Source organism: Embleya sp. AB8 (assembly GCF_049739465.1).
Taxonomy (GTDB): Bacteria; Actinomycetota; Actinomycetes; order Streptomycetales; family Streptomycetaceae; genus Embleya.
The window spans coordinates 1-57,671 of the sequence record NZ_JBMHHY010000006.1; the positions used below are offsets into that span (position 1 = coordinate 1).

46 protein-coding genes, 1 other RNA gene and 2 pseudogenes are annotated in these 57,671 nt (G+C 72.4%); 24 read left to right on the top strand and 25 right to left on the bottom strand.

Annotated elements, in window-relative coordinates; all coding sequences use genetic code 11:
- Nucleotides 1–510 (bottom strand): annotated as a pseudogene (locus tag ABIA38_RS10115) (aspartate aminotransferase family protein); the annotation flags it as partial.
- Nucleotides 507–2,030 (bottom strand): diaminobutyrate--2-oxoglutarate transaminase family protein, encoded by a 1,524-nt coding sequence (locus ABIA38_RS10120; protein ID WP_424638181.1) that lies wholly within the window; start codon nt 2,028–2,030, stop codon nt 507–509. The pseudogene ABIA38_RS10115 and the gene ABIA38_RS10120, both read right to left, overlap by 4 nt.
- Before the next feature lie 223 nt (nt 2,031–2,253).
- On the opposite strand from ABIA38_RS10120, the gene ABIA38_RS10125 reads away from it, so the two are divergent.
- Nucleotides 2,254–3,336: a trypsin-like serine peptidase gene (locus tag ABIA38_RS10125; protein WP_424638182.1), complete on the top strand. Its 1,083-nt coding sequence runs from the start codon at nt 2,254–2,256 to the stop codon at nt 3,334–3,336.
- A 101-nt stretch (nt 3,337–3,437) separates the two neighbouring features.
- Here the strand turns inward: ABIA38_RS10125 and hflX are convergent, their stop codons facing one another.
- From hflX to miaA, 6 genes are all read right to left on the bottom strand, one after another.
- Nucleotides 3,438–4,943, bottom strand: coding sequence for a GTPase HflX (gene hflX / locus ABIA38_RS10130; RefSeq protein WP_424638183.1), 1,506 nt, complete (start codon nt 4,941–4,943; stop codon nt 3,438–3,440).
- Between the two features lie 156 nt (nt 4,944–5,099).
- Nucleotides 5,100–5,810, bottom strand: a complete 711-nt coding sequence (locus ABIA38_RS10135; protein WP_424638184.1) for a DUF4097 family beta strand repeat-containing protein — start codon at nt 5,808–5,810, stop codon at nt 5,100–5,102.
- A gap of 223 nt (nt 5,811–6,033) precedes the next feature.
- The gene (locus tag ABIA38_RS10140; protein WP_424638185.1) at nt 6,034–6,777 is read right to left on the bottom strand and encodes an SCO6745 family protein; all 744 of its coding nucleotides are present in this window, start codon (nt 6,775–6,777) and stop codon (nt 6,034–6,036) included.
- A gap of 95 nt (nt 6,778–6,872) precedes the next feature.
- Nucleotides 6,873–7,748: a diaminopimelate epimerase gene (dapF, locus tag ABIA38_RS10145; protein WP_424638186.1), complete on the bottom strand. Its 876-nt coding sequence runs from the start codon at nt 7,746–7,748 to the stop codon at nt 6,873–6,875.
- Nucleotides 7,749–7,824: 76 nt separating this feature from the next.
- A complete protein-coding gene (gene ggt / locus ABIA38_RS10150; protein ID WP_424638426.1) occupies nt 7,825–9,606 on the bottom strand; it encodes a gamma-glutamyltransferase in 1,782 nt (593 codons plus the stop codon).
- 99 nt (nt 9,607–9,705) lie between these two features.
- Nucleotides 9,706–10,614, bottom strand: a complete 909-nt coding sequence (gene miaA, locus ABIA38_RS10155) for a tRNA (adenosine(37)-N6)-dimethylallyltransferase MiaA (RefSeq protein ID WP_424638187.1) — start codon at nt 10,612–10,614, stop codon at nt 9,706–9,708.
- Nucleotides 10,615–10,812: 198 nt separating this feature from the next.
- Between miaA and ABIA38_RS10160 the strand changes: the two genes are divergently transcribed.
- Entirely contained in the window at nt 10,813–11,307 is a 495-nt protein-coding gene (locus ABIA38_RS10160) for an antitoxin (protein WP_424638188.1), read from the top strand.
- A gap of 90 nt (nt 11,308–11,397) precedes the next feature.
- On the opposite strand, the gene ABIA38_RS10165 is transcribed toward ABIA38_RS10160, so the two are convergent.
- Nucleotides 11,398–12,117, bottom strand: a complete 720-nt coding sequence (locus ABIA38_RS10165; RefSeq protein ID WP_424638189.1) for a hypothetical protein — start codon at nt 12,115–12,117, stop codon at nt 11,398–11,400.
- Nucleotides 12,118–12,178: 61 nt separating this feature from the next.
- On the opposite strand from ABIA38_RS10165, the gene ABIA38_RS10170 reads away from it, so the two are divergent.
- Nucleotides 12,179–12,766: a histidine phosphatase family protein gene (locus tag ABIA38_RS10170; RefSeq protein WP_424638190.1), complete on the top strand. Its 588-nt coding sequence runs from the start codon at nt 12,179–12,181 to the stop codon at nt 12,764–12,766.
- Nucleotides 12,767–13,073: 307 nt separating this feature from the next.
- Here ABIA38_RS10170 and miaB read toward each other — a convergent pair whose 3' ends face one another.
- On the bottom strand, nt 13,074–14,552 hold the full coding sequence (miaB, locus tag ABIA38_RS10175) for a tRNA (N6-isopentenyl adenosine(37)-C2)-methylthiotransferase MiaB (protein WP_424638191.1): 1,479 nt from the start codon (nt 14,550–14,552) through the stop codon (nt 13,074–13,076).
- 68 nt (nt 14,553–14,620) lie between these two features.
- Between miaB and ABIA38_RS10180 the strand changes: the two genes are divergently transcribed.
- Together ABIA38_RS10180 and ABIA38_RS10185 are read left to right on the top strand one after the other, a co-directional pair.
- The gene (locus ABIA38_RS10180; RefSeq protein WP_424638192.1) at nt 14,621–15,622 is read left to right on the top strand and encodes a TAXI family TRAP transporter solute-binding subunit; all 1,002 of its coding nucleotides are present in this window, start codon (nt 14,621–14,623) and stop codon (nt 15,620–15,622) included.
- 212 nt (nt 15,623–15,834) lie between these two features.
- Nucleotides 15,835–17,742, top strand: coding sequence for a bifunctional serine/threonine-protein kinase/glutamate ABC transporter substrate-binding protein (locus ABIA38_RS10185; protein WP_424638193.1), 1,908 nt, complete (start codon nt 15,835–15,837; stop codon nt 17,740–17,742).
- A gap of 64 nt (nt 17,743–17,806) precedes the next feature.
- On the opposite strand, the gene ABIA38_RS10190 is transcribed toward ABIA38_RS10185, so the two are convergent.
- Nucleotides 17,807–19,222, bottom strand: coding sequence for a sensor histidine kinase (locus ABIA38_RS10190; protein ID WP_424638194.1), 1,416 nt, complete (start codon nt 19,220–19,222; stop codon nt 17,807–17,809).
- A gap of 172 nt (nt 19,223–19,394) precedes the next feature.
- Nucleotides 19,395–20,072, bottom strand: a complete 678-nt coding sequence (locus tag ABIA38_RS10195) for a response regulator transcription factor (RefSeq protein WP_424638195.1) — start codon at nt 20,070–20,072, stop codon at nt 19,395–19,397.
- 226 nt (nt 20,073–20,298) lie between these two features.
- Between ABIA38_RS10195 and ABIA38_RS10200 the strand changes: the two genes are divergently transcribed.
- From ABIA38_RS10200 to ABIA38_RS10220, 5 genes are all read left to right on the top strand, one after another.
- Complete coding sequence (locus ABIA38_RS10200; RefSeq protein WP_424638427.1) at nt 20,299–21,075, top strand: amino acid ABC transporter ATP-binding protein; 777 nt, start codon at nt 20,299–20,301, stop codon at nt 21,073–21,075.
- 105 nt (nt 21,076–21,180) lie between these two features.
- Nucleotides 21,181–22,122, top strand: coding sequence for a transporter substrate-binding domain-containing protein (locus tag ABIA38_RS10205; protein WP_424638196.1), 942 nt, complete (start codon nt 21,181–21,183; stop codon nt 22,120–22,122).
- A gap of 164 nt (nt 22,123–22,286) precedes the next feature.
- Complete coding sequence (locus ABIA38_RS10210) at nt 22,287–22,934, top strand: amino acid ABC transporter permease (RefSeq protein WP_424638197.1); 648 nt, start codon at nt 22,287–22,289, stop codon at nt 22,932–22,934.
- The gene (locus ABIA38_RS10215) at nt 22,931–23,821 is read left to right on the top strand and encodes an amino acid ABC transporter permease (protein ID WP_424638198.1); all 891 of its coding nucleotides are present in this window, start codon (nt 22,931–22,933) and stop codon (nt 23,819–23,821) included. The genes ABIA38_RS10210 and ABIA38_RS10215 overlap by 4 nt, the downstream gene beginning before the upstream one ends.
- Nucleotides 23,822–24,084: 263 nt before the next feature.
- Complete coding sequence (locus ABIA38_RS10220; RefSeq protein WP_424638199.1) at nt 24,085–25,797, top strand: FAD-dependent monooxygenase; 1,713 nt, start codon at nt 24,085–24,087, stop codon at nt 25,795–25,797.
- A gap of 54 nt (nt 25,798–25,851) precedes the next feature.
- Here ABIA38_RS10220 and ABIA38_RS10225 read toward each other — a convergent pair whose 3' ends face one another.
- Nucleotides 25,852–27,093: a hypothetical protein gene (locus ABIA38_RS10225; protein WP_424638200.1), complete on the bottom strand. Its 1,242-nt coding sequence runs from the start codon at nt 27,091–27,093 to the stop codon at nt 25,852–25,854.
- A 143-nt stretch (nt 27,094–27,236) separates the two neighbouring features.
- Between ABIA38_RS10225 and ABIA38_RS10230 the strand changes: the two genes are divergently transcribed.
- Nucleotides 27,237–28,199, top strand: a complete 963-nt coding sequence (locus ABIA38_RS10230; protein ID WP_424638201.1) for an alpha/beta hydrolase — start codon at nt 27,237–27,239, stop codon at nt 28,197–28,199.
- A 247-nt stretch (nt 28,200–28,446) separates the two neighbouring features.
- On the opposite strand, the gene ABIA38_RS10235 is transcribed toward ABIA38_RS10230, so the two are convergent.
- The 4 genes from ABIA38_RS10235 to ABIA38_RS10250 all read right to left on the bottom strand — a co-directional run bounded on the left by ABIA38_RS10235 (nt 28,447) and on the right by ABIA38_RS10250 (nt 32,341).
- Nucleotides 28,447–29,814: an L-serine ammonia-lyase gene (locus ABIA38_RS10235; protein ID WP_424638202.1), complete on the bottom strand. Its 1,368-nt coding sequence runs from the start codon at nt 29,812–29,814 to the stop codon at nt 28,447–28,449.
- Nucleotides 29,815–29,937: 123 nt separating this feature from the next.
- A complete protein-coding gene (gene recX / locus ABIA38_RS10240) occupies nt 29,938–30,903 on the bottom strand; it encodes a recombination regulator RecX (protein WP_424638203.1) in 966 nt (321 codons plus the stop codon).
- 4 nt (nt 30,904–30,907) lie between these two features.
- Nucleotides 30,908–31,942, bottom strand: a complete 1,035-nt coding sequence (gene recA, locus ABIA38_RS10245) for a recombinase RecA (RefSeq protein ID WP_424638204.1) — start codon at nt 31,940–31,942, stop codon at nt 30,908–30,910.
- A gap of 207 nt (nt 31,943–32,149) precedes the next feature.
- The gene (locus tag ABIA38_RS10250; protein WP_424638205.1) at nt 32,150–32,341 is read right to left on the bottom strand and encodes a hypothetical protein; all 192 of its coding nucleotides are present in this window, start codon (nt 32,339–32,341) and stop codon (nt 32,150–32,152) included.
- 229 nt (nt 32,342–32,570) lie between these two features.
- On the opposite strand from ABIA38_RS10250, the gene ABIA38_RS10255 reads away from it, so the two are divergent.
- A complete protein-coding gene (locus ABIA38_RS10255; RefSeq protein WP_424638206.1) occupies nt 32,571–33,179 on the top strand; it encodes an NADPH-dependent FMN reductase in 609 nt (202 codons plus the stop codon).
- 98 nt (nt 33,180–33,277) lie between these two features.
- Here the strand turns inward: ABIA38_RS10255 and npdG are convergent, their stop codons facing one another.
- Nucleotides 33,278–33,970 carry an NADPH-dependent F420 reductase gene (gene npdG, locus ABIA38_RS10260; RefSeq protein ID WP_424638207.1) on the bottom strand — a complete coding sequence of 231 codons (693 nt, stop codon included), beginning with the start codon at nt 33,968–33,970 and terminating at the stop codon, nt 33,278–33,280.
- Nucleotides 33,971–34,155: 185 nt separating this feature from the next.
- Here npdG and ABIA38_RS10265 point away from each other — a divergent pair, with 185 nt between their 5' ends.
- Entirely contained in the window at nt 34,156–34,578 is a 423-nt protein-coding gene (locus tag ABIA38_RS10265) for a DUF1508 domain-containing protein (RefSeq protein ID WP_424638208.1), read from the top strand.
- A gap of 92 nt (nt 34,579–34,670) precedes the next feature.
- Here ABIA38_RS10265 and ABIA38_RS10270 read toward each other — a convergent pair whose 3' ends face one another.
- Nucleotides 34,671–34,889 (bottom strand): hypothetical protein, encoded by a 219-nt coding sequence (locus tag ABIA38_RS10270; RefSeq protein WP_424638209.1) that lies wholly within the window; start codon nt 34,887–34,889, stop codon nt 34,671–34,673.
- 72 nt (nt 34,890–34,961) lie between these two features.
- Between ABIA38_RS10270 and map the strand changes: the two genes are divergently transcribed.
- Both map and ABIA38_RS10280 read left to right on the top strand, forming a co-directional pair.
- Nucleotides 34,962–35,810 (top strand): type I methionyl aminopeptidase, encoded by an 849-nt coding sequence (gene map / locus ABIA38_RS10275; RefSeq protein WP_424638210.1) that lies wholly within the window; start codon nt 34,962–34,964, stop codon nt 35,808–35,810.
- A 107-nt stretch (nt 35,811–35,917) separates the two neighbouring features.
- Complete coding sequence (locus ABIA38_RS10280; RefSeq protein ID WP_424638211.1) at nt 35,918–36,877, top strand: hypothetical protein; 960 nt, start codon at nt 35,918–35,920, stop codon at nt 36,875–36,877.
- A gap of 18 nt (nt 36,878–36,895) precedes the next feature.
- On the opposite strand, the gene ABIA38_RS10285 is transcribed toward ABIA38_RS10280, so the two are convergent.
- From ABIA38_RS10285 to yaaA, 3 genes are all read right to left on the bottom strand, one after another.
- Complete coding sequence (locus ABIA38_RS10285) at nt 36,896–37,585, bottom strand: bifunctional DNA primase/polymerase (RefSeq protein WP_424638212.1); 690 nt, start codon at nt 37,583–37,585, stop codon at nt 36,896–36,898.
- A gap of 291 nt (nt 37,586–37,876) precedes the next feature.
- On the bottom strand, nt 37,877–38,569 hold the full coding sequence (locus tag ABIA38_RS10290; protein WP_424638213.1) for a DUF732 domain-containing protein: 693 nt from the start codon (nt 38,567–38,569) through the stop codon (nt 37,877–37,879).
- 168 nt (nt 38,570–38,737) lie between these two features.
- The gene (yaaA, locus tag ABIA38_RS10295; protein ID WP_424638214.1) at nt 38,738–39,535 is read right to left on the bottom strand and encodes a peroxide stress protein YaaA; all 798 of its coding nucleotides are present in this window, start codon (nt 39,533–39,535) and stop codon (nt 38,738–38,740) included.
- Nucleotides 39,536–39,845: 310 nt separating this feature from the next.
- Here yaaA and ABIA38_RS10300 point away from each other — a divergent pair.
- Both ABIA38_RS10300 and rnpB read left to right on the top strand, forming a co-directional pair.
- Nucleotides 39,846–41,066: pseudogene (locus tag ABIA38_RS10300) on the top strand (RNB domain-containing ribonuclease); the annotation flags it as partial.
- A gap of 80 nt (nt 41,067–41,146) precedes the next feature.
- Nucleotides 41,147–41,556, top strand: an RNA gene (gene rnpB / locus ABIA38_RS10305) — RNase P RNA component class A.
- Nucleotides 41,557–41,771: 215 nt separating this feature from the next.
- On the opposite strand, the gene ABIA38_RS10310 is transcribed toward rnpB, so the two are convergent.
- From ABIA38_RS10310 to ABIA38_RS10320, 3 genes are all read right to left on the bottom strand, one after another.
- Entirely contained in the window at nt 41,772–42,932 is a 1,161-nt protein-coding gene (locus ABIA38_RS10310; protein ID WP_424638215.1) for a bifunctional RNase H/acid phosphatase, read from the bottom strand.
- Entirely contained in the window at nt 42,929–43,672 is a 744-nt protein-coding gene (locus ABIA38_RS10315) for a zinc ribbon domain-containing protein (protein ID WP_424638428.1), read from the bottom strand. Before ABIA38_RS10315 ends, ABIA38_RS10310 begins: the two co-directional genes overlap by 4 nt.
- A gap of 84 nt (nt 43,673–43,756) precedes the next feature.
- The gene (locus tag ABIA38_RS10320; RefSeq protein ID WP_424638216.1) at nt 43,757–44,602 is read right to left on the bottom strand and encodes a Nif3-like dinuclear metal center hexameric protein; all 846 of its coding nucleotides are present in this window, start codon (nt 44,600–44,602) and stop codon (nt 43,757–43,759) included.
- A gap of 168 nt (nt 44,603–44,770) precedes the next feature.
- Here ABIA38_RS10320 and ABIA38_RS10325 point away from each other — a divergent pair, with 168 nt between their 5' ends.
- The 7 genes from ABIA38_RS10325 (at nt 44,771) to ABIA38_RS10355 (ending at nt 55,607) form a co-directional block, all read left to right on the top strand.
- On the top strand, nt 44,771–46,081 hold the full coding sequence (locus tag ABIA38_RS10325; RefSeq protein ID WP_424638217.1) for a PASTA domain-containing protein: 1,311 nt from the start codon (nt 44,771–44,773) through the stop codon (nt 46,079–46,081).
- A 193-nt stretch (nt 46,082–46,274) separates the two neighbouring features.
- Entirely contained in the window at nt 46,275–47,537 is a 1,263-nt protein-coding gene (locus ABIA38_RS10330) for a sensor histidine kinase (RefSeq protein WP_424638218.1), read from the top strand.
- Entirely contained in the window at nt 47,534–48,205 is a 672-nt protein-coding gene (locus tag ABIA38_RS10335; protein WP_424638219.1) for a response regulator, read from the top strand. Before ABIA38_RS10330 ends, ABIA38_RS10335 begins: the two co-directional genes overlap by 4 nt.
- 340 nt (nt 48,206–48,545) lie before the next feature.
- Nucleotides 48,546–51,476 carry a class IV lanthionine synthetase LanL gene (gene lanL, locus ABIA38_RS10340; protein WP_424638220.1) on the top strand — a complete coding sequence of 977 codons (2,931 nt, stop codon included), beginning with the start codon at nt 48,546–48,548 and terminating at the stop codon, nt 51,474–51,476.
- Nucleotides 51,477–51,481: 5 nt separating this feature from the next.
- Nucleotides 51,482–53,299 (top strand): alpha/beta fold hydrolase, encoded by a 1,818-nt coding sequence (locus tag ABIA38_RS10345; protein WP_424638429.1) that lies wholly within the window; start codon nt 51,482–51,484, stop codon nt 53,297–53,299.
- 78 nt (nt 53,300–53,377) lie between these two features.
- Nucleotides 53,378–53,515, top strand: coding sequence for a VenA family class IV lanthipeptide (locus ABIA38_RS10350; protein ID WP_406281762.1), 138 nt, complete (start codon nt 53,378–53,380; stop codon nt 53,513–53,515).
- Nucleotides 53,516–53,795: 280 nt separating this feature from the next.
- Nucleotides 53,796–55,607: an ABC transporter ATP-binding protein gene (locus tag ABIA38_RS10355; RefSeq protein ID WP_424638221.1), complete on the top strand. Its 1,812-nt coding sequence runs from the start codon at nt 53,796–53,798 to the stop codon at nt 55,605–55,607.
- Nucleotides 55,608–57,671 lie beyond the last annotated feature (2,064 nt).

Consider the following 57,671-nt stretch of genomic DNA (forward strand, 5'->3'; position numbering starts at 1 on the left):
CATCACCGGCCGCAACCCGCCCCGGGCACCCGCCCCCGCCGCCGACGCATCGAGCCCGACCACACCCGAACCCGCCACCTCCGAGCCCAACACCCACACCGCCCCGCCCGCCGGGACGTCTACAACCGGCGACCCGTCCCCCGGGCCCGCCAAGACCGCCAACGCACCCGTCGGGTCCGAATCCGCACACCCCGAACCCACTTCACCCAAGCCCGACGCCCCACCCCGCTCGCCCACCGCACCCATCACCGGCCGCAACCCGCCCCGGGCACCCGCCCCCGCCGCCGACGCATCGAGCCCGACCACACCCGAACCCGCCACCTCCGAGCCCAACACCCGGGCCACCTCGGCCGCCACGCCCGCCGGGCCGCCCGGGGGCAGTGGGCCGCCGCGGGTGGTCGCGCCGGTCGTCAGTGCGGCCAGCGCGACGTCGAGCAACGGGCGCAGTGCGTCGATCCCCGCCACTCCGCCGGCCAGGGCAGCGTGGCCGGCGGGCTGCTCGGGGGTCATGACGGCGCCGATCCCGGGCGGGCCGCCGTGGCCGCCTCGATGGCGGCGGCCAGGCGTTCCAGGACCGCGTCCGCCTGGAGCTCGGTCATCGTCAGCGGGGGCGACAACCGGACCACGCTGTCGTGTCGGCCGCCCAACTCGACGATCAGGCCGCGGCTCAGGGCCTCGCGGCGGATCGCGAGCGCCAGGTTCGGGGCCGCCGGGCGGACCCCGCGCGCGTCCGGGGCCGCGTCGGGTTCGACGATCTCCACGCCGAGCATCAGACCGCGTCCGCGCACCTCGCCGATGGCCGGCTGACCGGGCATCAGATCCCGTAGCGCGCCCGCGAGTCGGCCGCCGATCCGGGCGGCGTGCACGGGCAGCCGATGCTCGCGGACGAATGCGATCGTCGCGGTGCCGGCCGCCATCGCGAGCTGGTTGCCGCGGAAGGTGCCCGCGCGCGTCCCCGGCCACCAGCGGTCCAGTTCGGCGCGGTAGACCACCGCCGCCAGCGGCAGACTGCCGCCGATCGCCTTGGAGATGACCATCACGTCCGGCACCACGCCGGCATGGTCCACACCCCACATCGCGCCGGTCCGCCCCAGGCCGGTCTGTACCTCGTCCGCGACCAGCGGGATCCCGCGCGCCGCGGTGAGCCGGCGCAACTCGCGCAACCAGCCGTCCGGCGCGGGCAGTACGCCCTCGCCCTGGACCGGCTCCACGATCAGCCCGGCGGGCGTCGGCGCCCCGCCGTCGGGGGCGGCCAACCGGGCGCGCGCGTAGTGCGCGGCGAGCCGCTCGCCCTCGGCGCCGCCGGTGCCGAACGGGCAGCGGTAGTCCTGCGGGAACGGCAGCCGGATCGGATCGCCGGTGCCCGCCCCCGTCGCGTCCCGGATCGCCGGGTCGCCGCCGACCGCGAGTGCGCCGTCGGTCATCCCGTGCCAGGCCCCGGTGAAGGCGACCACCCCGCGCCGCCCGCCGGCGGTCCGGACCAGCTCGAGCGCCGCCTTTACCGCGTCGGTGCCCGCCGGTCCGCAGAACCGGATCCGCCCCTCTCGGGCCAACTCCGGCGGCAGCGTGGCGAACAGCTCCTCGACGAACCGGTCCTCGACCGGGGTGGCCAGGTCGAGCGCGTGCAGCGGCGCCCCGGTGTCGAGCACGCCGCGGATCGCCGCGAGCACCACCGGGTGGTTGTGCCCGAGGGCCAGGGTGCCCGCCCCGGACAGGCAGTCGAGATAGCGCCGACCGTCGGCCCCCTCCACCGTCATCCCCCGAGCGCGCACCGGCACGATCGGCAGCGAGCGGGCGTAGGTGCGGGCCGAGGACTCCCGGGCGCCCGGTCCACGCAGGATGCCCGGCGCATCCGCGAGCGGATCACCCGAGCGCTGCCGGCCGATCCGCGCACCGTCCGCACCCGCGCCGGCCGCACTCGCACCGGCCGATGCCTCGCGATCCGGGCCCGCGTCGGCGCCGGCCGAGCCCACGGGTGCCGGGTCCTCGGTGCCGGAGCGGTCGTCCGGCCTGGTCAGGGCGGCGGTCATGACTGCGGCACCTCCACAAGGGCGATCAAGGGCGATCGGGATTTAGGTAAGGCTTACCTTGGAGTAGTGACGGAAGGCAAAATCCTCACCACAACGAGTGACGATCGCCGGATCGACGGCCCCGCTGAAAACAACGACCGAACCGCCGCCCGATCACGGCCGAGGGCCCCTCCGATACTGTCGGGCGGTCATCCACGGGGGGCGCACACGGGGAGGTAGGCGCGTGACGCGCGGCGTTCGCACGCTGTTCGTCGCGCTGACGGTGGCGGTATCGCTGCTGGTGACGGGCACCGTCATGGCATTGACACTGCGCGGCGTCAGTCACGACGACGGCCACGGCCGGGGGCCGGGAGCACTCGCGGATCCCGGCGATCCGGCGCACTGGACCCCGGAACGCATGAGCCGGGCCAAACCCCGTGACCCGCGCGGCGAGGACGGCCCGCCCGCCCCCTCGGCGGCACCCGGCCGCACCGACCCGACGCCCACGTGGGGACCGCTGCCCGACGTGCTCGCCGAGGCCAAGCCGCCGCCCGTACCGGCCAGACCGGTCCCGCGCCCCTACGCGGGCGAACCCGGCACCATCGCCGTCGGCAAGCTGTTCTTCGAGGCCCCCGACGGCCCCTCCGCCTGCTCGGGCACCGTGGTCGCCGACCCCAAGCGTCCCGGTCACAGCAATCTGGTCTGGACCGCCGGGCACTGCGTACACGCCGGCCGCGGCGGCACCTGGTTCACCAGCCTGCAGTTCGTACCCGCGTTCAACAGCAGCGGCCAGGCCACCCTGGCCAATCTCGGCAACCCCGGCCCGGTCGCCCCGTTCGGCCAGTGGTGGGCGACCTCGGTGGCCACCTCCGACCAGTGGCGCGCCGGCGGCACCGACTCCACCTCGACGGCCACCTCCTACGACTACGCCGTGGTCGAGGTGCGCAACCCCGACCACAGCGCGCGCAGCCTGGAGGAGGTGGTCGGCCGCGCCCTACCGGTGTGGTTCGACGCACCGCGCGCCCTGGCCGCCGCGAGCGCGTACGGCTATCCACAGGACGCCCCGTTCGACGGCCTGACCATGTTCGGCTGCACCCAGGACCCGCGCCGGATGACCGTCGACCCGAACACCCCGCCGCTGCTTCGGATCGGCTGCACGATGACCGCCGGCGCCAGCGGCGGCGGCTGGTATGCCACCGCCCCCGACGGCAGCCTGCGGCTGATCGGGAACAGCGCGCTCAGCGGCGCCGGACACACCTGGATCGCCGGCCCCTACCTGGACCAGGAGGCCCGCCGCATGCTGGACAACCTCAAACGCAAGCGCTGATCGATCCGGAAAACACCGAAAACCCGGCTCGCACCCGGGAAATCGGGTGCGAGCCGGGCCCGTTCGGCCGAACCGCATCCCTTTTGCGGTCCGACAATGGATCAGCGCTTGGCGACCACGAACCGCTCCAGCTCGGCGGCGAGTTGCCGGCCCACCCGGGCGTGCAGCCACGTGCCCGACTCGCGGTGCTCGGTGCCGAGCAGTTCGCCGCTCCCGTGCACCTTGGCCACCAGATCGCCGCGCTCGTAGGGCACGACCACCTCGACCTCGACGTCGGGCCGGGGCAGTTCCTCGTCGATCAGCGCGAGCAGCTCGTCCATGCCCTGCCCGGTGCGGGCGGACACCACGATCGCGTGCTTCTCCCGCCGCAACAGCCGCGCCAGCACCTCCGGATCGGCCGCGTCGGCCTTGTTCACCACCACGATCTCGCGCACCTTGTGCGCCTCGACCTCGGTGAACACCTCGCGTACGGCCGCCAGTTGGGCCTCGGGCGTGGGATCGGAGCCGTCCACCACGTGCAGGATCAGGTCCGCGTCGGCGACCTCCTCCAGGGTGGACCGGAACGCCTCGACCAGCTGGTGCGGCAGGTGCCGCACGAAGCCGACCGTGTCCGCCAGCGTGTAGCCGCGCCCGCTGGGCGTCTCGGCCCGACGCACGGTCGGATCCAGGGTGGCGAACAGCGCGTTCTCCACCAGGACACCCGCACCGGTCAACCGGTTCAGGATCGAGGACTTGCCGGCGTTGGTGTAACCCGCGATGGCCACCGACGGGATCGCGTTGCGCCGGCGCTCCTGTCGCTTGGTGTCGCGGGCCTTCTTCATGTCCGCGATCTCGCGGCGCATCTTGGCCATCTTCTCCCGGATGCGCCGACGATCGGTCTCGATCTTCGTCTCACCGGGACCACGCGTGGCCATGCCGCCACCGCCGCCACCGCCCATCTGGCGAGACAGCGAGGCACCCCAGCCACGCAGGCGCGGCAGCATGTACTGCATCTGCGCCAGCGAGACCTGGGCCTTGCCCTCACGGGACTTGGCGTGTTGGGCGAAGATGTCCAGGATCAGCGCGGTGCGGTCGACGACCTTGACCTTGACCACGTCTTCGAGCTGGATCAACTGACCGGGCGTCAGTTCACCGTCGCAGACCACGGTGTCCGCGCCCGTGGCGATCACCACGTCGCGCAGTTCCCGGGCCTTCCCGGACCCGATGTAGGTGGCCGGGTCCGGCTTGTCGCGGCGCTGGATCAGTCCGTCCAGCACCTGCGAACCCGCGGTCTCGGCCAGCGCCGCGAGTTCCTTGAGCGAGTATTCGGCGTCCGCGGCGGTGCCGTCGGTCCAGACCCCGACCAACACGACCCGTTCCAGGCGAAGCTGTCGGTATTCGACCTCGGTGACATCGGTCAGCTCCGTGGAGAGACCGGCGATCCGGCGGAGCGCGCTGCGCTCCTCGCGGTCGAACTGGTCGCCGTCGTAGTCGACCGGACGACCCCCGACGTCATCGCCCGGTCCGAATCCGTCGAAGGACGCTCCGTCGTCGAAGCCGTCGGCGTCGTCGAATAGCGGAGTCGAGTCCGTGTCGTCGTGTCCGGCGCGGTGTGAGCGAGAAGTCATATCGTCCTGTTCAACGTAGTCGGCGGGCCGCTCCATTCCCCTCGGGCGGCCGTCACGATGGTCCCATGGCGGCCGCCGCGCGGGCATCCGGGTTTTCGGCCGGATTCGGCCCGAAGCGGATCCGACCGCACGGCCGGGACGCGGCGCCCGCCTACCTCACGAGGTGAGCAGCCGGGCCTGGCCCGCGTCGGTGTGCACCTTGACGTGGTTCGGCGACTGGTCGTTGCGCGAGACCTTGACGTCGGTGTCGCCGACCGTGGTGGACACGTCGGTGGCGTACTGCGTCCCGCCGGGCACCCGTACCGTGGCCCGGCCCGCGTTGGTCTTGGCGCTCACGTCGGTCGGCGCCTTGGTGAAGGTCAGGTCTATCGACCCGGCGCTGGTCTGCGCGGTCACCTTGGCCGAGGTCAGCCCCTCGCCGTCGATCTTGCCCGCGCCCGTGTGCAGGTTCAGCGTCCCGGTCAGGTCGCGCAGGGTCACGTTGCCCGCGTCGGTCCGGACGTCGATCCCGGCGCCGCCGCGCGGGATGGTCACGTCGTAGGCGACGAAACAGGCCTTCTTGCTCGCGCAGTTGTAGTCCAGGACCAGCTGACCGTTGCCGTCCACGTTGTGTGTGGTGGTCGGCGCGGTGTTGTCGTAGTGCTGTTTCTCGGTCACCTGGACGTTCTTCACGTCGCCCTCGGTCACCTTGACGTTGCCCGCCGCGCTGTCCACCTTGAGCGACTTCACGGTCTGCGTGACGTCGTAGGACGTGGTCTTCTTCTCCGCGTCGTGCCCGGTGTCCACGTTGAACTCACACGCGGTGAGCGCCAACGGCAGGGCGACCAGAGGGGCGAGCAGGGCCAGTCGACGGTTGCGGGCAGACATGCGGTCTCCTCGGGATAGGGGCGGGGTACGCCGCCCGAACGCACGACCACTCCCCCGCTTGCTTCTCCCCCAAGGCTAGGAAGACCCGCCCGCGCCCGCGTCGGTCCGGCGTCGGGTAAGGCGGGTCCTTCCCTGGCAGGAGAGCACGTCGAGCCGCTCCACCTCCAGGCAGGGCCGGTCTCGGGGTTCTCCCGGACCCCGGTACCGGGACCAGGGCACCGGATCAGTGCGCCAACCGCGCGGCCAACGCCGAGGTGAGCGCGGTGAAATCGGCCGCCTCGGCCTCGTCCAGGACCGCGTAGCAGGCCGCCACGAGCTCGTCGGTGAGCTCTTCGGCGGCCCGGCGGCGGGCCGCCAGATGCTCGGTGACCTCGGGAAACGGCTTTTTGTGCCCGTAGAACTCGAGGTAGGGACCGGCCTCGGCGACCTGCGCCTCGACCGGGCTCAACCGGTGCGCGGTCAGCGCCACGATGTGCAGCCCGCCGCGCTGCTCGCGCAGCGTCTGGAGGTTCTGCGCGAGCCGCGCCGGCGCGTCATCCGGAAGAGGTACACCGCGCCAGGCCGAGTAGAGCGGGGCGTGCGCGCCCAGGTCGTTGGCGCGCACGATCCGGGTGGTGATCTCGGCCAGTCGGGCCACCTCGGGCAGCTCGGCGAGATGCTCGCGGCCCCACGCGCGGGCGCAGTCGGCGTACAACTCGCCGATCCGCGCGGGCGGCGCGACCTTGCGGCCGCTCTCCCACAGCGGTAGCAGGACGCCGGGGGTGAAGTGATGGAACGCGCGCACGAGCGTGTCGTCGTCCACGTCCCCGAGTACGCCGCCGCGACCGGCGACATAGAGCGTGATGCCGTCCAGGCCCAACTCCGCGCCGCGGGCGACGGTGGGCGGCGCGAAGAAGAAGGCCCCCGCCGCCTGGACCGTCGTCTTGACCGCGCGGGTGGTGTCGCGGGCCGTGTCCATGCTGCTCATGCTCGTGTCTCCCCATGACGGCGCTGCTTGACCAGGTCAGGCAAGACCTATCACGGTGTGCGGAGCGAGCACAGGGGCTCGGGCCCCGACCCGGGTCACCCCCGGAGTCGGTCGGAGCACAGGCGGTCGAGGTCGACCGTGCCCTCGGCGACGATCACGGCCGGGCCGGTCATCTCGATGTGGCCGTCCACCCGCTCGGTGATCACCAGGCGCCCGCCCGGGACGTCCACCGTGTAGGTGACCGGCACGCCGGTGCGCGCCGGATCCGCGCCGTCCGCGCGCGCCGCCGCGACCATCACCGCACACGCGCCGGTCCCGCACGACCGGGTCTCCCCCGAGCCGCGCTCGTGCACCCGCATCGCCACGTGGCCCGGCCCGCGACGCACCACGAACTCGACGTTGACCCCGTGCGGGTAGGCACCGGCCGGGGACACCTCGGGCGCCGTGTACAGATTGCCCGCCTGGGCCAGGTCCTCGACGAACACCACCGCGTGCGGGTTGCCCATGTCCACGTTGGTCGCGGGCCGCACGCGCCCCTCGACCTCGACGCCGATGCCGGCGGAGCCGGGCCACCGGGCCACGCCCATGTCCACCGTGATCGCACCCTCGGCGGGCACCGTGACCACCTTGACGCCGCCGCGCGTGGCCACTCGCACCTGGCCCGGCTCGACCAGGCCGCGCTCGACCAGGTGGCGGGCGAACACCCGCACCCCGTTGCCGCACATCTCGGCGATCGACCCGTCGCCGTTGCGATAGTCCATGAACCACTCGGCCTCGCCGGCGAGTTGCTCGGCGGCCGGATCCTTGGCCGAACGAACCACCCGCAGCAGGCCGTCGGCACCGATCCCGGCCCGCCGATCGCACAGCGCGGCGACCTGCTCGACGCCCAGGTCCAACCCGCCGTCCGCATCCGGCACGATGACGAAGTCGTTCTCGGTGCCATGGCCCTTGAAGAAGTGCAGAGTGCTCACCCGACAATCCTAGGCCGCACGAGCGCGCGGTCCCGGCGGGTATTCCGCCGGGACCGCGCGCTCGTGCAATGGCCCGTTATCGGTCCGAGTGCACCACGCCGGCCGCACCGCCACCCCTGCGGGTGGGTTCGGCCACCGCCTGGACCCGCCCGTTCGGGAGGAACTCGAGGGCCGCCGCGGCGCCGATCTCCGGATTGTCCTTGAGCACGTGCCCGCGTTGCTCCAACGCCGTGCGCAGCGGGCCGGGCACCCCCGGTTCGACCTCGGTCGCCGCCCCGTTGCGCTGGGACAACCGCGGCGCGGCGACCGCCGCCGGCAGCGACAGGCCGCGGTCGAGGCGCCCGGTGAGCACCTGGAGCACCGTGGTGATGATGGTCGCGCCGCCGGGCGAGCCGACCGCGAGGAACGGGTGACCGTCGCGCAGCACGATGGTCGGCGACATGCTGCTGCGCGGGCGCTTGCCCGGCGCGGGCAGATTCGGGTCGAACACCCCGGGGGTGAGCGGCGCGAAGTCGAAATCGGTCAGCTCGTTGTTGAGCAGGAAGCCGCGCCCGGGCACGGTGATCGCACTGCCGCCGGTCTGCTCGATGGTCAGCGTGTACGACACCACGTTGCCCCAGCGGTCGGCGGTGACCAGGTGCGTCGTGGACAACCCCTCGGTCGGCTCGGTCGCCTCCGGCGTGCCGGTCGCCGTGCAGTCGTGGTCGTACGGCGGTTTCGGGTCACCCGGCGGGACCGGGCTCACCGCGGCGTGGTCCGGGTCGATCAGGCACGCGCGTTCCCCGGCGAAGCCGTCCGCGAGCAGGCCGCGCAGCGGTACGTCCACGAACGCCGGGTCGCCGACGTAACGATTGCGGTCGGCGAAGGCGAGCCGGGACGCCTCCAGGTAGTAGTGCGTCGCGGTGACGTCGTCCTGCGTGCGCGGGTCGGCGGTCTTCAGGATGTTCAGCGCCTCGCCCACGGTCGACCCGCCCGACGAGGACGGCGCCATGCCGTAGACGTCCAGACCCCGGTAGTCGATCCGGGTCGGCCGCCGGTCCAGGACCCGATAGCGGGCCAGGTCGTCGGTCTCGATCAGGCCGGGCCGGAAGACCCGAGTCGCGTTCGGCGTCACCGGGGGCCGCTGCGCGGTGCGCACCACCTCGCGGCCGAGATCGCCCCGATAGAACCAGTCCACCCCGGCGCGACCGAGTCGGTCGTAGGTCCGGGCCAGGTCCGGGTTGCGGAACACGCTGCCCACCACCGGCGGTTGCCCGTTCGGCAGGAACAACTTCGCGGTCGGCACGATGTCGGCGAACCGGGCCGCGTTCGCCGCGGTCTGGTCGTGGAAGGTCTGGTCCACCACGAATCCGCGCTCGGCCAGCTCGCGGGCCGGGGCCAGGGCCGCGCGCAGATTGGTGGTCCCCCACTCGCGCAGCGCGGTCTGCCAGGTTTGCGGCGTGCCCGGAACCCCCACCGAAAGCCCCGAGTTCACCGCCTGGTCGAACGGGATCGGCCGCCCGGTGGCCGGATCGAGGAAGGTGTCCTTGCCCATCCGGGCGGGCGCCGTCTCCCGCCCGTCCAACGTGCGCACCGTGCGGCTGCGCGCGTCGTAGTAGACGAAGTAGCCGCCACCGCCGATCCCCGCCGAGTAGGGCTCGGTGACCCCGAGCGCGGCGGCCGTGGCCACCGCGGCGTCCACCGCGTTGCCGCCGCGGCGCAGCACGTCCAGGCCGATCCGGGTGGCGTCGGCGTCGACGCTGGAGACCGCGCCGCCCCAGCCGGTGGCCACCGGCACTTTGGCGGGCGGCCCGCCGGGGTGCGCGGAGGCCGTCCCGGGGACGGTCAATGCGAGCCCCAGCGCCGTACCCAGCGCCATGGCGCGACGAACAGAGCGGATCACGACGGGCCTCCCCCGAGCAGGTTTGGTGTGTCACCGACCCTCCACCGTGCCACGCGCACCCCACCCGCAACACCCCTACTCGGGTCGGATCACCCGTTCGAGCGCGGCGTCGAGCAGGTCGGCGCGCGAGTGCTCCAGCCAGTGGATCCGCGGATCCCGCCGGAACCAGGTGTCCTGCCTGCGGGCGAACCGACGGGTGGTGCGCACCGTGTCCTCGCGTGCCTGTTCGTCCGAGCACTCCCCGGCCAGCAGCCGCAACACCTGCGCGTAGCCGAGCGCGCGCGACGCGGTGCGGCCCTCGCGCAGCCCGACCTTCTCCAGTTCGCGCACCTCCTCGACCAGGCCCGCCGACCACATCCGGTCCACGCGCGTGGTGATCCGCTCGTCGAGCACCGGTCGCGGCACGTCCACCCCGATCTGCACGCTGTCGTAGAACGAGCGGTGGGTGGGCAGGGTGGCGGTGAACGGGCGCCCGGTCAGCTCGATCACCTCGAGCGCGCGGACGATCCGCCGGGTGTTGCCCGGCAGGATCGCGGCGGCGGCGGGCGGATCGGCCACGGCCAGGCGCGCGTGCAGCGGTCCGGGCCCCACCCGTTGCGCCTCGGCCTCCAGGCGGGCCCGGATCAGCGGATCGGTACCGGGGAACTCCAGGTCGTCGAGCACCGCGCGGACGTACAGTCCCGAGCCGCCGACCAGGATCGGGGTCCGGCCGCGCGCGAGCAGGTCGTCGACCAGCGCACGGGCGTCGTGCTGGTACTCGGCGACGCTGGCGGAACAGGTCACGTCCCACACGTCGAGCAGATGGTGCGGCACGCCGCCGCGCTCGGCGACGGTCAGCTTGGCGGTGCCGATGTCCATGCCGCGGTAGAGCTGCATGGAGTCGGTGTTGATCACCTCGCCGTCCAGTGCACGGGCCAGGGCGACGCCAAGATCGGATTTTCCGGCCGCAGTGGGACCGACGACGGCTATGACACGGGGACTCACCCCCCAAGTCTGCCGGATCGCGGGCCCGACTCCCGCCGTCGCTCGTTGCGGTACGGCCGCCCGCGAGGTCGTGACCGGCACCGCTCGCCCTCGTTGAGTTCCGGCGACCCGGGTACTTCGGGCGGCGCCGCGGAAGGTCCCCCGTACCGCCGCCGACATGCACGACATCGACCACGGACATACGGTCTAGGAGAAATTGTGAGTGTTTTCGACTGGTTCAAGCGGCGTCCCGATACGGCGGAGGAAAGCGGCTCGTGCTGCTCGGGGAACCCGGCGGGCGCGGACACCGCGACGCTGGTCGAGGACCGGCCCGCGACACCGATCGACGCGGTCGCCGAGGCCGAGCCGGTCGCGGCGGCGGCCACGACGCCCGCTCCCCGGACCGCCGGGGACGCGGCCGAGACATCGGGCCGGGCGGGCGCATCCGAGAAGGAGCAGGACATGGGTGTCTTCGACAACATCAAGGCCAAGGCCGAGAGCCTGCTGGGTCAGCACGGCGACAAGGCGGCGAAGGGCGTCGACAAGGCCGCCGAGGTCGCCGACGAGAAGACCGGCGGCAAGCACACCGAGCAGATCAAGGGCGCGTCGGACAAGGCCAAGGAGGCGCTGGGCGGCAAGACCGAGGGCGAGGCGTCGGACGCGGCCCCCGAAACGCCCCCCGCGCCGCAGCCCCCGGCGGAACCCTCCGCCTGAGCGCGGTAGCCGACGAAGCGGGCGGTGGTCACCGGATCCGGTGACCACCGCCCGCTCGGTGTGTCGGGACGTCCGCGGGTGAACCGGCGCTCAGGACCAGAGCGCCACGAAGTAGCCGACCCCGTACGGCGCCGCGTCGTAGAGCAACCGCCCGCGCCGCCCCGGGCCCGCCGCGCCGGCCAGCGCCTGCAGGGCCGGTCGGCCGGCCACCCACAGCTCGTCGGCCAACGCCGGGTCGAGCGCCGCGAGGGCGACCGGGTCGGCCGCCGCGAGCGCCGCGGCCAGGGCGGCGTCGTACGGCTCGGCGCGGGCGTCGAGATAGCCGGGAGCCTTCTCGGTCCGGCACGCCGACCCGTCGCCGACCACGAGCAGTGCGACCCGTTCGGGGCCCGCGACCAGTTCGGCGCCGCGCGCGGCGCAGTGCGCGGGGTCCGCGTCCGCGGCGAGCACCGCGCCGGACACCGGGCTCGGCGCGGTGCCCGAGGCGATCCGGTCGGCGGCCCACGGCGAGCGGCCCAGCAACCACGCGCCGATCGCCAGCGCGGGGGGCAGCGGCTCGGCGGCGCCGGCGCCCAGGGTCACCTCCAGCTCGACCCCGTACGGCGCGAACGAGCCGATCCCGCCGGCCACGAGGGTCGCGTCCGCGGCTCCCGCGCCCACGACGACCAGCCGGTCCGGCGCCGTCTCGGCCAGCTCGGCCACCGCCCGGTCGCACGCCGCGCGCAGCGCATCCAGCTCCGCGACGGCCCCGCGGGCCAGCTCGGGCACGATCATCGGGGGACACGGGACTACCGCGGCTGCTACGAGCATTCAGGGAGAGTACTAACCAGCCGCCGCGACGCCTCCCGGGGCGCATGATGGGATGGATCACATGGGTGAACTGATGCTGGTGCGACACGGTGAGACCGCATGGAGCCGGTCCGGGCGGCACACGGGGCTGACCGACATCCCACTGACCCCCGAGGGCGAGACGCAGGCCAAGGCGGTGGCGGAACTGCTCGACGGGCGTACCTTCGCGCTCGCGCTGACCAGCCCGCTGGGCCGGGCCCGGCACACCGCCGAACTGGCCGGGATCACCGGGGCGCAGCTCGAACCGGACCTGGTCGAGTGGGACTACGGCGGCTACGAGGGGATCACCACCAACGAGATCCGCGAGCGGGTCCCGGGCTGGGTCCTGTGGCGGGACGGGGTGGTGCCCGGGGACGCCGCGCATCCGGGCGAGTCGATCGTGGACGTGGGCCGTCGGGTGGACCGGGTGCTGGACCGGGTGCGCCCGGTGCTGGCGGCGGGCGAGGACGCGGTGCTCATCGCGCACGGCCACCTGCTGCGCGTGCTCACCGCCCGCTGGCTGGGCCTGCCGCCCGCCGACGGCCGGTTGTTCCGGCTGGACACGGCCCGCCTGTCCACCCTCGGCTACGAGCGCGAACAGCCGGTACTGCTCGGCTGGAACGTGTCCTGACCGACGCCTCCGGCGAGGCGGTCCGCGCAGCCGAGGCAACCGCACGCCGACCTGCGGCGCCCAGCCGGACCGACCGGGACCGCGCCGACTGCGGCCGACGGCCGGTCCCGCTCGGCCGGCACCGCTTCGACCGACGCTCGGTCACGGCAGACCACCGCGGTCGGCGTGGCCGAGGCAATCGGCACGCCGACCGACGGCGTACAGCCGGACCGGCGCGGCCCGCGCGGGTCCGTACCGACACTCCGTCGCAACAGGCCGCCGCCGTACCGCGGTCCGCGCGCCGACCACGGCCGGCCCCGCCCCGCGCTCAGTCGCAGCAGGCGACCGCGGTCGGCGTGGCCTCGGCGGCCGGTGCGCCGATCTGCGGCATCCCGAGCAGTACGCCGGGCTTGGTCGCCGGTGCCGCGGTGCGCCGCTCCCACGCGTCGCCCGCACGCGTGCGGCGGATCGCCAGCGGGGGCCGCTCGGCGAGCAGGTGGTGCGGTGCGGCGTAGCTGATCTCGACCGAGACCAGGTCGCCGGGCCGCACCCCCTCGGCCGGGCGCTCGAAGTGCACGAGCCGGTTGTCCGGGGCCCGCCCGGACAACCGCGCGGTGTCGTGGTCCTTGCGGCCCTCGCCCTCGGCGACCAGCACCTCCAGGGTGCGGCCGACCTGGGCGCGGTTCTCCGCCCAGGAGATCTCCTCCTGGAGCGCGAGCAGCCGCTGGTAGCGCTCGGTGACCACTTCCTTGGGCACCTGGCCGTCCATCGTGGCGGCCGGGGTGCCGGGGCGCTTGGAGTACTGGAAGGTGAACGCCGCGGCGAAGCGCGCCTCGCGCACCGTGTGCAGCGTCTGCTCGAAGTCCTCGTCGGTCTCGCCGGGGAAGCCGACGATGATGTCCGTGGAGATCGCCGCGTCCGGCATCGCCGCGCGCACCCGCTCGATGATCCCGAGGTACTTGTCCTGCCGGTAGGAGCGGCGCATCGCGCGCAACACCCGATCCGAGCCGGATTGCAGCGGCATGTGCAGCTGGTGCATCACGTTCGGCGTCTCGGCCATCGCGGCGATCACGTCGTCGGTGAAGTCGCGCGGGTGCGGCGAGGTGAACCGCACCCGCTCCAGGCCGTCGATCCGCCCGCACGAGCGCAGCAGCTTGGAGAACGCCTCGCGGTCGCCCATGTCCGAGCCGTAGGCGTTGACATTCTGCCCGAGCAGGGTGACCTCGATCACGCCCTCGCCGACCAGCGTCTCGATCTCGGCGAGCACGTCGCCGGGTCGGCGGTCCTTCTCCTTGCCGCGCAGCGCCGGCACGATGCAGAACGTGCAGGTGTTGTTGCAGCCCACCGAGATCGCCACCCACGCCGCGTAGGCCGATTCGCGCCGGGTGGGCAGCGTGGAGGGGAAGACGTCGAGCGACTCCAGGATCTCGACCTGGGCCTCCTGCTCGATCCGGGCCCGCTCCAGCAGCACCGGCAGCGAGCCCACGTTGTGCGTGCCGAAGACCACGTCCACCCACGGCGCCTTGCGCACGATGGTGTCCCGGTCCTTCTGCGCGAGGCAGCCGCCGACCGCGATCTGCATGCCGGGGCGTTCGGCCTTCGCGGGCGCGAGGTGGCCGAGGTTGCCGTAGAGCTTGTTGTCCGCGTTCTCGCGGACGGCGCACGTGTTGAAGACGACCACGTCGGCCGGCTCCCCCTTGGGCGCGCGCACGTATCCCGCGTCCTCCAGCAGCCCGGACAGCCGCTCGGAGTCGTGGACGTTCATCTGGCACCCGTAGGTGCGCACCTCATAGCTTCGCGCAGTCATAACACCCGACAGGGTACGGGGTTTGCTTCCCCGCGTGTGTGGCCGCCCGCCATGGCAATATCGCCGCCGTGCCCTCCTCGTCGTTCCGCCCCGTTTCCCTGCGCGACGCCTACGCGCGCCGCCCCCACCTGGTCCGGGTCGGGTTCGCGACGCTGGTGCTGCTGTGTCTGGTCGGGGGCTACCTGGTCTTCTCCGGCGACGACCGGACCACGCCGGGCGGGCCGGTGTCGTTGGCCACCGGGGTCCCGACCGGGGTGTATCACCGCTATGGCGAACTGCTGCGGCCCAGGCTGTCCGCGGACCTGAACGTGCGGGTCACGGTGAACACCAGCGGGGGGTCCGTGGAGAACCTGCGCCGGGTGGTCGAGGGCACGGACACCTTCGGGATCTCCACCTCGGACGCCGTCGCCGATCTGCCGCCGGGCGATCGTGACCAGTTGCGCGCGGTCGCCCGGCTCTACGACGACTATGTGCAACTGGTCGTGCCCGCCGGCTCCCCCATACAGAAGATCACCGACCTGCGCGGACGCCGGGTGGTGGTCGGACTGCCCGGCTCCGGCGTCGAGTTGATCACCCGGCGGTTGTTGAGCGAGGTGGGGATGAGCGACCTGGAGCACACGATCGTCCCGGTCCGGATCGGCATCGGCGAGGCCGGCCGGCGGTTGCGCGACGGCACCGTGGACGCGTTCTTCTGGTCCGGCGGGCTGCCCACCGGGGCGGTCTCCGACCTGGCCGAGCACTGGTCGGTGCGGCTGGTGCAACTCGGCGATCTGGCGGGCAAGCTGCGCGATCGCTACGGGCCGGTGTACCGCGAGGCGGTGGTGCCGGCGGACGCCTACCCCGGCGGGACCGAGACGCCCACGATCGCGGTGCCGAACCTGTTGGTCACCCGGGCCTCGCAGGATCCGGCGCTGATCAGGCGGGTGACCGAGACGGTGATGGAGAACCGGCAGGTGATCGGACGCGAGGTGCACGCCGCCCAGTTGGTCGACCCCAGGACGGCGATCTTCACCGATCCGCTGCCGCTGCACACCGGCGCCGAGCGGTGGTACCGATCGGTGAAACCCTGATCGGACAGATCGTGATGCGCAGAGCGTCGCGCGAAGCGGCTCCGATGGCACATGCTGGGTCGTGTCATCGTGTTCGGGACCGACATCTACGCTCTGAGCCTGTGGGCCGGACCGTGCGCGCGGTCCCCGAACCGACGCTGTGAGCCGACCGGGGGGAAGGCCGCACACATGGTCAGGGAGGCCCGCTTGCTCGGGAGGAGGGTGCGACCGCGGTGTCCGAGGGGGAGATCGGCCGAATACTGAACAATCGTTACCGCCTCAGCCGCAGTCTCGGCCGAGGCGGTATGGGCGAGGTCTGGCTGGCCGTCGACACCGCCCTCGGTCGCGAGGTCGCGGTCAAGGAACTGCTGCTGCCGAAGTCGCTGGACGCCGGATCGCAACGATCCTGGCTGGAGCGCAGCAAACGCGAGGCGATCGCGGCGGCCCGAATCCGCCACGAGAACGTGGTGACGGTGCACGACGTCTTCGAAGAGGACGGTTTGCCGTGGATCGTCATGGAATTGGTGATTTCCCGGTCACTGGCCGACGTGATCCGCGCGGAGGGTCGACTCGACCACGCCGAGGCGGCCCGGATCGGCCTGGACGTGCTGCGCGCGCTGCGGGCCGCGCACGCCAAGGGCGTGCTGCACCGGGACGTCAAACCCGCCAACGTGCTGCTCGGCATGGACGGCCGGGTGGTGCTCACCGACTTCGGCATCGCCACCTTCGCCGACGCGCCGCAGGTGACCCAGTTCGGCGAACTCCTGGGCACCCCGGGCTATCTCGCGCCCGAACGCGCCGAGCAGTTCGCCCGGGCCCGACCGAGTGTGCTCACCGACGCAACGAACGGGGACCACACCCTCGCCGACCACGCGGACGTGCTGGATCCGGCGTCCGACCTGTGGTCGCTCGGCGCGACGCTCTACGAGATGGTCGAGGGCCTGGCGCCGTTTCGCCGGGCCTCCCCCGTGGAGGTCGTGGACGCGGTGGTCAACGCGCCGCCCGCACCGCCCCGGCATGCCGGCCCGCTGGAGCCGGTGATCATGGGCCTGTTGCGCAAGGACCCGACCCGGCGCCTGGACGCCAAGGAGACCGACGCGCTGCTGACCCGGGTCGTGCAGGACTCGGTGCCGGTGACCTGGGGCGGCGATCCGCTGCCCCGGCGCGAGCGCGAGGAGGACGTCGAGGCGACCTACGCCGGCGAACCGCCGAGCCAGGAGCCGCCGACCCGCCCGCCGACCGGGACCCGGTGGTGGCGGCGCACCCGGATCGCGTTGCCCGCCGCGCTGGCCTTCCTGCTGGTCGCGGTCGGCGCGTCGTGGCTGGCGGTGGAGAACAACCGGGCCGAGGGCGGCACACACGCCCCCGACCCGTTCGCCAATCTGCGCAAGAACTCGCCGACGTACCGGGCGATGCTGGCCCGGGGCCGGGTGATCATCGGGGTCAAGCCGGACCAGCCGGGGTGGAGTGTGCGCACCGGCGATCAGGCCTACCAGGGCTTCGACGACGACGTGGCCCGGATGATCGCGGAGGACCTCGGGTTCAAGGACCGCATCTCGTTCATGGACGTGGAGACGCAGAACCGCGAGTATCGGATCACCAGTGGTCAGGTCGACCTGGTCGTGGCGAGCTACACGATCAACGCGGCCCGGTCGCAGAAGGTCTCCTTCGCCGGCCCGTACTACATCGCGGGTCAGGACTTCCTGGTCCGGGCGAACGAGCCGGGCGTGGGCGGCCCCGAGGACCTCGCGGGCAGCGCGGTGTGCGTGGTGCGCGAGTCGACCTCGGCGGTGCGCATCCGCGGCGAGTTCCCGACCATGCGGGTCCAGGAGCGCGGCAAGTACTCGGAGTGCGTGGACGAGTTGCTGGCCGGGAACGTGCGCGGGGTCAGCACGGACGACGCGATCCTGTCCGGCTTCGTCGCGCAACACCCGGACACGCTGCGGATCCTGGGCCGGCCGTTCTCCGACGAGCCGTACGGCGTGGGCCTGAGCAAGGGCGACATGGCGCTCGCCGACGCGGTGTGCGGCGCGCTGAACCGGCACATCGCCAACGGCGACTGGCAACGTGCCTACGACGTCCGACTGCGCCCGCTGGGCCTGCCGCAACCCCGGGCCCCGCAGTGCCGGGTGGCCGAATAGCGCGCACCGGAACGGACCCGGCCGGCGGTCGGCTCGGCCCCAGGTCCGGCGGCTCGGACCCGAGCTAGTCCGCCCTGGGCACGGTCAGCGTCACGGTCAGCCCGCCGCCCTCGCGCGCGGCGAAGTCGATCCGGCCGCCGCTCGCGCCGAGCAGCGTGCGGGCGATCGACAGGCCCAGGCCCGAGCCGTCCACATTCTGGTGTCGCGGGCTGCGCCAGAACCGGTCGCCCACCCGCCGCATCTCCTCGAAGGTCAGGCCCGGGCCGCGGTCGCTGACCCGGATCTCCACCTCGCCGCCGACCGCCGAGCAGGCCACGGTGATCGTGGTGTTCTCGGGGGCGAACTTGAGCGCGTTGTCCAGGATCGCGTCCAGCGCGCTGCCGAGCGTGACCGGGTCCACGTTGCCGGTCAGCGCGAGCGGGCCCTCCTGTTCCAGCCGGCGACCGCGGGTACGCGCCAACGTCCGCCAGGCGTCCACCCGTTCGTGTACCAGCGCCGCCACGTCCACCGCCCGGGCGGCCGGGCGGGCGTTCTCGGCCAGGGCCAACTCCAGGAGTTCGTCCAGCACATGGGTCAGTCGGCGACCCTCGTCCCGCACCCCGTCCAACGTCTCGCCGTGCCCCGGCGGCAACGACAGACCCAGTTCCTCGATCCGCAACAGCAGCGCGGACAGCGGATTGCGCAACTGGTGCGAGGCATCTGCGGCGAATGCCCGCTGCTGGTCGACCACGGTCTCCACGTGGTCCGCCATCTCGTTGAACGACCGGGCCAGCCGCCGCAGTTCGGGTGGCCCCTGGGCGCCCGCCACCCGCGCGCCGAGCCGGCCGGTGGCGATCTCGTGGGTGACCGAGTCGAGCACCCGGACCGGGCGCAACACCCACCCGGTGAGCCGGGTCGCGAGGAGCAACGCGGCGAGCACCGCGACCACTTCGCCGGCGAACAGGATCATCCACACCCGCTGGGTCTTCGAGCGCATCCGGCCGGTCGGCGAATCGGTGAGCACGACCGCGACCACGTCGCCGCGGTGGATCACCGGCACCGCCACCACGATACGATCGCGCTCCCACGGCCACACCTGCCCGGGGTCGTCGCTGCGCCGCCCGGCGAGCGCCTCGGTGAACGCGGGCGAGCGCGGATCGACCCGAAATCCCGTGTGGGACACGGCGATCGGCTGGCCGCGCCGGTCGAAGGCGCCGACCCGGATGCCGTAGATCGCCTCGTAGCGTTCCAGTTCGGAGCGCAACATGTCCAGGTCCGCGGCATCCGGCCCGGGCGGCACGCCGCCGTCGGTCTGGGCGCGCAACGTGTCCGACACCACGGTCAGTTGGGTGTCCGAGACGAACCGGGTGAGGTCGTCCACCCGATCCCGGATCAGCTCCTGTTGATGGGCGGAGGCGCGGGAGATCGCCAACGGGACGCCGAGCGCGATCAGCACTGCGGTCATCAGGGCAAGGAGCAACGCGAGCAGGCGGGTGCGCACAGAATCCGGTGACGATCCGTCGGGAAGCCGCTGGGGTCAGGCCTCGGGAACGACACGGTAGCCCACACCCCGCACCGTCCCGACGATCGCCGGATTCCCGAACATGCAGCGCTGCAAGGCGCAGGCGGGTGCGCACAGAATCCGGTGACGATCCGTCGGGAAGCCGCTGGGGTCAGGCCTCGGGAACGACACGGTAGCCCACACCCCGCACCGTCTCGACGATCGCCGGATTCCCGAGCTTGGAACGCAGCGACGCGACGTGCACCTCCAGGGTGCGATTGTTGCCGGCCCAGCTGGTGTGCCAGACCTCGCTGATGATCTGTTCCCGCCGAAAGACCACGCCGGGCCGCTGGGCGAGCAGCGCGAGCAGGTCGAACTCCTTGCGGGTGAGCACCACGTCGGTGCCGCCCACGGTGACCCGGCGGGTGGCCGGGTCCAATTCGATGCCGCCGGGCCCCTTGGCCGCGGGCGGGGCGTCCGGGGCCGGCGCGTCGCTGCGCGTGCGTCTGCTCACCGCGTGGATCCGGGCCAGCAGTTCGCCGATGTCGTAGGGCTTGGTGACGTAGTCGTCGGCGCCCAGGTTCAGCCCGTGTATCCGGGACCGGATGTCCGCCCGCGCGGTCACCATGATCACCGGCACGTCGCACAGCCGGCGAATCCGACTGCACACCTCGAAGCCGTCGTGGTCGGGCAACGACAGGTCGAGCAGCACCACGTCGGGCAGGTCGTCGATCGCGGCGAGGGCCTCCTCGCCCGTGGTGGCGTGCCGCACGGTGAAGCCGTGCCGACCCAGAACCGCGCGTAGCGGCGCGGCGACTCGCAGATCATCCTCGACGAGCAGAAGGCGCACGTGGTTCCTCGCATCTGACGGTCCGTTACCGACTCTTGACCTCAAGAGAGGCTCAAGTGCACTGACTGGGGGGGTGCCGGCTGCCCTAGTGTCACGCACCACCCGGCCTCGCCGGGAGACTCTCGAACCCATCTGCCACCCGGTCGCGCAAAAAGATACGGGACGACTCTGGACGGAGCCCGCCATCGTGACGACGGATGCCTCTGAGACCGCACCGAAGCCGCCGGTGCTCGCGAAGGGCGACACCACCCACGACACGCAGCCCGGCGAGCCCCTCGTCGTGTTGGAGAGCGTCAACAAGCACTTCGGCGCGCTGCACGTATTGCAGGACATCGACCTGACGATCCACAAGGGCGAGGTCGTCGTGGTCATCGGTCCGTCCGGATCGGGCAAGTCGACGCTGTGCCGCACGATCAACCGCCTGGAGGCGATCGACGGCGGCCGAATCACCATCGACGGCGACCTGCTGCCGCAGGAGGGCCGCGAACTCGCCCGGCTGCGCTCGGACGTGGGCATGGTGTTCCAGTCCTTCAACCTGTTCGCGCACAAGACCGTGTTGCAGAACGTGATGCTCGGCCCGCTCCGGGTCCGCCGCGAAAAGCACGACGTGGTCGCCGAGCGGGCCCGCGAACTGCTCGACCGGGTCGGCGTGGCCAGCCAGGCGGACAAGTACCCCGCGCAACTGTCCGGCGGCCAGCAGCAGCGGGTCGCGATCGCCCGCGCGCTGGCCATGCAGCCCAAGGTGATGCTCTTCGACGAGCCCACCTCGGCGCTCGACCCGGAGATGATCAACGAGGTCCTGGAGGTCATGCGCGACCTGGCCCGCGAGGGCATGACGATGGTCGTGGTGACCCACGAGATGGGCTTCGCGCGCTCCGCCGCGAATCGGGTGATCTTCATGGCCGACGGCCGCATCGTCGAGGAGAACACGCCCGAGGAGTTCTTCAGCAACCCGCGCAGCGACCGGGCCCGGGACTTCCTCTCCAAGATCCTGCACCACTGAGCGCCGCCGGGCGCCCCCAGCGCGCCCGGTTGCTCAACTCCCGCTCGGCACCCCGAAGTTCAGCGGTCGTTCGGCCCATTTCCCTTTTCCCACAAGGACGTTGACATGAAGATGCGCTCATCCGTGGCGGTCGCCGGCATCGCCGTGCTCGCCCTGTTCGGTACCGCGTGTGGCAAGAGCGGTTCGCCCGAGGCCAAGACGCCGGCCGCGGGCACCGGTGGTTCGCCGGGCGCGCCGGGCGCGGCCAAGGCCGAACTGCCCACGTACACCGCGAAGGCCGATGTGGCGATCACCGGCTCGAAGACCTTCGACGCGGCCAAGTCGCGCGGCAAGCTGATCGTCGGCGCCAAGGAGGACCAGCCCTTCCTCGGCTCCAAGGACCCGGCCACCGGCAAGGTCTCCGGCTTCGACATCGAGATCGCCAAGATGATCGCGGCCGACCTCGGCTTCGGCCCGGACAAGATCGAGTTCAAGGCGATCGCCTCGACCAACCGGGAGAACGCGCTCGTCAACGGCGACATCGACTACTACGTCGGCACCTACAGCATCACCGACAAGCGCAAGCAGCAGGTGTCCTTCGCGGGCCCGTACTACATCGCCGGCCAGTCCCTCCTGGTCCGCAAGAGCGAGACCTCGATCACCGGCAAGGACACCATCAAGGGCAAGACGGTGTGTTCCGCCAAGGGTTCGACCCCGCTGCAGAACCTGCAGGCCAACTTCCCGGACACCACCACCCGGGCCTTCGACACCTACTCGCTGTGTGTCGAGAGCCTGCTGTCCAACCAGGTCGACGCGGTCTCCACGGACGACGCGATCCTCAAGGGCTACGCGGCCAAGGACCCCGGCTCGCTCAAGGTGGTCGGCGACCCGTTCACCGTCGAGAACTACGGCGTCGGCCTGAACAAGGACGACGCGACCTTCCGCAACGCGGTCAGCGACGCGCTCGAGGCGCACGAGAAGAACGGCGACTGGAAGAAGGCCTACGACGCCACGCTCGGTCTGTCCGGCTCGGCCGCCCCGGCCATCCCGGCGCTCGTCCGCTACTGACCGGCCGCAGTACCGACCCACCGCGGTCGCGCGCGTCGGCGGGTCCCGGCTCCCCCGGGACCGGCCGGCGCGCGACCCCTCCCGTCCCCACCGCACACGTACGGGGGATCGGGCAGCCACCCCACCCCTGAACCCACGATCACGGAGAGGAGGGCTCGATCACGATGCTCGAGGTGATCCAGGACAACTGGGATCTCTTGTGGCACGGCTTCGTCGGGACGCTCAAGCTGACCGTCGTCTGTGGGATCGTGTCGCTTCTGCTCGGCACGCTGATAGCCGCGTGTCGGGTCTCGCCGGTACCGCCGCTGCGCTGGTTCGGCACCGCCTACGTCACGCTCTTTCGCAACACCCCCCTGACGCTGATCTTCTTCTTCGTCGCACTCGGCTTCCCGAAGTTGCGATTCAACTTCTCCTTCTTCGAGTTCGCGGTCATCGCGGTGAGCACCTACACCGCCGCGTTCATCTGCGAGGCGATCCGCTCGGGCATCAACACCGTGCCGATCGGCCAGGCCGAGGCGGCCCGCAGCCTGGGCATGTCCTTCACCCAGACGTTGGGCCAGATCGTGCTGCCGCAGGCCGGTCGGGCGGCGGTCCCGCCGATCGGCAGCCTGCTGATCGCGATGGTCCGCAACTCGGCCATCGCCAGCGCCTTCAACGTCACCGAACTCATGGGCACGAGGTCGGAGATGGTGGAGAACGGCTACAAGGCGGTGTGGGTCCTGCTGTGGATCGCGGTCGGCTACCTGATCATCACCCTGACCATGAGCGCGGGCCTCGCCGCGCTCGAGAAGAAGCTGGCGGTGGTCCGATGAGCCGCGAAGCGAGCGTGCTGTTCGACGTACCCGGTCCCCGGGCCCGGCGGCGCAACCTGATCGTCGGCGTACTCGGCAGCCTGGCCCTGGCCGGCTTCCTGGTCTTCGTGATCGTCCGGTTCGACGACACCGGCCAGTTCGAGTCGGCCAAGTGGGACCCGTTCCAGTACAGCGGGGTCCAGCAGTTCATCTTCGACGGCCTCAAGGCCACGCTCAAGGCGTTCGCGCTGGCCGCGGTGTTCTCCATCGTGCTCGGCGCGTTCCTGGCCGCGGGCCGGCTCTCCGATCACCGGATCGTGCGCTGGGCCTCGACCACGTTCGTCACCTTCTTCCGCGCGATGCCACTGCTCGTACTGATCTTCATGCTCTACCTGGTGCCCGCCAGTCAGGGCTGGTGGAAGTGGGAACCGCTGTGGCCGCTGGTGGTCGGCCTGACCATCTACAACGGCACCGTGCAGGCGGAGAACATCCGGGCCGGCATCCTGGCCGTGCCCAGGGGGCAGAGCGAGGCGGCCTACGCGCTGGGCCTGCGCAAGACCCAGGTGATGACGCTGATCCTGGTCCCACAGGGCATCCGCACCATGCTGCCGACGATCATCAGCCAGATCGTGGTGACCCTCAAGGACACCTCGCTCGGCTTCCTGATCACCTACCCGGAACTGCTCGCGGCGGCCAAGCTGATCGGCGGCTACCAGGACTACAACATGCCGTTCATCCCGGTCACCATCATCGTCGGCACGATCTACATCGCGATGTGCATGATCCTGTCGGCCCTGGCGACCTGGCTGGAACGCAGGCTGCGCACCTCCCGCAAGGGCAAGCCGCCGGCCGCGGCGACCGCGGGGGCGGGCCCGGCGGCCCTGCCCCGGGACGCGATGGCCGTCTGACCCCTCGCCACACGGGTGCCGCCTTCGGTGAGTCGCCGGGGCGGCACCCGGCATGGCACCCGGCCCGGCGGGCCTGCTCGCCTCGCCGATCACCCCGAACCCGGCTCCCGGGCAGGCACGTTGCCGAACCCGGCAGCGGCGCCACCCACGACCGACGCCCCGCGGTGACCCCACCCGCGGGGCGTCGCTTTGTCGTCGAAGGGCCCCGGTGCCGGATGATGGGCGACGAGTACGACACGTCTTGCAACACTTGGGGGGCCACGATGGCGGGCAATGTGCCGCGCGCGGACTCGGTGATCATCGCGGGCGCCGGGCCCGCCGGACTGGCCGCCGCACTGGCGCTGGCCGGGCGCGGGGTGCGCTCGGTCGTGCTCGACTCGGGCAACGGCACGCCCCGGGCCGGCTCGCGCGCATGCGGTCTGGACGCCGCGACGCTGGCCTTCGTCTACGACCTGACCGGCACCCGGCTCGACGGTGCCGCCGAACCGTGGGGCGTACAGCGGATCCGCCGCCGAGGTCGCGACGTGCCGCAGCCGGTCGACGAGCCCGACGCCCCCGTCCGTTACGGGCTCTCCCAACAGCGCCTGGAACGTGCCCTGTTGGACGCCGCGCACGCGAGCCCCCTGGTGACCACCGCGTGGCGGCACCGGATCGACGGCGTCGCACAGGACGAGACCTCGGTCACCGTGCACGCTCGCGGCCCCGGCGGCCCGGTCAAGTTTCGGGCGCAGTGGCTGGTGGCCTGCGACGGGGCCCGCTCGGTGGTGCGCCGCGCGGTGGACGTGCGCTTCCCCGGCCGGCCGCGGGTGGACCGGTTGTTGTGCGCGGACGTGAAGGTACGGCTGCCGCGCCGCGGCACCGCCACCTCGCTGGTACCGCCGGATCCCTCGCTCGCCGACGAGCCCGCGGCCCCCGACACCGGCGGCCCGGCCACCCCCCAGCTGTTCGTCGACCCGCCGTTCCACCGCGGCGGCACGGTGCTCGCCCAGCCGCTGCCGGACGACGTATGGCGGCTGACCTGGCAACTGCCGATGGCGCACGGCGTGGCCAAGGCCGCCGAGGAAACCCGGGTGATCCCGGTGACCGGCGACCTGGCCGACCCCAAGCGGGTCTCCGCCCGGGTGCGTTCGGTGCTGCGCGCCCTGGACGCGCTCTCCGCCGACGGCGACACCGCCGCCGAGGAGCCCGCGCACGACCTGCTGTGGAGCGGCGAGTACGAGGTGCATCAGCGGCTGGCCCGAAGATTTCGGGTCGGCCGGGTGTTGCTCGCGGGGGACGCCGCGCACCTGGTCCACCCATCCGCCGCCGACGCGGTCGAACTCGGCCTCCAGGACGTGCGCAACCTGGCCTGGAAGCTGGCCTTCACCCTGCGCGGCTACGCGCCGATCCGGCTCCTGGAGACGTACCACGGCGAACGCCGCGGCGCGGCCCGCCGCCGGCTGGCTCTCGGCGAGGACGCGCTGCACTTCCTGGCCCCCGCGAGCCCCGCGCAGAAGGTCGGCCGCCGACTGACCCTGATGGGCGCGCGCGGCAAGGGCACCACGCTGCGCCGGCTGGACCCGCGCGGCCCGGCGGCGAGCACCTCGGGCCCGGACTACACCGGCTCACCGCTGCTCACCCCGGGCCCGGGGGTGGGCGAGTGGATCCGCGACGTCCCGGTGGTGCGTGCGGACGGCGCCGACGGCTGGCTGACCGAGTGTCTGGATCGGGGCCTGGTGGTGCTGTTGATCGCCCCGGGCATAGAGGTGTGGCACGGCGACCGCTGGCGCGAGGCGGGCCTGATGCCACGACTGCGCGCCCGCCTGGACAAGCTCGCCGCACCGGCCGAGCTGGTGGTCACCCCCGAGTACCCGGGCGCCGGCGCGCACACGATCCTGCTGATCCGCCCCGACGGCTACCTGGCCGCGCACCTTCCTCCGGAGCAGCTGGACATCATGGAGGAGGCCATCGACCGGGCCCGCGGAGCCGGTCACTGACCACCCGCCGGACGGGCCGAGCAGGGCCCGTCCGGCGGCCGAGCACGGTACGGGTCAGATCCCGTAGTGCCAGGTGGTCAACATGTACGCGCCGTACCACATCCCGAACAGACACATCCCGCCGAGCACCAGCACCGCCGTCTTCGTCCGCGCCCGCGCGAGCACCGTCGCCAACGGTACGAAGAACAGCAGCGTGGGGATCATCAGCCGCAGCTTGGAGTGGTAGTAGTTGCTCTGGCACAGCGTCATCACCAGGATGGACAGGCCGTAGACCGCCAGCGGCGGCCAGATCCGTCGATTCAGCGCGACCAGCGAGCCGATCACGGCGGCGATGATCAGCACCGCGGTGCTCACCGCTATCCACTGGTCCCCGTTGCGCAGCGTGTCGGTCAGGAAGTGCCAGACCGCGTCGCCGTTGTCCCACTTGGTACCCCACCCGGCGTCCTGGATGGTGAACCACGCGTCGATCTGCCCGAGCCGGTTGCCCACCCACAGCAGGTAGAGCGGCATCCCCACACACGCGAGCACACTCGCGACCAGCGGGCGGTACAGGACCCGCCGGTGCTGCCACATCTCGAGCAGCGCGGCCACCCCGAGCGCGGCGATCGCCGCGATCCCGGCCGGCCGGGTCACGCTGGTCAGACACGCGAGCAGCCCTGCGGTCAACCAGGCCTTGCGATGCGCGGCCAGCAGCGTGCCCGCCGCGAGGGCCAGGAACAACGTCTCGCTGTAGGCCATCGAGAACACCACGGACATCGGCTGGGCGCCGCCCACCAGGACGGTCATCACCAGCGCCGCGCGCCGGTCGTACAGGCGCGCCATCAGCACGTAGAGCACGCACAACGCGACGCAGGTGGCCAGGTGTCCGGCGATCAGGCCGGCCGTCTCGTAGTCGGTGCCGGTGAGGTAGTGCACGATCCGGACCAGGCCCGGATACAGCGGGAAGAACGCGAGCGTGTTCCCGGTCAGATCGCCTTCGGGGGTGTACGTGAAGCTGTCCGGATAGCCGTGCGCGGCGACGTCGACGTACCAGTGCGCGTCCCACTGCAGCAGGCGGTCGCGCAGGCTCGGGCCGCCCGGCGGGATCATCCACGACAGCACGAGCAGTTGCAGCACCGCCGTGCCCGCGTATACCGCCAGCGGCGGCCACAGCAGACGGGCGCCGCGCTCCGCGAACGACCGGGGCCCCGACGTGTTCTCGTCGAGAGCGCCCCGACCCGGGCCGGCGGGCGGCGCGCCGGGTATCCGGGGCTCGTCGATGACGGTCAACGCGTACTCCTCAGTGGGTTCGTCCATGGAACGCAGGGGACAACTGACACGGTTGACGCCCTTCGTGCACTTTCTGTGTGGCCTATGTCACGCGCCCGGTGTCTGACGCTCTGTCAACTCCGGGCGTGAAGTTCTACTGTGCTGCTTCGTAATCCGTTCGGAGGAGTCGCATGCCCGTCGCACCGCAGATCCAGCCGATTCTCGACGCTGTCGCCGCCGCGCCGCCCCTTCCGGCCGACCTGCCCCTGGCGGAGCGCCGTACCGCGTCGAACAAAGGTCTACAGACGTCCATCCTCGCGTTCGCCGAGCCCGCGCCGGAAGGCGTCACGACGCGGGATGTGAGCATCACCGTCAAGGAGCCCGAACCGGGCAAGATCACCGCCCGCGTGTACACGCCGGCCGGTGCCGCCCCGAGGGGCGGTCGTCCAGGCTACGTGTACCTGCACGACGGCGCGTGGTGGCATGGCGCGGTGGCCGACGCCGACGCCCACTGCGCACACATCGCCGCCGAGAGCGGCGCGGTGGTGATCTCGGTCGAGTATCGCCTCGCGCCCGAGTTCAAGTTCCCGTGGCCCCTGGAGGACGTGTACGCCGCGTGGATCTGGGTCCAGGAGCGTGCCTTCCAACTCGGGGTCAACGCGGACAAGGTCGCCATCGGCGGCTCGGGGGCGGGCGGCAACCTGGCCGCGGCCTGCACGATCATGCTGCGCGACCGCCGACAGCCGACCCCGCTCGCCCAGGTCCTCGACGGCGCGATCCTGGACCTGACCCTGTCCCGGAAGTCGGTGGCCGAGAACGGCGAGGGCTACCTGCTCACCCGCGCCGACCTGGAGCACGCCGTCCAGCTCTACCTGACCAGCCCGCGCAGCGAGCGGACCGATCCGCTGGCCTCGCCGCTGCTCACCGAGGACCTCGCCGGGCTGCCCGCCGCGCTGGTGCTCACCGGCGAGTACGACCCGCTGCGCGACGAGGGCGAGGAGTACGCGAAGCGCCTGGCCGAGGCCGGCGTCCCGGTCCAGGCCACCCGACAGGACGGCTTCGTGCACGGCGCCGGCGAGTTGACCGCGCTGCTGCCGCAGGCGCGCGAGCACCGTTCGACGATCGCCGCGTTCCTCCGACGCACGCTGGGCTGACCGGGTCGGCTCGGGGCCGCCTCACCCCGCCCCGCGCCCGACCCCGAACATGCGGCGGCCGTCCCGTCGGGCTTGCGCTCGGCGGGACGGCCACAGGTCCACGGCCTTCGGGCGACAGCAGAAACATCCGGCGCGCGGACCATCCAAGTGTGACGTGCATGATCGAATCCGGCCACCCCTGCGCCGGACTTTGATCAGGATTCTTGCCGTTTTTGATCGAACGAGATCGAGCAGGGTCGGGGGCGACTCAGCACTCGATGATGTTGACCGCGAGCCCGCCGCGGGCGGTCTCCTTGTACTTGGTCTTCATGTCCGCGCCGGTCTCCTTCATGGTCTTGATCACCTTGTCCAGCGACACGTGATGCCGACCGTCCCCGCGCAGCGCCAGCCGGGCGGCGGTGACCGCCTTGACGCCGGCCATCCCGTTGCGCTCGATGCACGGGATCTGGACCAGGCCGCCGACCGGGTCGCAGGTGAGTCCGAGGTTGTGCTCCATGCCGATCTCGGCGGCGTTCTCCACCTGCTCCGGGGTGCCGCCCAGGACCTCCGCCAGACCGCCGGCGGCCATCGCGCAGGCCGAGCCCACCTCGCCCTGGCAGCCGACCTCGGCGCCGGAGATCGACGCGTTCTCCTTGAACAACATGCCGATCGCCCCGGCGGCGAGCAGGAAGCGCACGATGCCGTCGTCGTCCGCGCCGGGCACGGTGGCCACATAGTGATGCAGCACGGCCGGGATGATCCCGGCGGCGCCGTTGGTGGGCGCGGTGACCACCCGGCCGCCCGCCGCGTTCTCCTCGTTGACCGCCATCGCCCACAGGGTGACCCACTCCATCGCGTGCGTGGGCCGATCCCCCTCGGCACGCAGCGTGCGGGCGGTCCGCGAGGCCCGGCGGCGGACCTTCAGGCCGCCGGGCAGGATGCCCTCGGTGGCCAGGCCGCGCTCCACACACGCGCGCATCACCTGCCAGATCTCCAGGAGTTCGGCGCGGATCTCCGCCTCGGTGCGCCACGCCTTCTCGTTCTCCAGCATCAGCGCGGAGACCGAGAGCCCGGTCTCCCGGGTCAGCCGAAGCAGCTCGTCGCCGGTCCGGAACGGGTGGCGCAGCACGGTGTCGTCGGGCTTGACCCGATCCGCGCCCACCGCGTCCTCGTCCACCACGAAACCGCCGCCCACCGAGTAGTAGGTCTTGGTCAGCAGCTCGGTGCCGTCCGCGTCGCGCGCCCACGCGGTCATCCCGTTCGCGTGGTAGGGCAACGTCTTGCGCCGGTGCAGCACCAGGTCGCGGTCGCCGTCGAAGGCGATGTCCTGCACACCGAGCAGCCGCAGTTGGCCCGATGCGCGGATCCGGGCCAGCTCCGGTTCGACCTCCTCCGGGTCGACGGTGCGCGGCGCGTAGCCCTCCAGGCCGAGCAGCACCGCTCGCGGGGTGCCGTGCCCGTGCCCGGTGGCGCCCAGGGAGCCGAACAGCTCGACCCGGACGGAGGCGACCCGGTCCAGGACGCCCTCGGTCTTGAGCCGCTGCGCGAACATCCGCGCGGCACGCATGGGGCCCACCGTGTGGGAGCTCGACGGGCCGATCCCGATCGAGAACATGTCGAACACACTGATCGCCAAGGCGGATGGCCCTTCAAGCGGACGGCTGGGACGCGAACGTGCCGAGGGACGCGCTTGTGGCGGCCCGACGGCCCGGACAACGCTCCCAGGCTAGGTCACCGATCGAAGCCACGGTGGGCCGGATCAGGCCGGCCCGTCCCAGACCTGCCAAGGGGTCTCGGACTCGTCGCCGGCCGCGTCGGTCTCGGCTTCCTGGTCGAGGGCGTCGCGGACCACCCGGATCGCCAGTCCCTCGCCGTAGCCCTTGCGCGCGAGCATGCCCGCCAGCCTGCGGATCCGCTTGTCCCGGTCCAGGCCGCGCGTGCCCGGCAGGCGTCGGGCCACCAGGGCCCGGGCGGTCTCCAGCTCCTGCTCCGGGTCGAGTCGGCCGACCGCCTCGTCGACCACGACGGCGTCCACCCCGCGCTGCCGCAGCTCGCGGGCCAGCGCCCGGCGGGCCAGCCCCTTGCCGGTGTGCCGGGTGTCGACCCACGCGCCCGCGAACGCGGTGTCGTCGATCAGGCCGACGTCGGTGAATCGGCCGAGCACGTGTTCCGCGACCTCGTCGGGCACCTCACGACGGCGCAGCGCGTCGGCCAGTTGGGCCCGGGTGCGGGCCCGGCCGGTCAACAGGCGCAGGCAGATCGCCCGCGCGGTGGCCTCCGGATCCGCCGGTGGTTCGGGCGCGGCGTCGCCGTCCGGGTCCTGCTCGTCGCGACGGGTCCGGCCCCGAGTCCCGGCCCGCCCGCCCTGCCTGTCCCGCCGATCCTGCCCGGCGCGCCCGGCTCGACCGGCTGCGGACCGCCGCCCGGCGCCCCGCTCGCCCTCGCCCGGGTCGCCGGCCCCCGAGCCGTCGTCCATCGGGTGGGAATCATGGTCGTGGCCGTACTCGCCCGCGTCGCGCTCCCCCGAGTCGCGGCGCGTCGTGCCCGCACGACGTGCGGCACCGCGCTTGGCACCACCGCCCGCGGCCCGATCGCCCGTCGCGGCACGCGCGGCGACCGCCGCCAGCGCGGCCCGCAGTTCGGCGGCGTCGACAGGTGGGGGGACGGGGCCCGCCTCGGCTCCGTCTCCCCACGTGTTCGACCACTCGCCGGCAGGGCGACCCACGGGCTCAGCCCTCCTCGGGTTCCGCTTCCGCAGGCACGTCGACCCGCGGGCCGACCCCGAGCTTCTCCTTGATCTTCTTCTCGATCTCGTCGGAGAGGTCGGGGTTGTCCTTGAGGAACTTGCGCGCGTTCTCCTTGCCCTGGCCGAGCTGGTCGCCCTCGTACGTGTACCAGGCACCGGACTTGCGCACGAAGCCCTGCTCGACACCCATGTCGATCAGGCCGCCCTCACGGCTGATCCCGATGCCGTAGAGGATGTCGAACTCCGCCTGCTTGAACGGCGACGCGAGCTTGTTCTTGACGACCTTGACCCGGGTGCGGTTGCCGACCGCCTCGGTGCCGTCCTTGAGCGTCTCGATCCGCCGGATGTCCAGTCGCACGGACGCATAGAACTTCAGCGCGCGGCCACCGGTCGTGGTCTCCGGCGAACCGAACATCACGCCGATCTTCTCGCGCAGCTGGTTGATGAACAGCGCGGTGGTGTTCGTCTGGTTGAGCGCACCGGTGATCTTGCGGAGCGCCTGGCTCATCAGTCGGGCCTGGAGGCCGACGTGCGAGTCGCCCATCTCGCCCTCGATCTCGGCGCGCGGCACGAGCGCCGCCACCGAGTCGATGACGATGATGTCCACCGCGCCGGAGCGGGTGAGCATGTCGACGATCTCCAGCGCCTGCTCGCCGGTGTCCGGCTGGGAGACCAGGAGCGCATCGGTGTCGACGCCGAGCTTCTTCGCGTAGTCGGGGTCGAGCGCGTGCTCGGCGTCGACGATCGCCGCGATGCCGCCGGCCCGCTGGACGCTCGCGATGGCGTGCAGCGCGAGGCTCGTCTTGCCGGAGCCTTCCGGGCCGTATACCTCCACGACCCGGCCGCGCGGGAGGCCGCCGATGCCGAGCGCCACGTCGAGCGCGATCGAGCCGGTGGGAATGACCTCGATCGGTGCGCGCGCCTCGTCGCCGAGACGCATCACCGAACCCTTCCCGAACTGTCGTTCAATTTGGGCGAGGGCGTTTTCCAGCGCCTTCTCGCGATCCTGTCCTGCCATGCCTGCCGCCTTGCCGGTCTGTGGTGTTCGCTTCACACCTTGAACGCTAACCCGTCGCACCGACACGCAGGCACGACCGGCGCACGCCTGTGGACAACTTCGGGTCGAAGCGTAGCTCGAACCTTTGTTCGAATTCGATGCCGACACGCCACCGATCGACGGCGTCCACCCTTACCAGGGACGCCCGATGGGCAAGACGGGACGGGCTCAGCCCTGGGCGGCGAGCTCGCGCGAGCGGCGCACGCGCTGCCGGCGCACGTAGTAGAACGCGATGTTCCCGTCCAGCGCGGCGAGCAGCACGAACGGGACGCCGAGCCAGCTTCCGCCGACGAAGGCCACCACGGCGGCGGCGAGCGCGAGCACGCACACGATCACGGCGAGGACGACGATGCGGGGCATGGCGGGGGCTCCAGACGGGTGCGGACCGGGATCGGTCGCGGGCGGATCGGGCGCGACGCGGCTCCATTGTGGCCCCCGTCGCGCCATCCGCCGGCACCGCCCGGCCGCACCGGACCTCGGGCCGGGAGTGCCGATCGCACCCGGAAGTTGAAACCGCAACAAGCTCGCGCTACATTGTTAAACGTTCAACAACACCACTTCGCTTCGCCCGCCATTCACGGAGGACCCCATGTCTCGCATCCTCGCCATCTCCGGTTCGCTGCGTGCCGAGTCGTTCAACACCGCGCTGCTGAACGCCTTCCAGCCGTTCGCGCCCGAGGGCATGCAGATCGAGGTGTACAAGGGCCTGGACGAACTGCCGCACTTCAACCAGGACCTGGAGGCCAACCCGCCGGCCGCCGTGGTCCGGCTGCGCGAGGCGATCGCCGAGGCCGACGGCCTGATCATCGCCACCCCCGAGTACAACCGCAGCCTGCCGGGCGTACTCAAGAACGCCCTGGACTGGGCCTCGCGCCCGTACGCGCAGGGCGTCCTGGCGGGCAAGTCCATCGTCGCGATCTCCGCCTCGCCGGGCGTCCAGGGCGGCATCCGCGCGCTGATCCAGCTCAAGGCCCTGCTCCGGGACCTGAACAACTTCGTCGTCTCCGGCCCGGAGATCTCCGTCCCCGAGGTGCACACCCGCCTGGGCGTCGAGGCCGACGTACAGCACGTGCTCACCGACCCGGCCACCGCCGGCATGGTCACCCACGTGCTGGCCGGTCTCCAGGACGCGATCGACAACGGCGCCGGCGAGCTGGTCACCCGCCCGCTCGGCACCTGGACCGCGTCGCTGGCCTGATCCCCCGGTCGGCGGCGAACCGACGAGTGGCCCCGGACATCATCCGATGTCCGGGGCCACTCGTGGTTTCGCCCGGCGCGCCGGGGGTCGGGCGCGGCTCACACGTCGGTGATCCGCAGTCCGGCGTGCGCCTTGTAGCGGCGGTTGGTCGAGATCAGGTTGGCGGTGAGCCCCTCCACCTGACGCGCGTTGCGCAGCCGACCGGCGTAGACCCCGCGCATGCCGGGGATCCGCGACGCGAGCGCCTGCACCGCGTCGGTGGCCTCGCGCTCGTCGCCGAGCACCATGATGTCGGTGTCGAGGGACTCCACATTCGGGTCGAGCAGCAGCACCGCGGAGACGTGGTGGAACGCGGCGGTGACGGCGGAGTCGGGGAGCAGCGCGGCGGCCTGCTGGGCGGCGCTGCCCTCCGCGACGTCGAGCACGAACGCGCCCTGCTTGTCGAAGCCCATCGGGTTCACGCAGTCGACGACGATCTTGCCCGCCAGCTCGCCGGTGAGGGAGAGCAGCAGTTCGCGGTGCCCCTCCCACGGGACGGCGATGATCACGATGTCGCTCTCGGCCGCGCAGGTGGCGTTGTCGGCGCCGCGCACACCGGCGCCCAGCTCCGCGGCGGCGGACCCGGCGCGCTCGGCGCTGCGCGAGCCGATGATCACTTTCTGGCCGGCGACGGCGAGGCGGTAGGCGAGGCCGCGGCCCTGCTCGCCGGTGCCGCCGAGGACGCCCACCACCAGGTCGTCGATGTTCGGCAGGTCACGCGGGTCGCGCTTGGGGGACGAGGGGGATGTCATGGCCGCGATCCTGCCGGCCGAAACCGTGCAGGACACCGGTCCACGCCCGGATGCAGTCGAGGTCACAGTGGTTTTCGACTGAGGAGGTCGATTCACTCCGAAATAGCACTTATATATGACAACCGGGACGAACCATGTTTCCGTGGAGGAGAAAACTTTCTCTTCGCCCTCTCAAGGAGACGCAAGTGCCGGCCAAATTCATTGTCAGCAAGGGACGCTCGGGCAGGTTCGGCTTCGTGCTGACCGCCGCCAACGGCTCGCCGATCATCAAGTCCTCGGCCTATGAAACCAAGCGCGAGGCGCTCACCGCGCTGCGCTACATCCAGCGCAACGGCGACACCGAACTGGTCGAGGACCACACGGTCGAGACCGCGTCCGCGCCCCGGAAGACCCCGGTCGGCCGAACCGTCGCCAAACGCGCCGGCGCGGTCCGCAAGAACACCTCGGCACCCCGAAAGGCGGTATCGAGGAAGAGCACCGGCAAACCCGCGACAACCCGAAAGGCCGTAGCCAAATCCAAGCCGGCCGCGACCCGTACCCGAAAGGCGGTATCGGCCGGCAAACCGACCGCCAGGCGAAAGCGCACCCCGGTCAAGTCCCGCGCCTGACCGAAACCCCCTCCGCCCGATCCCGGGCGGAGGGGGTTGGTGTGTGCCCTCCGAAAAACGTTTCCGGCCCGACCCCGGCGACCCGCGGCGAATCAGCGGCGGCCGGGGTCGTTCCAGTTGGGGTCGTTCTCCCACACCTGGTTGCGGGTCTTGGCGGTCTCCAGCGCGTTTGCCGCCTCCCGGCGGGTCGCGTACGGCCCGAGGCGGTCGCGGGCCGGACATTCCTGGCCCTCTTCGACCTTGCCGTGCCGGATGCAGTAGTACCACTCGCCGGCGCGCCCCTGGGGTTTGCGCCACAGTCTGAACTTCACGGCCCGTCCTCCGCCCACTCGATGTACCGCTCGTCGGTGCCTCGGTCACGGCGCCGGCTACACTCGCTGGTTATGGCGATTCTCGTACCCGGTAAGCCGACCCCCATCCGCTCCGTTCCCGCCGACATCCCGCGGCCGGAGTATGTCGGGAAGCCGGCGCCCACCCCGTACACCGGGCCCGAGGTGCAGGACGCCGAGACGATCGAGCGGATGCGCGTCGCCGGGCGGATCGCGGCGGGCGCGATGGAGGCCGCCGCGGCGCAGATCGCGCCCGGGGTGACCACCGACGCGCTGGACAAGGTCGCCCACGAGTATGTGCTCGACCACCACGCCTATCCGTCCTGCCTGGGCTACCGGGGCTTCCCGAAGACCATCTGCACCTCGATCAACGAGGTGATCTGCCACGGCATCCCGGACACCACCCGGCTCGGCGACGGCGACATCGTCAACATCGACGTGACCGTGTTCATCGGCGGCGTGCACGGCGACACCGACGCGACCTACCTCGTCGGCGACGTGGACGAGGAGTCGAAGCTGCTGGTCGAGCGCACTCGCGAGGCGCTCAACCGGGGCATCAAGGCGGTTCGGCCGGGTCGGCAGATCAACGTGATCGGCCGGGTCATCGAGTCCTACGCCAAGCGCTTCGGCTACGGCGTGGTCCGCGACTTCACCGGCCACGGGATCAACAGCTCGTTCCACTCCGGCCTGATCATCCCGCACTACGACGACGAGCGGGCGACCACCGTGATGGAGCCCGGGATGACCTTCACCATCGAGCCGATGCTGACCCTGGGCACCCACGACTACGACATGTGGGACGACGGCTGGACCGTGGTCACCAAGGACCGCAGGCGCACCGCGCAGTTCGAGCACACGCTGGTCGTCACCGACACCGGCGCCGAGGTGCTGACGATCGGGTAGCCGGCCGCGGCGGGCGGGCGCGCTGCCGTACGGGGTGCGGGGCGTGGGCAGTAAGGTTTCGCGAGTTCTCCTCCTGCCCGCTCCCCCGGAAGAGTTGCCGAGTACCGATGCGCATATCCCGCGCGGTGGCCGCGACCGCCGCCCTGCTCGTGACCGCGCTCGCCGCGACCGGCTGCGTCAGCGTCAACGGCTCCGGCACCCCCGTCGAGGCCCTGGACAAGCGCGCCGCCGCCAAGGTGCTGCACGACTACGAGGTACGCAACAACCAGGCGTACGCGAACCGCGATCTCCCGCTCAACGCCCGCGTCGAGACCGGCTCGCTGGGCGCGCTCGACCAGGCCGGGCTGCGGATCCTGAGCTTCACCGACCCGCGCGGCGATCTGGGCAAGGCACCGATCAGCCACGAGCGGCCCGAGTTCCTGATCCCCAAGGTGATCGGCTGGCCCAAGTGGTTCGCCGTACAGAGCACGCCCAACTTCAACAACGCCAAGCCGCAACTGCTGGTGTTCCTGCGGGCCGGCCCGGACGCGGTGTGGCAGGCCGCGTGGGGGCCGACGTTGCAAAATCCGCTGCCCGAGCTGAAGCGGGACCGGGACGGCTACCTGGCGGCGCTCCCCCCGACGGCGTCCGGGCCGGCCGTCGCGCCGGGCGAACTGGCGCCCGCGCTCGCCGAGTTCCTCAAGGACGGCCGGACCCGCGCGGAGTTGTTCGGGCCCGACCCGTATACCGCGCAACTGCGCAAGCAGCGCGACGATCCGATCGGCGAGGGCTTCGTCCGGCAGACCGTGGACAGCGCGGCGGGCCAGTTCCCGGCGCTCGCGCTGCGCACGAAGGACGGCGGCGCGCTGGTGCTCTTCGCACTCCAGCACAGCATCAAGCTCACCGTGCAGCCGCCGCGCCGACTCGGCGACGTGGACGCCTCGACGCTGGCCTTCCTGTCCGGCAAGCCGACCCGGTCGGTCACCGAGCACCGGCTCTCGGAATACGTCGCGGTGGTGCCCAAGGCCGGTGGCAAGGTGCAGTTGGTCGGGTGGATGTACGGCCTGGTCGGCGCGGACGGCGAATAGGACGCGGGGGCGGGCCGGCTACATCCAGCGCACGTCGCCGGCCGTCGCGCCCACCGTGTCGCACGCGTCGGTGAGTACGTCGAGCACCCGCAGCGGATCGGGCAGCGGCAGTTCGGGGCCGCGGATCCAGCGCACCGCCTGCCCCGAGGGGTGTTGCGAGGACGGCACGAGCACATAGCTGCCCCGGCAGTGCCAGCGCAGCCCCGGGTGCGCGTCCAGCGTCTCGGGATGGCAGTCCAACTCGCAGGGCCACCACTCGTCCTCGTCGGCGGGGGTGCCTCGGGTCGCGGTGAAGAACAACGTGCGCTCGGGCCCGCAGGAGGCCACCGGGCCGATCTCGATGCCCTGCTCGGCGAATGCCGCGAGGGCGATCTCGCCGGCTGCCGCGGGTACGTCCAGCACGTCGTGGCCGGCGCCGGTCGCGGTGACGAAGTTGGCCTCCGGATACAACTCCAGCCAGCGCGCCACCTGGACCGGATCGGTGGACGCCTGGGTCTGCCAGGCGAAGGAGACCGGGTGCATGCCCGGCGCCGGACAACCCACCCGGTCGCACGAACAACCGAAGCCCACCGGGTGCGCCGCCGGACAGACGGGCCAACCGCGTTCGACCAGGTCCATGAGCAGTCCGGCCCGCCGGTCGCGAACGGTGTCCGGATCCTCACGCGGTCGACGGCGCAGCCATCCGGCCATTCTGCCCATTCGCTCCATGGAACCCCTTCTTCCGCGTGCGTTCGTGCGCGCCCACCCGGCGCCTGTGCGTAATACAACGCGAGAGACCGGTCCGGGCAATCCCCATCATCGCGGGTCGCCCCAGTCGATGTGCCGACCGGGTTCGGAGGTGATCGAAACAGTACGAGCGGAGCACCGCGAGCCCGCGAGAAATGTACATCGCGGATCGCTTCGGTTCGTTGTGCCGCCCGCAACGACGAGCGCCCCGTTCCCGAAAGTCGGGAACGGGGCGCTCGCGGTGCGGCGTCGGCCCGTTGATCGGGCTCGACGTCAGCCCTTCAGTTTGCTCCGCTGGTCCGGGCACAGGCCGCCGACGGCGAGGCCGCCCGCCATCGCCCAGGACCCCGGGTCGGGCTGCGCCATGGCCAGCTCCTGGAAGGATTTGCCCGCCCTGAGGTCCGAACAGATGCCCTTGCCCAGGGCGATCAGCTCGGCGTCCGACTTCGACTTGAGGCTGGGCACCATGTTGCGGGCCAGGTCGAGATACTGCTTCTGCTGGGTGTTGCCGACCGGCGGGTCGCCGCCGTCCTCGGTCCGCACGGGGGACGTGGGCGGTTGCGCGCCGCCGGTCCGAGGCGCGCTCGACGACCCGGACGAGCTCTTCGCGCTCGGTGTCGGCGCGCCGGGCACGGCGCTGCTGCTCGACGCCACGTCCTTCTTCTTGTCGTCGCCGCCGGAGAGCCCGATCGCGACGAGCGTGCCGACGATCGCGAGCACCGCGACCACGGAGAGGCCGATCCACAGGCCCTTGCGGCTGCGCTGCGGCGGCGGGTAGCCGCCGCCCTGCGGGTAGCCGCCCGGGTATTGCGGCGGGCCGTACTGGCCGGGCGGGTACGCCGGCTGCGGCGGCTGCTGGTACTGGCCGGGGTACGGCTGCGGCTGACCCGGGTAGGGCTGCTGTCCGTACTGCGGTTGGCCGGGCGGCTGGTACGGGTCCTGGCCGGGCGGCGGCGGGTAACTCACTCATCCCCCATGAATGTCGGATCGTCGACTCCGCCGGGCACGACGCACGGATCATCCGAAAGTAGGACGAAATGCTTTGTTTTCTGCCTGCGGAGAGGAGCGCCATGGTCATGAAGCACCCGGCCGTTGTCAAATGCATTTCGTGCCGCGGCAACCGGCCCGGTGCGCTCAGACCGCGGCGACCACGATGTCCAGTGCCCATGGGGTGCCGCCCTGCTTGGGTTCGGCGGTCTCCACCGTCCAACCCAGTTCGCGCAGCGCGTCGGCCAGTTCGGCCGGGTTGCGCGGTTCGGCGCCGGAGACCAGCAGATCGCGGGTCACCCGGCCCTTGGTCGCCTTGTTGAAGTGGCTCACCACCGAGCGCTTGGCCACCCCGTCCACGATCCGCTCGTGCAGCACCCGCACGGTCGCGGTGCGCGCGGCCACCGCGCCGGCCGGCTTCCAGGCCGCGCCGTAGGCCGCCGAGCGCAGGTCGAGCACCAACTCCTCGCCCGCGAGCCGGGGCAACACCGGCGCCATCACCGCGCGCCACTGCCCCGCGAGCGCGCCGATGCCCGGCAGCCGCACGCCCATCGAGCAGCGATACGGCGGCACCCGGTCGGTCGGCCGCAGCGCGCCCCACAGGCCGGAGAAGACCAGGATCGACCCGGCCGCGCGGGCCGCGGCGGCGCCGGTGAGCGAGGGCAGGTCGAGTGCGTCGTAGAGGACACCCGTGTAGAGCTTGGCCACCGGCAGCGCCGGCGCCTCGCGCAGATCGAGATTGCGCAGCACCTCGCCGTGCAACTTCGGACCGAGCCCGAGCACCTCGAGCGCCTTGCGTTCGTCGCCCTCGCACAGGGTGATCAACGAATCGAGCACCTGCCGCCGCACGGAGTTCAGTTCCGGCATCGAAAGACCCGCGAGATCGAGCGCGTGGCCCGCCCCCGCAGCGGCCTTGCCCTCGGAGGGCGGCAACAACACGAGCACGGGCGGGACTCCAAGCGGCGCGGGCGGATCGGGGGGCCGATCAAGTTTATGGGGCCGACCCGTGCCGATCGTGTCGCGGCGGCCCCGGGCGCGCGGGCGAATAGCCGTGAAAGTCCCCGTCAAAGTCCTGTGCACCGAAGCGGATCTTTCCTAAGCTCGATCCGTGCCTCGTCGCCATCTCCACATCAGGTCCGCCGACGGTGATCGCCTTCGCGCCGGTTTCACCCGGCTGCGCGCGGATCTGGGGCTGCCCGGCCCGTTCACCCCGGAGGTCCTGGCGGAGGCGGACGCGGCGGCCCGGCGCGGGCCGGTGTTCGCCCGCCGGGACCTGACCGAACTGCCCTTCCTGACCATCGATCCGGCCGAATCCCTGGACCTGGACCAGGCGATGCACCTGGTCCGCCGCGGCGCCGGCTACCGGGTGCACTACGCGATCGCCGACGTGGCGGCCTGGGTCACCCCGGGCGGTGCGCTCGACGCGGAGACGATGCGCCGGGTGGAGACCCTCTACCTCCCCGACGAGCGCATCCCACTGCATCCGCCGACCCTGTCCGAGGCGGCGGCCAGCCTGCTCCCCGGCCAGGACCGGCCCGCGCTGGTGTGGGTGCTCGATCTGGACGAGGCCGGCGACCTGGTCGGCACCGACGTCTTCCGCGCGCTGGTGCGCTCGCGGGCCCGGTTCGACTACGCCCGGGTGCAGCACACCATCGAGGCCGGCACCGCCGAAAAGCCGCTGGCGCTGCTCGCCGAGATCGGCCGGCTGCGCGAGGCGCGCGAGAGCGATCGCGGCGGGGTGAGCCTGCCGATCCCCGAGCAGGAGATCGTCGAGCACGGCGACACCTGGCGGCTGGAATACCGCGCGCCGATCCCGGCGGAGGGATGGAACGCGCAGATCTCGCTGCTCACCGGCATCGCCGCCGCCGATCTGATGACCCAGGCGGGCATCGGCATCCTGCGCACCCTGCCCGAGCCGCCGCCGGACGCGCTGGCCCAGGTCCGCCGGGTCGGCCGGGCGCTGGACGTGGCCTGGCCCGAGGGCGGCACCTACGGTGCGGTGATCCGCTCGCTGGATCCGGACAATCCCCGCCATGCGGCCTTCCTCCAGGAGGCCACCGGGCTGCTGCGCGGCGCGGGCTACACCGCGTTCGACGCGGGCGCCCCGGAGCAGGCCCGGCACGCCGCGGTGGCCGACGAGTACGCCCATGTGACAGCGCCGTTGCGGCGCCTGGTCGATCGCTATGCGGGCGAGATCTGCGTGTCCCTGGTGGGTGGTACCGAGGTGCCGGAGTGGGTGGGCGCCCGGCTGTACGAGTTGCCCAAGGCGATGGAGACCGGCGACCGGCGGGCGCACGAGGTCGAGCGCGAGGCGGTGGCCCTGGTCGAGGCGGTGGTCCTGGCCGACCACGTCGGCGACGAGTTCGACGCGGTGGTGGTGGATCTGAACGAGCGTGGTGACGGCGGCACGGTACAACTCGCCGAACCGGCCGTCCGGGCCCGCTTCGACGGACCGGGTCTGGGCCTGGGCGAGCGGGTCCGGGTCCGCCTGACCGAGGCGAACGACGTGCGGCGAAGGGTGCGGTTTGCTCCCGCTAGACTGACCGACACGGCGGATGAGTCGGCCGGGCGGTCGCGTCGGGATTCCTCCTCGGAGGGTTCCGCCGAGGAACGTCCGGGCTCCACAGGGCAGGGTGGTCGGTAACACCGACCCGGGGTGACCCGCGGGACAGTGCCACAGAAAACAGACCGCCGGCGTCCTCGGACGATCGGTAAGGGTGAAACGGTGGTGTAAGAGACCACCAGCGCCCGAGGTGACTCGGGCGGCTAGGTAAACCCCACCCGGAGCAAGGTCAAGAGGAGCACCGTAGAACGTGCTCTGCGCGAACGTTCGAGGGCGGCCCGCCCGAGTTCGCGGGTAGACCGCTGGAGGCTGTCGGCAACGGCAGTCGTAGATGGATGGCCGCCTCCCCGGGCGCCGCAAGGCTCCCGGGAGACAGAACCCGGCGTAGAGGCCGACTCATCCGCCGCCTTCGCCTTCGGCCCCGTCCGACAAGACGGGACGTGACAACACGAAAGCCCCGGCCTGGGCTGTTGAACGCTCAGGGCTCGGGGCTTTCGAAAGTTTGGTCCTCCGCGTGTTCCGCCCGGAATCCTACTGGCGGGCACGCTGAAGGCAGTTCCGACTATGCCACATCGCGGCGGCGGGGTCAAACCCTTGTTCGATCCGCGCCGCCCGATGTCACGCGCCGCGCAGGTGCGCGGTCTCGTTGAACACCCGCAGTGAGGCGTTGCCGTCCGACCACCACTGGACCGCGCTGATCGCGGCCGCGGACAGCTCCATCCGGAACATCGACTCCGCCGGCGCGCCGAGCGCGATCCGGACCAGGGTCTTGATCGGCGTCACGTGGGTGACCACCAGGACGGTCTTCCCGGGGTATCGGGCGATCGTCTTGTCCCGGGCCACCTCGACCCGGCGGGCCACCTCGGTGAAGCTCTCGCCGCCGGGCGGGGCCGCGTCGGCGGAGGTCAGCCACGCGTCCAGCGCGTCCGGGGTCTGCTCGCGCGCCTCGGCGAAGGTCAGCCCCTCCCACGCGCCGAAGTCGGTCTCCCGGAAGCCCGGTTCCTCGCGCACCTCGAGTCCGAGCCGCTGCGCGACCGCGTCGGCGGTCTGCCGGCAGCGGCTCAGCGGCGAGGACACGATCGCCTCGATGGTGCCCCGCTCGGCGAGCGTCTCGGCCGCGCGCGCGGCCTGCCACCGGCCGCGCTCGGACAGGTCCGGATCGGCGCCGGTGCCGGAGAAGCGCTTCTGCGGGGTGAGTACGGTCTCGCCGTGCCGCAGCAGCACCAACGTGGTCGGGCGGCCCAGGTCCGGACCCCAACCGGGCGCGGTGGGGCGGACCTTGGTGGTCACCGGCGCGTCGGCGACCGGCGCGACCGGCGCCTGGGCGCGGGGCGTGGCGAAGGCCGTCGAGTTCTGCGGGGTCCACGGGCGGCCCTTGGCTGCCGCGTCCATCGCCTCGTTGGCCAGTCGGTCGGCGTGCTTGTTCCGCTCCCGGGGGATCCAGGTGTAGGCGACCTGCCCGGGCGGAAAGATGCCCCGGGCCTTGGCCGCCAGGTCGCGCATGTCGGCGTGCTTGATCTTCCAGCGGCCCGACATCTGCTCGACCACGAGCTTGGAGTCGGCCCGCACCTCGACGCTCGCCGTCGCGTCGATGGTGTGCGCGGCGGTGAGCCCGGCGATCAGGCCCCGATACTCGGCCACATTGTTCGTGGCCACGCCGATCGCCTCGGCCACCTCGTGCAGCACCTCGCCGGTGTCGGCGTCACGCACCAGCGCACCGTAGGCCGCCGGGCCCGGGTTGCCCCGGGAACCGCCGTCGGCCTCGACGACGAGCCTCACAGGCCCGACTCGGCCGTGCGGACGAGGATGCGCCGGCAGTTCTCGCAGCGCACGATCGTGTCCGCCGCGGCGGCCCGGATCGCGCCGAGGTCGGTGATCCCCAACTCGAGTCGGCAACCCTCACAGCGGCGCTGGAACAGCGGCGCCACGGCCACGCCGTGCGACTGCTCGCGGATCTTCTCGTAGAGCTTGATCAGGTCGGCCGGGATCGCCGCCGCGATCACCGCGCGCTGCTTGGTGGTGGCGGTCGCCTCGGTGTCGATCTCCGCCTCGGCGGCGACCCGACGGGATTCGGCCGCGTCGCGCGCGGCCTGCGCCTCGTCCCGTTCGGCGACCAGCTTGGCCAGCCGGCCCTGGATCTCCTCGCGGTGTTCCATCACCTCCAGGACCACCTCTTCGAGGTCGCCCTGGCGCTTGGCCAGCGAGGCCACCTCGCGCTGGAGGTTCTCCAGGTCCTTGGGCGAGGTGACGTGGCCCGAGTCCAGGCGCTGCTGATCACGTTCGGCGCGCTTGCGGACCTGGTCGACGTCCTGCTCGGCCTTGGTCTGGTCGCGGGCCGCGTCGCTCTCCTCGGTCTCGCCGGCGACCACGAGGTCGCGCAGCCGGGCGAGCCGGGAGCCGAGCCGGTCGATCTCCTCGTTCTCCGGCAGTGTGCGCTTCTTGTGGGCGAGCAGGTCGATTCGCGAGTCCAGGGCCTGGAGATCGAGCAGGCGGAGCTGGTCGGCGGGCGCGGCGTTCAGCGGGGGCTCCTTGGGTGCGATCCGGGTGGGCGGGATTGGTTTCCCACCCGCCCACGCGTTGCGTTTGGTGAGTGGGCTTCGGTGTTACCGGCGACCGGTGGGCCGATCGGGCCTGGTGACGAACGTCCATGGGTCGGTGACTAGTTCCGACACGTGGGTTTCCACCGTAGTACCGGTTGCCGCGAGCGCACGGGTGAGTTCGTCGGCCGCGAATGCCAGCCACGGCCACTCGGTGGCCCAGTGTGGCGCATCGAGCAGCGCGGGGCCGCCGTGCTCCAGTGCCTCCGAGGCCGGATGGTGGCGCAGGTCGGCGGTGACATAGACATCGGCGCCGCGGCGTCGGACCGCGTCGAACAGGCTGTCCCCGGCGCCGCCGCAGACCGCCACGGTACGCACCGGGCGGTCCGGGTCGCCCGCCACCCGCAGTCCGGTCGCGGTGTGCGGCAGCGCCCGGGCGGCGCGGGCGGCGAACGCGGCGAGCGTCTCGGGCCGGGCCAACTCGCCGATCCGGCCGATCCCCCGACATTCGCCGGGCTCGGCCGAGAGCGGTTCCAGCGGCGCGAGGACGGTCAGCCCGAGGGCGGCGGCGAGGGCGTCCGAGACGCCGGGGGCGGCCGAGTCGGCGTTGGTGTGCGCCACGTGCAGCGCACAACCCCCGGTGATCAGCGTGTGCACCACCCGTCCCTTGAATCCGGTCGCGGCGACCGAGTGCACGCCGCGCAGGAACAGCGGGTGGTGGGTGACCAGGAGGTCGGCGCCGCGGGCGAGCGCCTCGTCCGCGACCGCCTGCGTCGGGTCGACGGCGAACAACACCGAGCGCACCTCCGCGTCCGGGTCGCCGCAGACCAGCCCGACCGCGTCCCAGGATTCGGCCCAATCGGGGTGGTAGATCCGTTCGAGGGCGGTGACGACGTCGGAGAGCTTGGGCACGAAGGGAGGTTACCCCGCTACGGCGGTCGGCCCGGATTCGGGCATCCCGGACGGGAGCCGACACAGCATCCCGACTCGCCCTCCGATTGTGCGAACTCGACCCCATCCGAAGCGTTTGTGCGGTAGGCAGGCTCGCACTGTCGTACGACGACGAGGGGAACGACGACGATGGTGCACTGTCTGCTCTGCGGTACGCCGTATCCGGAGACCGACGCGTATTGCCCGGGCGAACAATGCGGCACCGACCTGCACGGGCAGCGGATGGGCGATCCCGCGCTCGCGGTGCAGGCCTGGTGCGAGCCTCGTCGGATCACCGCGGCTCCCGGCGAGACGGTCATGGTGACGCTGACCCTGCGCAACGCGGGCAGCGCGCCGGATCGTTACGACCCCGAGCTGCCCCGGGACGCCGGCCGCCGGATCGGCCTGGACCGACCCGGACCGCCGGACGTGTATCCGGGCGAGGAACGGGTGTGGACCATCGTCTACACGGTGCCGCCGGACATCGAGGAGCAGCTCGCGCCGAGCGGGATCTTCGGACTCGGCGAGGTCGGCACCGACAGCGGCGGCAGCGCGTTCGAGGACACCGAGCATGTGGTCGAGGAGACCGACGTCGCGGTGCGGGTGGTCTCGGAGCGGGACATGCGGGTGGCGGCGTGCGCGCCGTTCTCGGTACGGGTGGTGGCCACCGGCGACGAGGCGGCCGGCGGGCGGGCGGCGGGCGCGCCGCCGGATCCGTACGACGGGGAGCGCGGGCGTCGGGCCGGCAATCGGCGGACCAGGATCGCCGCGGCCGTGTTCGGCACGGTGGCGGCGATCGTGGTGGCCCTGCTGATCGGCATGGCGATGGCGGGTTCGGACGATACGAAGCCCGCCGCGAAGACCCGGCCGAGCACGGCGGAGCCGTACGCGACGACCGCCGGGCCCGGGCCGACCACCGAGGCGCCGGTGACCAGTACGCCCGACCCGTCCGACTCGGCCGGCCCGAGCAGCAGCGCGCCGGAGCGGCTGACCGTGCCGAACGTGGTCGGGATGACCGAGGCGCAGGGTGTCGCGGTGCTCCGGGAGAAGGGCTTCCGGGGAACGGTCAAGGGCAGCGGCGGCACCATCGTGTCCACCGATCCGGCGGCGGGGCGAAAGGTGGATCGGGATCAGGCGGACGTCGTGGTGGTGATGTCCGGGAGCCGGACGACCGCGCCGGCCACTCGGCCGGTGACCACGGGGTCACCCGCCGACTCGACGCCGCCGGTGTCGCCGACGACCACCGTGCCGCCGCTGCGTGGTCTGTCGGTGTCCGAGGCCGACTCGCAGTTGGCGAGTGTCGACCTGGTGGCGAAGTTCGTCCAGGTGCCGACGGACGGTGTCCCCGAGGGCACGGTGATCGGCTCCTCGCCGGCCGCCGGGACGGCGCTCGGGCGGGGCTCGACGGTGACGGTGAACGTGGCGAGCGCGCCGAGCGGGGCCTCGCCGACGCCGCGTTAGTGCCGCGCCCGGCGATGTCGTCGCTCGCATACCGACTGCTCACGAACAGTTACCTCGATGCCGCGGTGATCCGGCTCGACGGCGGGATTCGCTTTCAGCCGAAGTAGCGATAAGCACTGCGAATCAGGACGATTCGCCCGGCATCGGCCCGCAATGGTCGGCGCGCCCGTCCCAATGATGTTGGGATGGGGGCGTGAGCGATCCGACCTCCGCGTGGCAGCGTCCCCTGCCCTTTCGTCTGCCCGGCCTCGCGCCGCCGATCCGCCGCGATGTCGCCATCGGCGGCGTGGTGCTCGCGGGCGCGCTCGTCCTGCTGATCACCAAGTCCTACGTGATCTGGAGCGTCTGGGACCCGAGCCAATGGTTGCGCCTGCTGCCGCTGCTCCTGCTCACCGTCGCGGAGTGTCACCGCAGCACTTCGCCGCGCTTCGCGCTGTTCCTCGCGCTGGCCTGCGAGGGCGTGGACATCCTCCTCGGGCCCTCCATCGGTGCCCTGATCATGTGGTCGGACGTGCTCTACGCGGCGTGCCTGTACGGCAGTTCGCGGCTGGCGTTTCGGCTGCTCTACGGCAACGTCGTGGTGCTGATCGTCGGCGCGGGCACGATCTGGGCGATCGTCGGCAGCTTTCGCGCCTTCGTCCTGTCCGTGTTCTACATCGGCCTGGTCGCCATCTCCCCCGTGCTCACCGGCTTCTCGGTGCGCGAGCATCGGGAGAAGGCCGAGGTGGAACGGCTGCGCGCGACGCAGACCGCGCGGCTGGCCGAACTCGACCATCAGGCCGCGGTGGTCGCCGAACGGGCGCGGATGGCACGCGAGTTGCACGACGTGATCGCGAACCACCTGAGCGCGGTCGCGGTCCAGTCCACCGCCGCGCTGTCCGTGAAGAGCCTGGACGAGGCCCGGCTGCGCGAGACGCTCGAGGTGATTCGGGAGAGCAGTGTGCAGGGGCTCACCGAGATGCGCCGGATGATCGGCCTGCTGCGCTCGGAGCACACCCCCGAGGAGCCGGTGTCGGTGCCGCGCCTGGCCGAGACCGATCGGCTCGTCGAACATGTCCGCCGGGCCGGGCTGATCGTCGACATCGAGGTCACCGGCGTGGTGCGGGAGTTGCCGACACCGGTCGATCTGGCCGCCTACCGGGTGGTCCAGGAGACCCTGACCAACGCGCTCAAGCACGCCACGCCGCAGGAATTGCGCATGGTGTTCGCCTATCGCACCGATGATGTGGTGATCACCAGCGACAACGGGATCGATCCGGAGCATGTGACCCGGCTGCCCGGCGCGCGCGCCGGCCTGGTCGGCATGTCGGAGCGGGTGTCCCTGCTCGGCGGCGTGTTCGAGGCCGGGCCGCGCGACGGCCGGTGGCACGTACGGGCCGAACTCCCGTGCGGCGACGACGTGGTGCTCGACGCCACGAACAACGCCTCGACGGGGCCGAAGGGTGGGACCGGGTGAACGATCTCGCGACGTTGCGGGTGCTGGTCGCCGAGGATCAGGCGGCGGTCCGGGCCGGCCTCGTGTTGATCCTGGACGCCGCGCCGGGCATCGAGGTGGTGGGGCAGGCCGCCGACGGTGCGGACGCGGTGGCGCTGGCCCGGTCGTTGCGCCCGGACGTGGTGCTGATGGATGTGCGGATGCCGCGCCTGGACGGGATCAGCGCGACCCGGGAGCTGACCGCGGACGGGCTGGACGTACTGGTGCTGACCACGTTCGACCTGGACGAGTACGTGTTCGGCGCGCTGCGCGCGGGCGCCGCCGGGTTCCTGCTCAAGTCCGCCGACGCGGACCGCCTGGTCGAGGCGGTGCGTCTGGTCGCGCGCGGCGACGGATTCCTGGCACCGGAGGTCACCCGGCGGCTGATCCACGCGTTCGCCGGGCCGCCCGGATCGCGGCTCGCCGAGGGCCCCGAGCCGGCCGACGAGGCGCTCGCCTCGCTCACCCCGCGCGAGCGCGACGTACTGGGCTGTCTGGGCCGGGGCATGTCGAACCAGCGGATCGCCGAACACCTGGACATGGCCGAGGCCACCGCCAAGACGCACGTGAGCCGCATCCTCACCAAACTGGGCCTGCGCAGCCGGGTCCAAGCGGCGATTCTGGCCCAGCAGCGCGGAATCGGCGAGTAGTCCGAACAGCCCATCCCCAGCCGCATGGTTGTGCCCGTGTCGGCGCGCTGACCTGCGCCGACGACCGGTGTTCGGAAATATGCAGATCAACTGACGAAGCAACCCCCAACGCAGGTCACTTCACTCAAAGGGGTGAAGGCGGCCGCAACTCGTTGAGGTGGCCCGAACGCGCTGCGTACGGTCATGCCGTCCCGCCGGGGGGAGCGATCCGAGGCGGGGCGGCCACGTCGGCGACCCGGACACCCGGTCGTCCGACCACCGTTTCCGGGCATCGGCCGACGAGCGTGACGCGTCTCGTCGACCGGAGCGCGAGGGCTCAGTCGAGGGGGGAAGTCCAGGGATGGCTACGACGACTCGTGGGCACCGTGCGGAGCGCACCGGCGGCCACGGCGCGCCGGGTACGAACCTGGTCGACCGGGTCCGTGCGGCGCTCGACCGCGACGCGGTCGGTGTCCGGGAACAGGCATCGAACGAGCCGGCGCCGACTTCGACCTCCGCCGCCGGCGAGGGTGACTGGGATGTCCGCTCGGACGACTTCTGGTGCACCGTACGACCGCCCGGGCACGCGGTGCGGGCGCAGGGTTGGAAGATCCACGTCAGCGCGCGGACCGGGGACGCGCCGAATGTGCTGGGCCGGGTCTGCGATGTGCTGCTGCCGCGCCGGGTGGCATTCAAGTTCGCCGGTGACGTGGAGCGGCTGCGGCTGCTCAACTCCCGGGAGGCGGACCGGGCTTCGGCGGGCAAGTTCATCACCGTCTATCCGAACGACGACGAGCAGTTCATGGAGTTGGTGGACGCCCTCGACGAGGTGACGCGCGAACTCACCGGCCCCGGCATCCTGTCCGACCGGCCGTGCCGACCCGGCAGCGTGGTGCACTACCGCTACGGCGGGTTCGGCCGGCGGGCCGTGCTCGGCAACGACGGCGGCTATCGCGCGGTGCTCACCGATCCCGACGGACTCGCCGTGGACGACCCCCGCGAGGCGTGGTTCACCCCGCCGCCGTGGGCGCCCGATCCGCTGGTGGAGCGGGCCCGTTCGGCCGCCGCGGCGCCGGCCGCGGCGCGCCCGCCCGGGGTGCTGATCGGCGGCCGGTTCGCGGTCACCTCGGCGCTGCGGCACTCCGCCAAGGGCGGCGTGTTCCTGGGCAAGGACACCTCGACGAACGCCGACGTGGTGGTCAAGCAGGCTCGTGCGCACATCGAGGTGGACCGCTCCGGGCGCGACGCGTGCGCGGCGCTGCGGCACGAGGCGGTGCTGATGCAGCGGCTCGCGCACACCGGGGTGACGCCGCGTCAGGTCGCGCTCCTGGAGGAGGCCGAGACGATCTTCCTGGCCCAGGAGCGAGTGCCCGGCGAGCCGTTGCGCACGTGGGTCGGCCGACACGCGCAGGACCCGGACGTGCCGTGGCCGCAGGCGCGCACGCTGGTCGAGGGGCTGCTTCGGCTGGTCCGGACCGTGCATGGCGAGGGGTTGGTGATCCGCGACCTGTCACCGACGAACGTGCTGGTCGGGCCGGATCTCGCGGTGCGGTTGGTGGATCTGGAGTTGGCCGCCGAGAGCGGCACGCGGGCGGGGGCGGCGGGCACACCCGGCTATCGGGCGCCGGAACAACGACCGACGGCCGGCGGTGAGCATCCGGCCCATCCCTCGGCCGACCTGTACAGCCTGGGCAGCCTGTTCTTCCTGCTGGCCACCGGCGCCGACCCGGCCCTGCCCGAGGACGTCGGGACGAGCCGCACCACGGTGGAACGCCTGGGTGCCTGGCTGGAGTCGGCGGCGCGCGCGGGCGAGACGGCACGCCGGCTGGCACCGGCGATCCGGGGGTTGTGGCACGAGGACCCGGCGCTGCGGTGGACCGGCCGGCGGCTGCGGGGGTTTGTCGACGGGTTGGGCGAGGGGGGCGGCGATCCGGGAGCGGTGGTCGGAGCCGGGCGGCGGGATGTGCCCGATGGGCCTCGGCCGCATCCCGATACCGAGGGCGACAAGGTGCCGCCGCATCCGCAACCACCGGAGGACGACCTGCTCCTTCGGGACGGGCTGGCGCATCTGATCGCCGGCATGACACCGGGGCGGGTGGACCGGTTGTGGCCGATGACCGCCGGCGCCGCGACGATGGATCCGTGCAGTGTGCAGTACGGCGCGGCCGGTGTGCTGGGGGTGTTGGCCCGGGCCGCGCACACCACGACGCTCGAACCCCGGCTGCGCTACGCGCTGCACCGCGCGGTCGAGGACGGCGCGACCTGGCTGCGCGATCGGGCCGCCGCCGAGCCGGTGCTGCTGCCCGGATTGCACTTCGGCCGCTCCGGGACCGCATGGGCGCTCTACGACGCGGCGACACTGCTCGGCGACGCCGAACTGGCCGCCGGCGCGCTCGACACGGCGCTGCGCGTACCGATCGTGTGGCCCAACCCGGACGTCTGCCACGGCGCCGCCGGGGCCGGCCTGCTCCAGGTCCGGATGTGGCGGGCCACCGGCGACGAGCGGTTCCGGGAGCGGGTCCTCACGTGCGCCGACGCGCTGCTCGGCGCGGCTCGCGGGGCGGGCGAGCTGACCCTGTGGCCGGTGCCGAAGGACTTCGACTCGCGGCTGGCCGGCGCCGCGCATCTGGGCTTCGCGCACGGCGTCGCGGGCGTGGGTACGTTTCTCCTGGACGCGGCCCTGGCCACCGGCCACGAGCGCTACCTGGCGGGTGCCCGGGCCGCGGCGCGGACCCTCGCCCGCACGGTGCGCACCGACGGCGACACCGCGTGGTGGCCGCAGGGGCCCGGTGATCCGGCGGGCGTGCGGCTGGCGTACTGGTGCAGCGGTTCGGCCGGGGTGGGTACGTTCCTGGTCCGCCTGTGGCGCGCGGACGGCGATCCGCAGTACCGCGAACTGGCCGAGCGGGCGGGCTCGGCGGTCCGGCGGGCCCGCTGGCACTGCGGCACCACGGCCTGTCACGGCCTCGCGGGCAACGGCGAATTCCTGCTCGACCTGGCCGAGTTCCTCAACGACCCGACGTATCGCGGGTACGCCGGCGAACTCGCCGACCAGCTGCGGGTGCGGACCGCGCTGATCGACGGGCTGCGGGTGCCCGCCGACGAGAGCGCGACCGGCGTGTCCGCGTCGTACGGCACCGGGACCGCCGGGGTTCTCGGTTTCCTGCTGCGGCTCGGGCACGGCGGCGGGCGGCTGTGGCTGGACGGCTCGGCGGGCCCGGAAGGTTCGGGCGGTTCGGAGGCGTCGGGCCCGTCGGGTCGGTCGCACGGTGCGGGCGGTGCGGGCGCGTGAGCACGATGGTGGCGACTCGGCCGTTACGCCGGATCAGTTGGTCGTTCGCGGCGGACGGTGGGCATGCGGCGTGTCTGGCCACGCCGGGCGACGGCAGTTGGCGGGTCGAGTCGTGGTCGTTACGGCCGGGACGGGCCAGTGGCGCGGTGCCGGTGGGCACCGGGACGCCGGAGCGGCTGCACACCCAGTTGCTGGCCCTCACCGACGGTCGGGTGCTGGTCTGCCGGCATCAGCCGGGGCGGCACGAGGTGGCCGTCCTGGAGGCCGACGAGGCGGGCAGCGAGCGGCACTTGACCACGGTGCGGCTGCCCGGCCTGCGGCTGCTGCCGTATCCGGGTCCGGACGCACTCGCGCTGGCACTGGGTGCGGACACCACCCCGTCGACCACGGTGTGGTTGGTCCGGGAGGACGGCCGGTTGGACACCGTGGCCGAGTTGTCGGGTCTGTACAGCGGTGGCGTCTGGCTCGACCCGACCGGTCGCCGACTCGCCCTCGACGAGGTGCGGGCGGGGCGGATCAAGACCGTCGCGCTGGACTTCGAGACGGCGACCCCACGGCCCTTCCTGGAGCTGACCGAGGACAGCAACGACCGGCTCCTGCTGGCCGATCCGGTCGGCGGACTGCTGGTGATCGCCAGCGACGCGCCGGGCAGCGATCGGCTCGGCTGGATCCGGCTGCCCGCCGATCGTGGGCAGGCGCCGGGGCAGGTGCGCTTCCCCGAGGCGGTGCACGTCCCGGACGCGCAGGTACGGCCGATCGCGATCGCGCCGGACGGCCGCCGGGTCGCGGTGCAACTGGATCGGGGGGCGCTCTCCCGGTTGGCGGTCTGGACCCCCGAGGACGGCCGAATGCTCGAAGTGGCCACGCCGGACGGGTGTCTGGGCGGGGTCGGCCGATGGACCGGGCAGGGGTTGCGGATCCCGTTCTCCGCGCCGGATCGGCCCAGTTGCCTGGCCCGGCTCGAGCCGACCGAGCCGGGGTCGTGGCGACAGGACGGCGAGCCGGGTCCGTTCATCGGCTTCGACGACGCGGCGCGCCCGGTGTGGCGACCGGCGCACCTCGAACTGCTCGTCGGCGGGACCGGTCCGGTCGAGTCGATCGTCTACGGCGGGCCGAATTGGCGCGGCGCGGAGCATGTCCTGCTCGCCCTGCACGGCGGTCCGGCCTCGGCCTGGCGGTTCGAGTTCGACCCGCTGCTGCAACGGCTCGCGGCGGCGGGCATCGCGGTGGTGGCGCCGAATCAGCGCGGCAGTGTCGGGTACGGCGCGCGCTTCGCCCGCGAGTTGCACGGTGCGTGGGGCGGGCCGGACCTGGCCGACGTAACCGCGATCGGGCGCACGCTGGGCGCCGAGCGGGCCGCGTTCGGGCTCGCGCCGCCGGCCCTGTTCGGGGTCAGCTACGGGGCCTACCTCGCGCTGTTGGCTGCGGCGCTCGCGCCGAACGTGTGGTCGCGGTGTCTGGCGGTCGCGCCGTTCCTGTCCGGGCCGAGGTTGATCGCGGAGGCCTCGTTGCCGATCCGCGCACTGATGACCCGGCTGGGCGGCGATACGGAGTACGTCGACGAGTCGGGGCCGCGCGATGTGCTCGCGTTGTGCGATCGGATCGTCGTACCGCTGCTGTTCGCGCACGGCGACCGGGACGACACCATCCCGGTCGGCCAGTCCCGGACCCTGCGCCACACGCTGCTCGCGCGCGGTCGGGTCGAGGGCGCCGATTTTCGTTACCTGGAGCTTCCCGGTGTGGGCCATGAGGTCCTGACCGGGGATGGGGCACCCGAACTCCACGCCCGCCTGACCGGTTTCCTGCAAACCGGCCGGGTGTGACGTACCGGGGGAATCGCCCCGCAACACCCGTCGCGGGCAACCGCTCGCGGCGGCCGCACCGTCCCGAAGGAGATCACCATGGAACACATCGAGACCGACCTCGCCGCCCTGCAGCAGCTCCCCGAGACCGAGTCGGTCGAGCTGGGCGGGCACGGCGGCAACGGGTGTCAGTTCACCTGCCTGCTGATCACCTGCCTGATCTTCACGATCAGCTAGTCGGGTAACCCGGGTAGTCGGGCTGGCCCGACCACCCCCGACGTCGGGATTCGGGCCGGTGGACCGGTCTTCGACCCCGGCAAGTACGAACCCGGGACCGGGAGTTCCTGCCGGAATCAGGAGCTCCCGGGCACCGGGCCGAGGTTCAGCATGGCAATCCGAGCGGGTGCGGCCCAGTGGGCACGCCGCTCGGCGCCGGATTTCCTCTCGACGGCGCGTGTTCGTGCGCCGGTTCGTTCGATGACCCGTTCGACGGTCCGCGCATCCGAGGAGGCACGCCGTGGCCGATGTCCCGATAGCCACACCGGTTGCGCCGGGCCGGTCGGGTGGGATCCCCGGGCTCGGCGGATCCGCCGGGCCCGCCGAGCCGCCGCGGGCGGATCGCACCGGGACCGGGTTTCGGGCCGCGTTCCGGATCGCGCCGTGGCCGACCGGCGTCCTGTGTGTCGCCGTCCCGGCCGGGTCGATCGCCGCGCTGTTGTTGCCGGCGGCGGTGGCCGGGTCGGTGGACGCCGTGGTGGGTGGCGGTTCCGCGTGGGGGTCGACCATCCGGCTGGTGGCCGTACTCGCCCTGGGCCTGCTCGCGGGTGTGCTGGTGGAGATCGCCGGTCCCGGACTCGCCGCCGCGTTGACCGCTCGATTGCGACGGATGCTCGCGATTCGGATCACCGATCTCGGCACGGGGGCGCGGAATCCTTTTGCCGCCGGGGACGTCGCGTCGCGCCTGGTCGGCGCCGCGCCGGACGCGGCCGGCCTGGTCCCCGCGCTGCTCGGCACGCTCGGCGCGCTGGTCACCTCGCTCGGCGGGATCGTCGCACTGGCCCTGATCGATCCGTGGCTGGCGGTCGGCTTCGTCGCCGGACTGTTGCCGGGCCTGGTGGTGGTCCGCCTGTTCATGGCCCGGGCGACCGACCTGTTCACCCGCTATCAGGTGGTCCAGGGCACGGTGGCCGCGCGGTTGACCGACGCACTCACCGGAGCCAGGACGATCCGGGCCTGCGGCACGCGCGATCGCGAGATCGCCCGGATCCTGGCCCCGCTGCCCGAGCTGTCGGCGGCGGGACACGGCCTGTGGCGGGCCCAACGCACCGCGGTTGCCCGGGTGTTGCTGCTCGCCCCACTGGTCGAGTTGACCGTGCTCTCGATCGCGGGGTGGTTGCTCGCCGAAGGCCGGATCCCGCCCGGGCAGTTGGTCGCGGCGGCCGGATACGCGGCACTGGGCCTGGGATTCCTGGAGCAGGTCGAGGCGCTGGTCGGCGTCGCACACGCCCGGGCGGGCCGGGCTCGGGCAGCCGAACTGCTTGCGGTCGAGCCGGCGGGATACGGCACGGCGCGCACCTTGCCGCCGGGGCGGGGCGAGTTGACCTTCCGGGGTGTGCGGGTACGGGTGCCGGACGGCCGGGTCGTGCTCGACGGGATCGACCTGACGGTGCCGGCGGGCACGTGTGTGGCGTTGGTCGGGGCGTCCGGGTCGGGCAAGTCCACGCTGGCCGCACTGGCCGGGCGGCTGCGCGAGCCGGACGAGGGCGAGGTGCTCCTGGACGGGCTCCCGGTGACCCGGTTGGCGCGCGGCGAGTTGCGGCGCGGGGTCGCGTACGCCTTCCCACGACCGGTCCTGGTCGGCGCGGATCTGGCGGGGGCGTTGGCGTACGGCCGACCCGGGGCGGGTTCGGCGGCGGTGGTGGGGGCTGCCCGGACGGCCCACGCGGACGACTTCGTCCGCCGGCTCCCGGCGGGCTACGCGACGCCGACGCAGGGCCTCGCGCTGTCCGGCGGCGAGGTGCAACGGCTCGGTCTGGCCCGGGCGTTGGTCCAGGACGCCCGGGTACTGATCCTCGACGACGCGACCAGCGGGCTCGACACGGTCACCGAACACCAGGTCCGGGAGTCCTTCCGCGCCGCGCTGGCCGACCGAACCCGCCTGATCATCGCGCACCGCGCGACGGTGGCAGCGGACGCCGACTTCGTCGTCTGGCTCGACGCCGGCCACGTCCGGGCCATCGCCCCCCACGCCGAACTGTGGCACGACCCGACCTACCGAGCGGTCTTCGGCGGGCCCGCCCCCGAGCCCGAGCGGAACACGGACTCGTGAGCGAACCGGTCTCGGAGGGTGCGGGGGCGCGAGCCGAAGGGGGATCCGCCCCGGGGCTCGGGGACGGCGCGACACGGCCCGACAGGCGCGGGACGGGCCGACCCGGAGGCGGTGGTAGCGACGACGGCGCGACGGGTGTCGATTCGGCGCGGGCCAAGGGCGATCGGCCCTTCGGGACTGCGGCGCGGGAGGGACACGGTGCGTGGGTCCGGTGTTCGGCGGTGTCGGTGGACGGCGCGCCGATGGAGGGGCGCTCGGCGCCGATCGCCGATGACGAGACGACGAAATCCGGCGAGCCGGCCGGGGTCGAAGGGGGATGCCGGATGACCGACGAGGGACACCGAACCGACGTACCCGAGCCGAGGGAGCGTCGCCGGGTGGTGATCCCGGTCTGGGCACTCGGCGACGCGGGCGCCGACATCGAGGCAGCTCTCGGGCGCGGCGAGGAATCCCCGGACGCGAGTGCGGACGACGGCGGGGCGGCGGAACCCGTCGTGGGAGGCGGGCCCGGCGGGCGCCGAACGCGGGTGGTGATCCCGGTCCGGGAGATGAACGCGCCGAGCCCCGAGCCACCACGCGCGGACGCCTACGAGGGTGAAGAAGCCGAACGCACCACCCGAGGGCGCCGGTGGCGCCGAAGCACGGGAGAGGGACCGGGCGGACGACGGCGCCGGGTGGCGGCACCGGTCGGCGAACTCGGCGTTACCCGGGGCGACATCGAGGCGGACATCGAGGCAGTCAGGGAGAAGGGCGGCGCGGCGGCCGGAGCGGTGGTCCGGGGCGGCCGATGGGGGCGGAGTCTGCGGGAGCGGGCGGTGGCCTCGGCCGGGGAACTCGGCGATGCCCGAACAGACATCGGGACCGGCATGGCGGACGACGGCGCGGCGGTCGAGCCACTCGTCCGGGGTGGGCGACGGCGCCGGGTGGTGCCACCGGTCGGGCAACTCGGCGATGCCCGCGCGGACATCGGGGCAGGCACGGACGGCGGCGGCGCGGCGGTGGAGCCCGTCGTCCCCGGCAGGCGCTGGGGACGGGGCCGGGGACAGAGCGGATTGCGGCGGCGGGCGGTGGCCCCGTCCCGGGAGTTCCCGGACGCCGACGCCGACATCGAGGCCGTTCCGGAACGGGGTGAGCATGCGCCGGACTCGGGCGCATACGGCGGTGCGGCGGTTGTCGACCAGGGGCGTCCGTGGCGACAGGGCGGGCGGGTGTACATCGTTCCCCTCGACCGCAGGGTCGCCGACGTCGGGGGCGATCCGGCGCCGGGCGAGGGTGAGTTCGGCCAGGAAGAGGCCGCCGGCGAGAGGCGGCGAGGTCGAGGCCGGGCGGGACGCCGAACCCCCGTCGGAGCGGTCGACGAAATGTCGCAGCCCGCCGGTGAGTCGGCCACGCCGCCACCCGGGACGGGCTCGGCCGACCCGGATGACCCGCGCGGCTCGGATCCGCACCGCCGACACTCGACGCACCAGGCTCCCGAGCCCCTCACACCGACCGGCCGACCCACCGCCGGCCCAACACGATTCGCCCCTCCTCCGGCACCGCCGACCCCGGCTGCCACTCCCCCGGCCACGGACCCACCCCGAGACCGAGACGCCGAGCGGCCGCGGTCCATCCGAGGAGGCCACGGTCGCCGACGCAAGCCCCGACCGGAATCACCCCGAATCCGGCGAAGTATGCGCGCTTCGCGGCCACTTCCCGAGAACCGACTGCCAACCCCCCAGGCGGCCGACGCCGAGGAACCACCCGCCACCCCACCGCAAGGCATCGACCCAACCCCACCCCGCCGCTCCGGCGCCGCCCACCGCCGTTCCCGCTCGCGCAGGTCCGACCCGGCGCAGAACACGCTCCCCGAGACCACCCCCACCGACCCGGACGGCACGCCCACGCCTACGCCGGGAACGGCCCAAGACGATGGTTCGCCAATGCCCGGCACCGAGCAATCGCCGCCTGGGCAACACCGGTTCGACCCGGCCGAGCAGATGCTTGGGGCTGCCTCCGCCGACCCGGGTAACCGGGCCGCCGGCGAGCCCGATCCGGCCGACACCGGGCAATCGACTTCTGTGC

Coding starts and splice junctions, on each gene's coding strand:
- ABIA38_RS10120 (WP_424638181.1), bottom strand. CDS start 2,030: ATGACCGCCGCCCTGACCAGGCCGGACGACCGCTCCGGCACCGAGGAC.
- hflX (WP_424638183.1), bottom strand. CDS start 4,943: ATGACTTCTCGCTCACACCGCGCCGGACACGACGACACGGACTCGACT.
- ABIA38_RS10135 (WP_424638184.1), bottom strand. CDS start 5,810: ATGTCTGCCCGCAACCGTCGACTGGCCCTGCTCGCCCCTCTGGTCGCC.
- ABIA38_RS10140 (WP_424638185.1), bottom strand. CDS start 6,777: ATGAGCAGCATGGACACGGCCCGCGACACCACCCGCGCGGTCAAGACG.
- ggt (WP_424638426.1), bottom strand. CDS start 9,606: ATGGCGCTGGGTACGGCGCTGGGGCTCGCATTGACCGTCCCCGGGACG.
- ABIA38_RS10165 (WP_424638189.1), bottom strand. CDS start 12,117: ATGCTCGTAGCAGCCGCGGTAGTCCCGTGTCCCCCGATGATCGTGCCC.
- ABIA38_RS10170 (WP_424638190.1), top strand. CDS start 12,179: ATGGGTGAACTGATGCTGGTGCGACACGGTGAGACCGCATGGAGCCGG.
- miaB (WP_424638191.1), bottom strand. CDS start 14,552: ATGACTGCGCGAAGCTATGAGGTGCGCACCTACGGGTGCCAGATGAAC.
- ABIA38_RS10205 (WP_424638196.1), top strand. CDS start 21,181: ATGAAGATGCGCTCATCCGTGGCGGTCGCCGGCATCGCCGTGCTCGCC.
- ABIA38_RS10210 (WP_424638197.1), top strand. CDS start 22,287: ATGCTCGAGGTGATCCAGGACAACTGGGATCTCTTGTGGCACGGCTTC.
- ABIA38_RS10215 (WP_424638198.1), top strand. CDS start 22,931: ATGAGCCGCGAAGCGAGCGTGCTGTTCGACGTACCCGGTCCCCGGGCC.
- ABIA38_RS10220 (WP_424638199.1), top strand. CDS start 24,085: ATGGCGGGCAATGTGCCGCGCGCGGACTCGGTGATCATCGCGGGCGCC.
- ABIA38_RS10225 (WP_424638200.1), bottom strand. CDS start 27,093: ATGGACGAACCCACTGAGGAGTACGCGTTGACCGTCATCGACGAGCCC.
- ABIA38_RS10230 (WP_424638201.1), top strand. CDS start 27,237: ATGCCCGTCGCACCGCAGATCCAGCCGATTCTCGACGCTGTCGCCGCC.
- recA (WP_424638204.1), bottom strand. CDS start 31,942: ATGGCAGGACAGGATCGCGAGAAGGCGCTGGAAAACGCCCTCGCCCAA.
- ABIA38_RS10250 (WP_424638205.1), bottom strand. CDS start 32,341: ATGCCCCGCATCGTCGTCCTCGCCGTGATCGTGTGCGTGCTCGCGCTC.
- ABIA38_RS10255 (WP_424638206.1), top strand. CDS start 32,571: ATGTCTCGCATCCTCGCCATCTCCGGTTCGCTGCGTGCCGAGTCGTTC.
- npdG (WP_424638207.1), bottom strand. CDS start 33,970: ATGACATCCCCCTCGTCCCCCAAGCGCGACCCGCGTGACCTGCCGAAC.
- map (WP_424638210.1), top strand. CDS start 34,962: ATGGCGATTCTCGTACCCGGTAAGCCGACCCCCATCCGCTCCGTTCCC.
- ABIA38_RS10280 (WP_424638211.1), top strand. CDS start 35,918: ATGCGCATATCCCGCGCGGTGGCCGCGACCGCCGCCCTGCTCGTGACC.
- ABIA38_RS10285 (WP_424638212.1), bottom strand. CDS start 37,585: ATGGAGCGAATGGGCAGAATGGCCGGATGGCTGCGCCGTCGACCGCGT.
- ABIA38_RS10325 (WP_424638217.1), top strand. CDS start 44,771: ATGGTGCACTGTCTGCTCTGCGGTACGCCGTATCCGGAGACCGACGCG.
- lanL (WP_424638220.1), top strand. CDS start 48,546: ATGGCTACGACGACTCGTGGGCACCGTGCGGAGCGCACCGGCGGCCAC.
- ABIA38_RS10345 (WP_424638429.1), top strand. CDS start 51,482: ATGGTGGCGACTCGGCCGTTACGCCGGATCAGTTGGTCGTTCGCGGCG.
- ABIA38_RS10350 (WP_406281762.1), top strand. CDS start 53,378: ATGGAACACATCGAGACCGACCTCGCCGCCCTGCAGCAGCTCCCCGAG.